At 75.4% G+C, this 44,008-nt stretch carries 45 protein-coding genes; 34 read left to right on the plus strand and 11 right to left on the minus strand.

Annotated features, from left to right (window positions below):
- Nucleotides 1-700, minus strand: a 700-nt coding sequence (locus IEX99_RS14970; protein ID WP_188901673.1) for a dienelactone hydrolase family protein, incomplete at its 3' end; no start/stop codon positions are given.
- 289 nt (nucleotides 701-989) lie between these two features.
- Here IEX99_RS14970 and IEX99_RS14975 point away from each other — a divergent pair.
- Both IEX99_RS14975 and IEX99_RS14980 read left to right on the plus strand, forming a co-directional pair.
- Complete coding sequence (locus IEX99_RS14975; RefSeq protein ID WP_188901675.1) at nucleotides 990-1,748, plus strand: DUF3047 domain-containing protein; 759 nt, start codon at nucleotides 990-992, stop codon at nucleotides 1,746-1,748.
- Between the two features lie 269 nt (nucleotides 1,749-2,017).
- Nucleotides 2,018-2,191, plus strand: coding sequence for a hypothetical protein (locus IEX99_RS14980; protein WP_188901677.1), 174 nt, complete (start codon nucleotides 2,018-2,020; stop codon nucleotides 2,189-2,191).
- A gap of 15 nt (nucleotides 2,192-2,206) precedes the next feature.
- Here IEX99_RS14980 and IEX99_RS14985 read toward each other — a convergent pair whose 3' ends face one another.
- On the minus strand, nucleotides 2,207-3,781 hold the full coding sequence (locus IEX99_RS14985; protein ID WP_188901679.1) for a sulfatase-like hydrolase/transferase: 1,575 nt from the start codon (nucleotides 3,779-3,781) through the stop codon (nucleotides 2,207-2,209).
- Between the two features lie 398 nt (nucleotides 3,782-4,179).
- A complete protein-coding gene (locus IEX99_RS14990) occupies nucleotides 4,180-4,419 on the minus strand; it encodes a hypothetical protein (protein WP_188901681.1) in 240 nt (79 codons plus the stop codon).
- Between the two features lie 240 nt (nucleotides 4,420-4,659).
- Here IEX99_RS14990 and IEX99_RS14995 point away from each other — a divergent pair, with 240 nt between their 5' ends.
- The 6 genes from IEX99_RS14995 (at nucleotide 4,660) to IEX99_RS15020 (ending at nucleotide 9,433) form a co-directional block, all read left to right on the plus strand.
- Nucleotides 4,660-4,869 (plus strand): hypothetical protein, encoded by a 210-nt coding sequence (locus IEX99_RS14995; RefSeq protein ID WP_188901683.1) that lies wholly within the window; start codon nucleotides 4,660-4,662, stop codon nucleotides 4,867-4,869.
- Between the two features lie 492 nt (nucleotides 4,870-5,361).
- Entirely contained in the window at nucleotides 5,362-6,522 is a 1,161-nt protein-coding gene (locus IEX99_RS15000) for an efflux RND transporter periplasmic adaptor subunit (RefSeq protein WP_188901685.1), read from the plus strand.
- Nucleotides 6,519-7,655: an ABC transporter permease gene (locus IEX99_RS15005; RefSeq protein WP_188901687.1), complete on the plus strand. Its 1,137-nt coding sequence runs from the start codon at nucleotides 6,519-6,521 to the stop codon at nucleotides 7,653-7,655. The genes IEX99_RS15000 and IEX99_RS15005 overlap by 4 nt, the downstream gene beginning before the upstream one ends.
- Nucleotides 7,656-7,657: 2 nt before the next feature.
- Nucleotides 7,658-8,380 carry an ABC transporter ATP-binding protein gene (locus IEX99_RS15010; RefSeq protein WP_188901689.1) on the plus strand — a complete coding sequence of 241 codons (723 nt, stop codon included), beginning with the start codon at nucleotides 7,658-7,660 and terminating at the stop codon, nucleotides 8,378-8,380.
- A 75-nt stretch (nucleotides 8,381-8,455) separates the two neighbouring features.
- Entirely contained in the window at nucleotides 8,456-8,986 is a 531-nt protein-coding gene (locus IEX99_RS15015; RefSeq protein WP_188901691.1) for a host attachment protein, read from the plus strand.
- Nucleotides 8,987-9,079: 93 nt separating this feature from the next.
- A complete protein-coding gene (locus IEX99_RS15020; RefSeq protein ID WP_188901693.1) occupies nucleotides 9,080-9,433 on the plus strand; it encodes a hypothetical protein in 354 nt (117 codons plus the stop codon).
- A gap of 156 nt (nucleotides 9,434-9,589) precedes the next feature.
- Here the strand turns inward: IEX99_RS15020 and IEX99_RS15025 are convergent, their stop codons facing one another.
- Together IEX99_RS15025 and IEX99_RS15030 are read right to left on the minus strand one after the other, a co-directional pair.
- Nucleotides 9,590-10,675, minus strand: a complete 1,086-nt coding sequence (locus IEX99_RS15025) for an LLM class flavin-dependent oxidoreductase (RefSeq protein WP_188901695.1) — start codon at nucleotides 10,673-10,675, stop codon at nucleotides 9,590-9,592.
- Between the two features lie 80 nt (nucleotides 10,676-10,755).
- On the minus strand, nucleotides 10,756-12,051 hold the full coding sequence (locus IEX99_RS15030) for a DUF445 domain-containing protein (protein WP_188901697.1): 1,296 nt from the start codon (nucleotides 12,049-12,051) through the stop codon (nucleotides 10,756-10,758).
- Nucleotides 12,052-12,118: 67 nt separating this feature from the next.
- On the opposite strand from IEX99_RS15030, the gene IEX99_RS22710 reads away from it, so the two are divergent.
- The 9 genes from IEX99_RS22710 to IEX99_RS15070 all read left to right on the plus strand — a co-directional run bounded on the left by IEX99_RS22710 (nucleotide 12,119) and on the right by IEX99_RS15070 (nucleotide 20,786).
- A complete protein-coding gene (locus IEX99_RS22710; protein WP_268237496.1) occupies nucleotides 12,119-12,244 on the plus strand; it encodes a hypothetical protein in 126 nt (41 codons plus the stop codon).
- A gap of 11 nt (nucleotides 12,245-12,255) precedes the next feature.
- Entirely contained in the window at nucleotides 12,256-13,011 is a 756-nt protein-coding gene (locus tag IEX99_RS15035) for a metal ABC transporter ATP-binding protein (protein ID WP_188901776.1), read from the plus strand.
- Nucleotides 13,012-13,044: 33 nt separating this feature from the next.
- The gene (locus IEX99_RS15040; RefSeq protein WP_229678061.1) at nucleotides 13,045-13,914 is read left to right on the plus strand and encodes a metal ABC transporter permease; all 870 of its coding nucleotides are present in this window, start codon (nucleotides 13,045-13,047) and stop codon (nucleotides 13,912-13,914) included.
- A gap of 125 nt (nucleotides 13,915-14,039) precedes the next feature.
- Entirely contained in the window at nucleotides 14,040-14,390 is a 351-nt protein-coding gene (locus IEX99_RS15045) for a RidA family protein (protein ID WP_188901699.1), read from the plus strand.
- Nucleotides 14,391-14,422: 32 nt separating this feature from the next.
- Nucleotides 14,423-15,472 (plus strand): potassium channel family protein, encoded by a 1,050-nt coding sequence (locus IEX99_RS15050; protein ID WP_188901701.1) that lies wholly within the window; start codon nucleotides 14,423-14,425, stop codon nucleotides 15,470-15,472.
- 71 nt (nucleotides 15,473-15,543) lie between these two features.
- Nucleotides 15,544-16,548, plus strand: coding sequence for an NAD-dependent epimerase/dehydratase family protein (locus IEX99_RS15055; RefSeq protein WP_188901703.1), 1,005 nt, complete (start codon nucleotides 15,544-15,546; stop codon nucleotides 16,546-16,548).
- Between the two features lie 10 nt (nucleotides 16,549-16,558).
- A complete protein-coding gene (locus tag IEX99_RS15060) occupies nucleotides 16,559-17,692 on the plus strand; it encodes a DegT/DnrJ/EryC1/StrS family aminotransferase (protein WP_188901706.1) in 1,134 nt (377 codons plus the stop codon).
- A gap of 410 nt (nucleotides 17,693-18,102) precedes the next feature.
- The gene (locus IEX99_RS15065) at nucleotides 18,103-19,521 is read left to right on the plus strand and encodes a DUF1800 domain-containing protein (RefSeq protein ID WP_188901708.1); all 1,419 of its coding nucleotides are present in this window, start codon (nucleotides 18,103-18,105) and stop codon (nucleotides 19,519-19,521) included.
- Nucleotides 19,518-20,786, plus strand: coding sequence for a DUF1501 domain-containing protein (locus tag IEX99_RS15070; protein WP_188901710.1), 1,269 nt, complete (start codon nucleotides 19,518-19,520; stop codon nucleotides 20,784-20,786). The genes IEX99_RS15065 and IEX99_RS15070 overlap by 4 nt, the downstream gene beginning before the upstream one ends.
- A gap of 1,206 nt (nucleotides 20,787-21,992) precedes the next feature.
- On the opposite strand, the gene mog is transcribed toward IEX99_RS15070, so the two are convergent.
- From mog to ubiT, 4 genes are read right to left on the minus strand one after another with little or no spacing between them, the layout of a single operon-like run.
- Nucleotides 21,993-22,529 (minus strand): molybdopterin adenylyltransferase, encoded by a 537-nt coding sequence (gene mog, locus IEX99_RS15075; protein ID WP_188901712.1) that lies wholly within the window; start codon nucleotides 22,527-22,529, stop codon nucleotides 21,993-21,995.
- 46 nt (nucleotides 22,530-22,575) lie between these two features.
- Nucleotides 22,576-23,493 (minus strand): ubiquinone anaerobic biosynthesis protein UbiV, encoded by a 918-nt coding sequence (gene ubiV / locus IEX99_RS15080; protein ID WP_188901714.1) that lies wholly within the window; start codon nucleotides 23,491-23,493, stop codon nucleotides 22,576-22,578.
- Nucleotides 23,490-24,470 carry a ubiquinone anaerobic biosynthesis protein UbiU gene (ubiU, locus tag IEX99_RS15085; protein WP_188901716.1) on the minus strand — a complete coding sequence of 327 codons (981 nt, stop codon included), beginning with the start codon at nucleotides 24,468-24,470 and terminating at the stop codon, nucleotides 23,490-23,492. Before ubiU ends, ubiV begins: the two co-directional genes overlap by 4 nt.
- Nucleotides 24,461-25,018 carry a ubiquinone anaerobic biosynthesis accessory factor UbiT gene (gene ubiT / locus IEX99_RS15090; RefSeq protein WP_188901718.1) on the minus strand — a complete coding sequence of 186 codons (558 nt, stop codon included), beginning with the start codon at nucleotides 25,016-25,018 and terminating at the stop codon, nucleotides 24,461-24,463. Before ubiT ends, ubiU begins: the two co-directional genes overlap by 10 nt.
- Before the next feature lie 97 nt (nucleotides 25,019-25,115).
- Here ubiT and IEX99_RS15095 point away from each other — a divergent pair, with 97 nt between their 5' ends.
- Both IEX99_RS15095 and IEX99_RS15100 read left to right on the plus strand, forming a co-directional pair.
- Nucleotides 25,116-26,657, plus strand: coding sequence for a UbiD family decarboxylase (locus IEX99_RS15095; protein ID WP_188901720.1), 1,542 nt, complete (start codon nucleotides 25,116-25,118; stop codon nucleotides 26,655-26,657).
- Nucleotides 26,654-27,238 (plus strand): UbiX family flavin prenyltransferase, encoded by a 585-nt coding sequence (locus IEX99_RS15100; protein ID WP_188901722.1) that lies wholly within the window; start codon nucleotides 26,654-26,656, stop codon nucleotides 27,236-27,238. The genes IEX99_RS15095 and IEX99_RS15100 overlap by 4 nt, the downstream gene beginning before the upstream one ends.
- Before the next feature lie 40 nt (nucleotides 27,239-27,278).
- Here the strand turns inward: IEX99_RS15100 and IEX99_RS15105 are convergent, their stop codons facing one another.
- Nucleotides 27,279-28,778 carry a TrkH family potassium uptake protein gene (locus IEX99_RS15105; RefSeq protein ID WP_188901723.1) on the minus strand — a complete coding sequence of 500 codons (1,500 nt, stop codon included), beginning with the start codon at nucleotides 28,776-28,778 and terminating at the stop codon, nucleotides 27,279-27,281.
- Nucleotides 28,778-30,193, minus strand: a complete 1,416-nt coding sequence (trkA, locus tag IEX99_RS15110; protein ID WP_188901725.1) for a Trk system potassium transporter TrkA — start codon at nucleotides 30,191-30,193, stop codon at nucleotides 28,778-28,780. Before trkA ends, IEX99_RS15105 begins: the two co-directional genes overlap by 1 nt.
- 410 nt (nucleotides 30,194-30,603) lie before the next feature.
- On the opposite strand from trkA, the gene IEX99_RS15115 reads away from it, so the two are divergent.
- The 15 genes from IEX99_RS15115 to IEX99_RS15185 all read left to right on the plus strand — a co-directional run bounded on the left by IEX99_RS15115 (nucleotide 30,604) and on the right by IEX99_RS15185 (nucleotide 43,907).
- A complete protein-coding gene (locus IEX99_RS15115) occupies nucleotides 30,604-31,761 on the plus strand; it encodes an acyl-CoA dehydrogenase family protein (protein WP_188901727.1) in 1,158 nt (385 codons plus the stop codon).
- Nucleotides 31,762-31,851: 90 nt separating this feature from the next.
- Nucleotides 31,852-32,640, plus strand: a complete 789-nt coding sequence (locus IEX99_RS15120) for an IclR family transcriptional regulator (protein ID WP_229678053.1) — start codon at nucleotides 31,852-31,854, stop codon at nucleotides 32,638-32,640.
- Nucleotides 32,641-32,647: 7 nt separating this feature from the next.
- Nucleotides 32,648-33,784 carry an acyl-CoA dehydrogenase family protein gene (locus tag IEX99_RS15125; protein WP_188901732.1) on the plus strand — a complete coding sequence of 379 codons (1,137 nt, stop codon included), beginning with the start codon at nucleotides 32,648-32,650 and terminating at the stop codon, nucleotides 33,782-33,784.
- Nucleotides 33,781-34,599, plus strand: coding sequence for an enoyl-CoA hydratase/isomerase family protein (locus tag IEX99_RS15130; RefSeq protein ID WP_188901734.1), 819 nt, complete (start codon nucleotides 33,781-33,783; stop codon nucleotides 34,597-34,599). The genes IEX99_RS15125 and IEX99_RS15130 overlap by 4 nt, the downstream gene beginning before the upstream one ends.
- The gene (locus tag IEX99_RS15135; protein WP_188901736.1) at nucleotides 34,596-35,750 is read left to right on the plus strand and encodes a thiolase family protein; all 1,155 of its coding nucleotides are present in this window, start codon (nucleotides 34,596-34,598) and stop codon (nucleotides 35,748-35,750) included. The genes IEX99_RS15130 and IEX99_RS15135 overlap by 4 nt, the downstream gene beginning before the upstream one ends.
- Before the next feature lie 3 nt (nucleotides 35,751-35,753).
- A complete protein-coding gene (locus IEX99_RS15140) occupies nucleotides 35,754-36,191 on the plus strand; it encodes a Zn-ribbon domain-containing OB-fold protein (protein ID WP_188901738.1) in 438 nt (145 codons plus the stop codon).
- Entirely contained in the window at nucleotides 36,188-36,568 is a 381-nt protein-coding gene (locus IEX99_RS15145) for a hotdog family protein (RefSeq protein ID WP_188901740.1), read from the plus strand. Before IEX99_RS15140 ends, IEX99_RS15145 begins: the two co-directional genes overlap by 4 nt.
- Nucleotides 36,565-36,951, plus strand: coding sequence for a MaoC family dehydratase (locus IEX99_RS15150; protein ID WP_229678054.1), 387 nt, complete (start codon nucleotides 36,565-36,567; stop codon nucleotides 36,949-36,951). The genes IEX99_RS15145 and IEX99_RS15150 overlap by 4 nt, the downstream gene beginning before the upstream one ends.
- The gene (locus IEX99_RS15155; RefSeq protein WP_188901742.1) at nucleotides 36,948-37,331 is read left to right on the plus strand and encodes a hypothetical protein; all 384 of its coding nucleotides are present in this window, start codon (nucleotides 36,948-36,950) and stop codon (nucleotides 37,329-37,331) included. The genes IEX99_RS15150 and IEX99_RS15155 overlap by 4 nt, the downstream gene beginning before the upstream one ends.
- Nucleotides 37,328-38,290: a thiamine pyrophosphate-dependent dehydrogenase E1 component subunit alpha gene (locus tag IEX99_RS15160; RefSeq protein WP_188901744.1), complete on the plus strand. Its 963-nt coding sequence runs from the start codon at nucleotides 37,328-37,330 to the stop codon at nucleotides 38,288-38,290. Before IEX99_RS15155 ends, IEX99_RS15160 begins: the two co-directional genes overlap by 4 nt.
- Before the next feature lie 3 nt (nucleotides 38,291-38,293).
- Nucleotides 38,294-39,268, plus strand: coding sequence for an alpha-ketoacid dehydrogenase subunit beta (locus tag IEX99_RS15165; protein WP_188901746.1), 975 nt, complete (start codon nucleotides 38,294-38,296; stop codon nucleotides 39,266-39,268).
- An 11-nt stretch (nucleotides 39,269-39,279) separates the two neighbouring features.
- Nucleotides 39,280-40,068 carry an enoyl-CoA hydratase/isomerase family protein gene (locus tag IEX99_RS15170; RefSeq protein ID WP_188901748.1) on the plus strand — a complete coding sequence of 263 codons (789 nt, stop codon included), beginning with the start codon at nucleotides 39,280-39,282 and terminating at the stop codon, nucleotides 40,066-40,068.
- A 3-nt stretch (nucleotides 40,069-40,071) separates the two neighbouring features.
- Nucleotides 40,072-41,220 (plus strand): dihydrolipoamide acetyltransferase family protein, encoded by a 1,149-nt coding sequence (locus IEX99_RS15175; protein ID WP_188901750.1) that lies wholly within the window; start codon nucleotides 40,072-40,074, stop codon nucleotides 41,218-41,220.
- A 3-nt stretch (nucleotides 41,221-41,223) separates the two neighbouring features.
- Nucleotides 41,224-42,396 carry an acyl-CoA dehydrogenase family protein gene (locus IEX99_RS15180; protein WP_188901752.1) on the plus strand — a complete coding sequence of 391 codons (1,173 nt, stop codon included), beginning with the start codon at nucleotides 41,224-41,226 and terminating at the stop codon, nucleotides 42,394-42,396.
- Between the two features lie 8 nt (nucleotides 42,397-42,404).
- Entirely contained in the window at nucleotides 42,405-43,907 is a 1,503-nt protein-coding gene (locus tag IEX99_RS15185; protein WP_188901754.1) for an AMP-binding protein, read from the plus strand.
- Nucleotides 43,908-44,008 lie beyond the last annotated feature (101 nt).

The following is a 44,008-nucleotide window of genomic DNA, read 5'->3' on the forward strand; positions in this document are numbered from 1 at the left end:
AACCCAGGACCCGCGCGAGCAGTTCGGCCGTGCGGCCATTGGCGATGGTCGCGGCCCGCGCGTCGTAGGCGTGCCCGCCGACGCGCGCGAAGGCGTGGTCCACGCCCGGATAGACATGCACCGTCACCTGCGGGTGCCCCTTGAGCCCCTCGATGATCGCCTTCTGCGCCTCGGGTGGGACGAACTTGTCCCTCTCGGCGATGTGCATCAGCAGTGGCGTGCGGATCGCGCCGGCCTTGTCGAGCATCCCCTCGATGCCGACGCCGTAGTAGGAGATGTTGCAGTCGGCGTCAGACTCCGCGGCCATGCGGTAGGCGAGCCGGCCGCCGAGGCAGAACCCCATCGTCGCCGCCTTGCCGTTCGCGCCGGGCAGCTTGCGGGCGGCGGCGAGGGTCGCCCTGAGGTCGTCCACCGCCTTGTCCTGGTCCATGCCCTGCATCAGCGCGAAGGCGCGGTCCCACTGCGCCTGCCCGGCGTCGGGGTCGAGCTGCACGCCCGCCTCCTGCCGCCAGAACAGGTCGGGCGCGACGGCGAAGAAGCCCATGTCGGCGACCCAGTCGGAGAGGGCGCGCATGGTGCGGTTCACGCCGAAGATCTCCTGGATCATGACGACGGCGCCCGCGGGCTTGGTCTTCGGCTCGGCCAGATAGGCCATGAATTCGCCGCTGCCGTCGGCGGCCTTGATGCGGATCTCGGGCATCGTCCTTCCCTCCCCTCTTGGCGTTGTCGGCTCCGGGCACGGACATACCGCGCGGCGGGCGGACCTGCCAGCTTGGCTGGGCCCGCGTCGCGGCCGGTTTGCGCCTCGACCCGGCGCCGGCCGAAGCTGGGATGGGATCGACGGGGCGCGGCGGTGCCTCCGCCCGCCGAGGCCTGACCGGGGCAGCGCGGTGCCGGGGCGACCGCGATGACGACATCGTGAACGGCGTGCGAGGCTGCGTGCCCGACCTTCCATCCCGCACGGACCGTTCGCAGGTCAGAGGGCGCCGATGATCCGTTCCCGCCGCCGCGCCGTCCTGTCGGCCCTGCCGCTCGCCGTGCTCGCCGCGCTGCTCGGCGGCGCGGCCGAACCGCTGCCGACGCCACCGATGCTCGCGGAGGCGGGCTGGCGGATGGGCGCCTGGCACGGCATGGCCCCGGCGCGCTTCGACCCGATGCCGCCGCGCATCCGCTCGGCCGCAGGCGAGGCGTGGGCGCTGCTGCCCGGCGTCCTCCTGCGCGCCGAGCCGGGAGAGGGAGGCTTCGTCTGGCGCCGCCTGGCGGGTCCGCCCGGCTGTCTCGCCTGGCGCTGGCGGGTGGACGCAGGACCGCCGCCGACCGACCTGACCCGCCGCGGCGGCGAGGACCGCGCGATCTCGATCAGCGTCGGCTTCGACGGCTGGCCGCCCGAGGCGGGCGCCTGGGCGCGGGCCAGGCATGCGGCGGCGCAGGCGGCGCTGGGCGACGGGCAGCCCCTGCCGCGCAGCATGCTGATCTATGTGTGGGGCGGCACGGGGCGGGAGCCGGCGCCGTTCTTCGCAAGCCCCTGGCTCGGAGGCATCGGCCAGGTGCGCGTGCTGCGCCCGGCCGACGCCCCGCGCGGCGTCTGGCTCGAGGAACGGGTCGACCTCGCGGCCGAGTGGCGGGCGGCGTTCGGCGCGGAGGGGCCGCCGCCGCTGATCAAGATCTCGATCGGCACCGACACCGACGACACGCGCAGCCGGGTGCACGCGGCGGTGGCCGACCTGCGCCTCGAGCCGTGTCGCTGACCGCGGGGCCGGCTCGGCGCCGGGCTCCGCCGCCCGGCGGGCGGCCCCGTTCGGTGGACGGTGCCGGCGCGCCGCGCGTCCTGCGAGGCGGCCCGAACGCCGCGACGCCGCGCGCCGCAACCCGGAGGTCGAGGAACGGTTGGCGCCGTCCTCCGACGGCGGTGCGCGACCCTGCGCGGTCCGCATGCGGGACATGCAGGGCGTGCCGCATCGTCGCGGCTGCCTCCGCGTTATGTTGCACCGCGACAGGAGATCGAGGACCGGATCGCATGACGGAAGTGACCGTCGAACTGCCTGAAGACGTCGCCGCGCAGATCGCGCGCCGGGCCGCGGCGCTCGGCACCACGCCGGAGGCCTGGCTGCAGGCGGTGGTCGAGGACGTCGTCGCCGACCTGCCGGAGGACGAGCGGGAGCCCGGACCGGACGACTTCATCTGCCGCTGAGCGGGCGCGCCCGCCCTACCACTCCCCGAGGAACACGCCCGCCTTCTTGTGGGCGTCCGTGCGCAGCTCCGCCTCCGCCCAGGTGAGCGTGGTGCGGCGCCTGAGGCCGGTGAACCAGGCGAGCAGCCGCTCGCGCAGCGCCGCGCGCACCGGGGCGAGCGCGGGTTCGGCGCCGAGGTCGAAGAACTCCTCCGGATCGGCGGCGAGGTCGAAGAGCTGCGGCCGGTAGCCGCCCGTCCAGTGCACGTACTTCCAGCGCTCGGTGCGGAGCATCCAGGCGTGGTGCTGGCCGGCCGGATGGCCGAGCCGCCGCCGCGCGCCGCGGAAGGTCCAGTCGAGCTCGCTCACCACGGCGTCGCGCCAGGCCGGGGGCGAGGCGCCGCGCGCGAGCGGCAGCAGGGAGCGGCCCTCGACCAGGTGCGGCGCGGGGTCGAGGGCGAGGGCGTCGAGGATCGTCGGCACCACGTCCACCGCCTCGACCGGGCGCGTCTCCGTCGTGCCGCGCGTGGCGCCGGCCTCCGGCGAGGGGTCGTAGAGCAGGAGCGGCACCTTCTGGATGCAGTCGTGGAACAGCTCCTTCTCGCCGAGCCAGTGGTCGCCGAGGTAGTCGCCGTGGTCGGAGGCGAAGATCACCAGCGTGTCCTGCCACCGGCCGAGCCGCTCCATCGCCTCCCACACCCGGCCGAGATGGTCGTCCACCTGCCGGACGAGGCCCTGGTAGGTGGGGCGGACGGTGCGGATGCATTCCTCGCGCTGGAAGTTGCGCGCCACCTCCTCCTCCTGCCAGGCGCGGAAGACGGGGTGGGCGGCGCCGCTGCGCTCGACGGGGTGGCGCGAGACGGGGAGGCACTGCTCCGGCGCGAACATCGCGTGGTAGGGGGCGGGCGCGACGTAGGGCCAGTGCGGCTTGACGTAGCTGAGGTGCAGCACCCAGGGGTCGTCGCCCTGGCGGGTCATGAAGTCGATCGCGACGTCGGTGGTGTAGGCGGTCTCGCTGTGTTCCTCGCGCACGCGGGCGGGGAGGCGGGCGTTGCGCATCTTCCAGCCGGAGAGCACGCGGCCGTCCGCGTCCTCGACGGCGATGACGTAGTCGGTCCAGGGATCGGGCGAGTCGTAGCCCCGCGCGCGCAGCCAGCGGGCGTAGGCGGAGTCGGGCTCGGCGTGGTGGCCGTCGTGGCGGTCGGCGACGGTGAACCAGCCCTCGCGCAGCAGCGCGGCGAGGTCGTGCTGGCCGTCGAGCTGCAGGCGCCGCATGCCGCGCGCGTCGGGCAGGACGTGCGTCTTGCCGGCGAGCGCCAGGGTGCGGCCGGACTCGCGCAGGTGCCAGCCGAGCGTCACCTCGCCGACCGAGAGCGGCACGCGGTTGTGCGTGGCGCCGTGCGAGGAGACGTAGCGGCCGGTGTAGAAGCTCATGCGCGAGGGGCCGCAGATGCCGCTCTGCACGAAGGCGTTGGCGAAGCGCACGCCGCGCGCGGCGAGGGCGTCGAGGTTCGGCGTGCGCAGGTAGGGGTGGCCGGCGCAGGAGAGGTGATCCCAGCGGAGCTGGTCGCACATCACGAACAGCACGTTGCGGATGGCGGCAGTGGTCATGCGGCGGCCGGTCTCCGAGGCGTCCGTGGCGAGCCTAGCGCCCTGACGGGTGCGACGGCATCAGGGCCGGACAGGAGCGGCCATGGCCACCGCCCATCGGGCGCGCCGGCGCCGGACCGGGGCCGGCGGCGGCAGCGGGCCGGGCCCTGGCGCTCCGGTCCAACATCGTGAGTCGGCGGCCCGGCCTTCGGCGGCCCGCGCGGGCAGGGAGGATGCGATCCGCCGCCGCCCACCCTGGTGATCGGCCGCGGCCGCCGGCAGCAGGCCATGGTGGAGGCGCGCGGAGGGGGCCCGCGCCCGATCGCGCGGCGTCCCGGTGGGCGCGCGCCCCCGGTTCCCGTGCGGGGCGGGGTTCCCCCGTCTCTCCGCCCCGTGGGGTCGGGGTGTCGGGGTGTGCCTCAGAGGCAGGCGAGGCGGACGAAGGCGTGGTCGTGCTCGCGCTCGAACAGCACGGCGGCGCCGTCGCGCAGCATGTGCCACGCGCCCTCGGCGTGCTCGCGGCAGCACTCCAGCACCCAGGCGAGGTCGCGCTCGGCCACCTCGAGCAGGAGGAACTGGCCTCGCTCGTCGAGGTCCCAGCCGGGCTTCCGCTCGGCCATCACGCCGAGGAACTGAGGATCGGTCAGGCGACGGCCCATCGCGGCTCCTGTGCTGTGCCCCGCCCCCCGTCGCGCCTATGTGCGGCGCCCGTGCGCTCCCTTTCGATTCCTATGCGGATCGGAGCGCGGAAATGCAAGTGTCGCGTGCCCCCGGACGGGATTCTTCCACCGGGAGCCGTGGCCGGCGCGGCCGTCGCCCCGGCGCGCCGACGTGACGGGCCGGGGAGCCAGCGCCGTGCCACCGCGTTCGCGCCAGGGAGCGGAGAAGAGGAGGACCCAATGGACGGCAGGGAAGTCGGACGGCGTGTCGTGCAGCTGCAGGCCGAGGCCAGGGCGCGTCGCGGGCTCGCGCTGCTCTGGCGCGGCGGGCGCCCCCTGAGGGTCGGCGCCTCCGCCGCCGAATGCCTGCGGCTTGGCGTCGAGCCGGCGCGGCGACTGGAGCCGCTGCGCCGCCGCCTCGGCCGCGGCGGCGCGGCGCCGGCGGCCTGAGCCGCCGGTGCGCCTGCGCGCGGACCCGGCGCGCCCTGATCGCGTCGGCCGGGACGTGCCGCGAGGTCCGGGGCGGTCGGCTGCCGGAGCGGGACTTGTGCTCCCCTCTCGGGCCACTCGCCCGTCCGCCAGACCTCCGCCCCGGCCGGTGGTGGCTGCGGCCCCCCGGCCGCGCCGCGCTCCCGGTGCGGCATCGCGCAGCACTTGCGCCCGCCGGGAAGGGCCAGCCGGGCGGCGGCGGCGTAGACCTTCTGCCGGCGCGGGATGCCCGCCGCCCAGGCCGGGCCGGCGATGGCGGCGCTGCCGCTGGTCGCGCCCGGGCAGGCCGAGGCTGGTCAGCCCAGCCCAGAGGCGGCACGGATCACCCCAGAAAGCGCCCGGGAGGTGTCGGGCGCCATCGCCGTTGACCTGCATCAACGCCGGGCCAAGCTGAACGGCCCATGAGCGTGACGTGCCGACCGCGGTCCTTTGCGGTCGTCCGAAGGGGATGCCGTGCGCCGATCCGTGCCGATCCTCCTTGCCCTCCTGCTGGTCGCGGCGGCCGTCGGGGGCGGCGCCTGGGCGCTGCGTGCCCGCCCGCTCGAACTCCCCGTCGCCGTCGAGGAGCGCGACGTGCCGATCCGCGTCTTCGGCCTCGGCACGGTGGAGGCGCGCGTGCTCTCCCGCGTCGGCTTCGAGGTCGCCGGGACCCTGGTCGCGGTCGAGGCGGATCACGGCGACCGGGTGGCGGCCGGGGCCGTGCTCGCCCGTCTCAACCCGGCGAGCCAGGAGGCGCGCGTGGCGCGCGCCGAGGCGCAGCTCGAGAACGCCGAGGCGCAGCAGCTCCGCGTCGCCGCCGCCTACGAGCGGGCGCAGGTCCTCGCCCGCCAGCGCGCCGCCACGGCGCAGCGGCGGCGGGAACTCGCCGCCCGCGGCAACGCCCCGCTCGAGACCGCCGAGCAGGCGGAGACGGAGGCCGCCGCGGCCCAGGCCGACCTCGCCGTGGCGCGCGCCGATCTCGCCGTGGCGCGGGCGGCGCTGGCCGATGCGCGGGCGGCGCTGCTCGCCGAGCGGACGGCGCTCGCCAAGCACGTGCTGACCGCCCCCTTCGACGCCGTGGTGATCGCCCGCCACCGCGAGCCGGGCGCGGCGCTCGCCCCCGGCGAGGCGGTGTTCACCCTGGTCGAGCCGGGCAGCCTGTGGGCGCTCGTCTATGTGGACGAGGGGCGGGCCGGGGCGATCCGCGAGGGGCAGCCGGCCGAGGTGCGGCTGCGCTCGCTGCCGGGCGAGACGTTCGCCGCGCGCGTCGCCCGCATCGGCCTCGAGAGCGACCGCGTCACCGAGGAGAGGCGCGTCAACCTGCGCTGCGAGCGCTGCCCGCCGCAGCCGATCCTCGGTGAGCAGATCACCGCCGAGATCGAGACCGGCCGCCTGCCCGCCGCGCGGCTCGTGCCGGAAGCGGCGATCGAGGGCTTCGACGGCGCCGCGGGCCGCGTCTGGACGATCGAGGGCGGCGCGCTCGCCCGGCGCGAGGTGCGCTTCCTCGCGCGCACGCTGGATGCGCGCGCGGCGCTCGACCCCGCCTCGCTCCCGGCCGGGGCGGAGGTGGTGACGCGGCCGGTCCCCGGCATGCGCGAGGGGCGTGCGGCGCGCGCGGCGGGGGCGCGCCCGTGAACCTCGCGCTGCGCGACATCCGCCACAATCTCGGCCGCTTCCTGCTGACCTGCCTCGGCCTCGGCCTGCTGCTCGGCGTGGCGCTGGCGATGGTCGGCATCTATCGCGGGGTGGTGGAGGATGCGCTGTCCCTGCCGCGGGCGCTCGGCGCGGATCTCTGGGTGGTGGAGGAGGGCACGCGCGGCCCCTTCGCCGAGAGCTCGCGCATCCCGGGCGACGTGCGCGAGGCGGTGGCGCGGCTGCCCGGCGTGCGCGAGGCCGGGGCGGTGACCTTCCAGACCGCGGAGGTGGCGCGCCCCGGCGGCGGGGTGCTGCGCCTGCAGCTCGTCGCCTACGAGCCGGACCGGCCCGGCGGGCCGCCGGTGCTGACCGCCGGCCGCGGCATCGCCCGCGGGCGGTTCGAGATGGTGGCCGACCGCCGCGCCGGCCTGCCCGTCGGCGCGACGCTGGAGATGGGCGGGCAGCGCTTCCGCGTGGTCGGGCTGACGGAGGGCGCCGTCTCCTCCGGCGGCGACCCGCTCGCCTGGATCACGCTGCGCGACGGGCAGGAGCTGCAGTTCCGCCTCGCGCCGCCCGCGGCGCGGCGCCAGCTCGCCGCCGGCGGCGGCACCGCCGGGACGGACACGGTGAACGCCGTGATCGCCCGCGTCTCGCCCAACCAGCGCGTCGAGGCCGTGGCCGAGGAGGTCCGCCGCTGGAAGCACCTCTCCGCCCTCACCGCGGCCGAGCAGGAGGCGGTGCTGACGCAGAGCGTCGTCGCGCGGGCGCGGGTGCAGCTCGGCATGTTCACCGTGGTGCTGCTGATCGCCTCCGCCGTGGTGGTGGCGCTGATCGTCTATACCCTGACCCTCGACAAGCTGCGCGAGATCGCGACGCTGAAGCTGATCGGCGCGCGCGACCGCACCATCGTCGGGCTGGTCGTGCAGCAGGCGATGGCGCTCGGGATCGTGGGCCTGGCGGGCGGCGCGTCGCTGCTGTTCTCGGTGAAGGACTTCTTCCCGCGCCGGGTCGCGCTGGGGCCGGAGGAGGTGACCGGCTTCGCCCTGCTGGTGGCGGCGATCTGCCTGGTCGCGAGCCTGCTCGGCGTGCGGCTCGCCCTGCGCGTCGAGCCGGCGCAGGCGCTCGGCGGCTGAGCATGGGCGGGACCGCGTCCGCTCCGCTGGTCGTGCTGGAGGGGATCGCCAAGGGATTCGGCGAGGGCGAGGCGCGGGTGCAGGCGCTCTCCGACATCACGCTCTCGGTCGAGGCGGGGACGGTGGTCGGGCTGCGCGGGCCCTCGGGCAGCGGCAAGTCCACGCTGCTCAACCTGATCGCCTGCATCCTGGAGCCCGACGCCGGAAGGCTCGCGCTCGCCGGCGAGACGGTGTGGGAGGGCGGGCGCTACCGCCGACGCGACCTGCGGGCGCTGCGGCGCGAGAAGATCGGCTTCATCTTCCAGTTCCACAACCTGCTGCCCTTCCTGGATGCGACCGACAACGTCGCGCTGGCGATGACGCTCGCCGGCACGGGTCTCGCGGAGGCGCGGCGTCGGGCTCGCGACCTGCTCGACTACCTCGAGGTCGGCCGTCGCGCGGCGGCGATGCCGGCGAAGCTGTCGGGCGGGGAGGCGCAGCGCGTCGCGATCGCGCGCGCCCTGGCGAACCGCCCGCGCATCATCCTCGCCGACGAGCCGACCGCGGCGCTCGATTCCGAGCGCGCGCGCGTGGTGATGGACCTGCTCCGCCAGGTCGCGCGGGAACAGCGGGCGGCGATCCTCGTCGTCACGCATGACGAAAAGATCTTCGACCGGTTCGATCGCCTGGTGAGCCTGCGCGACGGACGGATCGAATCCGAACTGGTGCCGGCGAAAGCGGCCTGATGGTGCGCCCCGGCCCCGCGCGGTATGAAATGGGCAAGAGGCGCGAATTCGCGCCCAGAACGGAGATCCCCCGGCATGAACGAGACGCGCAAGAAACCGGCCGCCATCCTGCCCGGCGAGCACTGGTTCGTCGTCGCCAACGGCAGCCGGGCCAAGGCGTACGTCAAGCGCGCGAGCGAGTCCGGCTACGACCTGGTCGCCGAATGGGACGAGCCCGAGGCGCGCATGCGCGACTCGGAGCTGGGCGAGGACCGTCCGGGCCGGGCCTTCGCCGGCGGCCCCGGCCGGCGCGACGCGGCCGCCGGCGGCCGTCCCGGCATGGTCCAGCGCAGCGGCATGGAGTGGGACCGCATCGACGACAGCCCGAAGGAGCACGCGAAGCGCAACCTGATGCAGCGCATCGCCGAGGACATCGCCGCCTCGCTGCGCAGCGGCGCCATCAAGGGGGTGGCGCTGGTGGCGCCGGGCCGGCTGCTCGGCCAGCTCCGGGAGCACATCCCGAACGACCTGCGCCATGCCGTGCTCGCCGAGCACGAAGGAGACCTGACCCAGCTTCCGACGGCCGAACTGTTCGAGCATCTGGACCGCCTGCGCCGCGGCGTCTGACCGCGGCGCGCGGGTCCGCCCCCGCCGCGCGGGCCCGCCCGCGTGGCGGCCGGCGCCCTTGAACCGGCGGGACCGGCGGGCCAGTTTCGCCGCATGGACCACCCGCATCCGCCGCGGCATCGCCGCCCGCCGCCCCTGCTCGACCTCACCCCCGATGGCGAGTTCCGCGACGCCACCCCTGGCGCGGACGCGCGCGGCGCCTCGGCGATGGACCGCGCGCTGGCGCGGATTGGCGGCGTCGCGCTGCTGCTGGCGCTGGCCGCGGGCGGGCTGCTGCTGGTCTCGCTCGCGCTGCTGTTCATCGGCTTGCTGCTGCCGGTGGTGGTCGTGGCCGGCGCGGTCGGCGCGGCGAGCCTGTGGTGGCGGCTGCGCCGCCTGCGGCGCGCGGCTGCCGGCGGCACCGCTGCCGCAAGCGGCCTGCGGGTCGTGGTGATCCGCCCCCGCTGAGGCGGGGCGCCAGCGCAGGGCGGGCGCCGGTTCCGGCTGCCCGCAACCGGTCCTCTGGAGCGGATCGCGGACGGCGGAGGCGGGCGGGGGCGTGAATCCGCCCGGCCGGCGACGGGCCGGAGCCGGCGCGGCGGGCACGGGCGGGCGGAACCGGCTCTAGCCGGCGGCCTCCGCCGCGGCGATCGCCGCGGGGCGGCCGGCGTCCTCGGCGCGCAGGCCGCAGACGTCCGCGAGCAGCGCGAAGCTGCGCCGGCGCGCCGCCGGATCGTGGCACGCCGTCACCACGGCGAACTCGGCGATGCCGCCATGCGCGGCCGAGAGCGCCTCCAGCTTCGCCCGCACCTGCTCCGGCGCGCCGACCAGGGCGCGCTCGCGCATCCGCGCGACCCGCGCGCGCTCGGCCTCGGAATAGTCGTAGGCCTCCGCCTCCGCGACGCTGGGCAGGGGGACGAACAGGCCGCGGTCGCGCATCAGCCGCCACAGCTCGCGCGAGCGGAACAGGCGCAGCGCCTCGGCCTCGGTGTCGGCGACGAGGCAGAACACGCCGAGGCCCGGATGCGGCGCGGCGAGGCGGCCCGGCCGGCCGGGATGCGGGCGGAACTGCTCGCGGTAGAGCGCGATCGCCTGCTCGCTGCCGCCGCCGTCGGCGAAGAAGTGGGCGAAGCTGTAGGGGAGGCCGAAATAGGCGGCGACCTGGGCGCCGAAGTCGCTGCTGCCGAGGACCCAGACCTCCGGCCGCGTCTCCACCACGGGCTGGGCGACGACGGTGCGGAAGGGGTGGTTCTCCGGCAGCCCGTCGCCGAGCCAGCCGAGCAGCTCCATCACCTGCGCCGGGAAGCGGTCGGCGGCCTGGGCGGCGTCGGGGTTGAGGGCGAAGGCGGTGCGCCCGTCGCTGCCCGGCGCGCGGCCGACGCCGAGGTCTATGCGTCCCGGCGCGATCGCCTCCAGCACCCGGAACTGCTCGGCGACCTTGAGGGCGGAGTAGTGCGGCAGCATCACGCCGGCGCTGCCGACGCGGATGCGCCGCGTCGTCGCGGCGATGGCGGCGGCGAGGATCTCCGGCGCGGTGCCGGCGAGCGCGCCGCTGTTGTGGTGCTCCGACATCCAGAAGCGCCGGTAGCCGAGCGCCTCGACATGGCGCGCGAGCGCGAGCGTCTCGCGGATCGCCTCGCCGGGCGTGCGGCCGGAGGCGACCATGGACTGGTCGAGGACGGAGAGGGTGAAGGGCGGGGGAGAGGGCATCGGCGGACTCCTCGCCGGCAAAGGTGGCGCGGCGGGGCGCCCGGGTCGAGGGCGCGCGGAAAGGGCCCCGTTCGCGGCGCTCAATAGGCGACGCGGCCGAACACCGCGCTCAGCAGCGCGAACAGCGCCGCGCCGGCGAGGAAGCCGACCAGCGTGCCGTTCATCCGCACGTACTGCAGGTCGCGCCCGACGCGCAGCTCGATCTTCTCCACCACCGTCGCGCTGTCCCAGCCCTGCACCACCTCGGCGATGAATTCCGCCAGGCGCAGGCGCGCGGTCGGCAGCAGCGCGAGCAGCACATGCTCGACGCCGCGGTTCAGCCGCTCGCGCGCCGCCTCGTCCTCGGTCAGGATGCGCCCGGCATTGGCGAGGGCGGCCTCCAGCGCCGCGACCGTGCGGCCGGAGGGGTTGGTCGCGTCGGCCTCCAGCGCCGCGCGCAGCCGGGCCCAGACGTCGCCGAGCCAGCTCGCCACCGCCGGGTTGGCGAAGGCGCCGCGCAGCGCGCGGCCGATGGCGGCGGCGCGCTCGGGGTCGGTCTCCAGGCGCTCGATCTCGGCCTGCACCCAGGCGTCGAAGGCGGCGCGCAGCTCGCTGTCGCTGGGCTCGACGCGGGCGAGCTGCTCGTTCACCGCGGCGAGGATGCGCCGGGCGATCGCCGCGCCGGCGATCCAGCCGACCAGCGCGCCGCCCTCCGCGCGCACGCGCGCCTCGATCGCCTCGCGCAGCTGCTCCTCCTTCTCGGCCAGCAGGGCCTTGCTGCGCGCGAGCACCAGGTCGAGCACCTGCTGATGCCGCCCGCTGGCGACGAGGGCGCGCAGCGAGCGGGCCAGGAGTTGCGCCGCGGCCGGGCCGCCGAGCCAGCGCGGCAGCAACCGCTGGGCGAGGCGGCGCGCGCGGCCGTCCTCGAGGCTCGCCAGCACCCGGGGCAGGCCGGCGGCGAGGGCCGTCGCCGCCGGCCGGGTCGCCTCCGCATCGTTCAGGAAGCCGCGCAGGATGGACGCCAGGTCGAGCCGGCCGAGGACGCGGTTCAGCTCCTGCTCGGTGAAGACGTGGTTGGCGACGAAGCTGCCGAGCGCCCGGCCGAGCCGGTCCTTCTGCCGCGGAATGATCGCCGTGTGCGGGATCGGCAGGCCGAGCGGGCGGCGGAACAGCGCCGTCACCGCGAACCAGTCGGCGAGGCCGCCGACCAGCCCGGCCTTCGCGCCGGCCTGGAGCAGGTCGGTCCAGTAGCCGGGCGGCAGGTAGTAGGCGAGGATCACCAGGCCGCCCATCGCCGTCAGCAGCCCGGTCGCGACGGCGCGGTGGCGGGCGAGGGTGCGGCGGAGCTCGGTCTCTGGGTCGGGAAAGGACCGGGGCGCGGAGTGCCTGCCCTGCATGGGGGGCGGGTTCTACCTGTGGGGCCGGAGCTTGCCCAGCCGGCCGAGTCTGTTACATGATAACGTTATGCTTGGGCACGCCACCTGGACCGATCCGCTCGCCCTCTCGTCCGGCACCGGGGCGCGTCTCGTCCTCGCCGCCGGCGTGGCCGCCCTGCTGTGGCTCGGCGTCCTCTGGGCGATGACGGGCTGAGGGCGATGACGATGGCGACGGCCGTGCCCGAGATCCGGCTGCGCGACCTCACCGTCTGCCATGCGCGGCGCCCGGCGGTGCACCACCTGACGGGCCGCTTCGCGCCCGGCAGCCTGACGGCGGTGGTCGGGCCGAACGGCGCGGGCAAGACGACGCTGCTGCGCGCCATCGCCGGACTACACCGGCCGGAGGAGGGGCGCGTCGAGCTGCCGCGGGAGGCCCGCATCGGGCTGCTGCCGCAGCAGGCGGCGCTCGACCGACGGTTCCCGATCGCCTGCCTCGATGTGGTGATGTTCGGCCTGTGGCCGGCAGTGGGACCGTTCCGGCGCGTGCCGCGGGCGCTGCGCGAGCGGGCGTCGGAGGCGCTCGCCGCGGTCGGCCTCGCCGGCTTCGAGGCGCGGCCGGTGGGCAGCCTCTCCGCCGGGCAGTTCCAGCGGGCGCTGTTCGCCCGGCTCCTGCTGGAGGATGCTCCGATAATCCTGCTCGACGAGCCGTTCAACGCGGTGGATGCCCGCACCGCCGCCGACCTGCTGCGGGTGGTGCGGCGCTGGCACGGCGAGGGGCGCACCGTGATCGCGGTGCTGCACGACCTCGACCTGGTGAGACGGGAGTTCCCCGAGACGCTGCTGCTCGCCCGCGAGCCGATCGCCTGGGGGCCGACCGGCGAGGCGCTCTCCGCCGCCAACCGCCTGCGCGCGCGCATGATGGCCGAGGCCTGGGCGGAGGAGGCCGGGGCCTGCACGCGCGGGGACGCGGTCGCCGCGTAGCGGGACCGGCCCCCGATCCGAAGGTCCCCAGCCCTGCTGCACGACCTCCTCCTCGCCCCCTTCGCGGAGTTCGGCTTCCTCCGCCGCGCCCTGGTCGGCTGCCTGGCGCTGTCGGTGGCCGGACCGCCGCTCGGCGTCTTCCTGATGCTGCGGCGCATGAGCCTGACCGCGGACGTGATGGCGCACGGCGTGCTGCCCGGCATCGCGGCCGCCTTCCTGGTCGCGGGCCTCTCGGTGCCGGCACTATGGCTCGGCGGGCTGCTCGCGGGGCTGGCGGTGGCGGTCGGGGCGGGCGCCCTGTCGCGGGCGACCGGCGGGCGCGAGGACGCGGCGCTGACCGGCCTCTACCTGGTCGCGCTGGCGCTCGGCGTGGCGCTGATCTCGGTGCGCGGCGGGGCGATGGACCTCACCCATCTGCTGTTCGGCAGCGTGCTGGGGGTGGACGACCCGGCGCTGCTGCTGATGGCGGGAACGGCAACGCTGACGCTTCTCGCGCTCGCCTTCGCCTGGCGGCCGCTGGTTCTGGAGTGCTTCGACCCGGACTTCGCGCGCGCGGTCGGGGCGCGCGGCGCGCTGTGGCATCTCGCCTTCCTGGCGCTGGTCGCGCTGAACGTGCTGGCGGCGTTCCAGGCGCTCGGGACGCTGATGGCGGTGGGGCTGATGATGCTGCCCGCCGTCGCCGCGCGGCACTGGGCGCGCGGGGTGGGGGGGATGGTCTACGCGGCGGCGGGCGTCGCCGCGACGTGCTCGGCGCTCGGGCTGCTGCTCTCCTATCATCTCGACCTGCCGAGCGGGCCGGCGATCGTGCTGGTGGCGGGGCTGGCCTGGGCCGTCTCGGTGCTGTTCGGGCCGGTGGACGGGCTGCTGCCGCGGCTGGTCCGGCGGCCGCATCTCGCCGGCTGACGGTCGCCTCGCCGCGTCGCGGCGGGCGCGGCGGCCGGGCCCCGGGCCCCGGCGCGCGGCCATCGACTCCCCGCGCCGCGTCCTCTATCCGGCAGCCAGCACGGGCGAGGCGACGGGAGGCGCGCATGGCGATCCGGCGACTGGCGGAAGAGGAGCGGCTGAGCGGGGCGGTGGTCGCGAACGGCCTGGTCTGGCTGGCCGGCCAGGTGGCCGACGACGCGAGCCTCGACGTCGAGGGACAGACTGCGGACATCCTGCGCCAGATCGACGCGCTCCTGGCGGAGGCGGGGACCGACAAGTCCCGCCTGCTCACCGTGACCGTGGTGCTCGCCGACATCCGCGATGCGCCGGCGATGAACCGCGCCTGGGACCGCTGGCTCAACCCCGCCGCGAAGCCCGCCCGCATGACGATCCAGGGCGCGCTGGTGGACCCGCGCTGGCGGGTCGAGATCACCGGGGTCGCCGCGCTGCCGTGACCCCGGTGCCGGCCGGCCCTCCGCCGCGCCGCGTGTCGCCGTCGCTCCGCGGCTGGCTGCGTTCGGTCGGCTTCACCCTCGCGCTGAGCCTGCTGGTCGCCGCGGGGGTGGCGGGGGGCGGGCAGGTCTCGCCCGGAGTGGTGCTGGGCGCCGCGGGGCTGGGGCTGGGCGTGCTCTACAGCCTGTTCCCGCACGGCATGCATTTCGCCTTCGGCACGGCGAACGGCTTCGCGGTGTACGCCTGCCTCTACGTGTTCATGGGACGCGCCGGCTTTCCCGATGCCGCGCCCTGGGCCAAGGCGGTCGGCTTCCTGCTGCCGGTCGCCGCCTTCCTCGCCGCGGTCTGGGCCCGCCGCTCCGCGCTGCGCGCGCTGGCCGAGGCGCGGCGGCCGTTCGACACGGCCCATCTGCCGCGGATGATGCGCTTCCTCCTCGCGCTCGCCGCCATCGGCGTCGTCTCGATGGTGGTGCCGGAGGGGCGGATGCCGGGACCGGCCCAGACGGTCTCCCTGCTTGCCGCCATGACGGCCGTCGCCGTGGTGGTGGCCGCGTCGGTGCGCGACGTGGTGCGGCTGCTGGTGGACGTGGCGCTGATCTTCGAGACGATGGGCCGCCGGCTCGGACGCCTCGCCGTGCCGATCACTGCCTTCGTGACGGTCTACGCGCTGCTCGTGATCACCTTCGCGTCCTTCTACCGCATCGCCGACGGCCTGAGCGCCGCCCCCGTCTTCGCCAGCCCGGCCGGGCCGTTCCGGCTGGACTTCGCCGACGCGCTGCACTTCTCGGTCGCGACGCTGAGCACGGTCGGCTATGGCGACATCCGCCCCGTCGGCGACGGGGTGCGGGTGCTGGCGAGCCTGCAGGTGCTGCTCGGGCAGTTGCTGCTGCTGTTCGGCTTCGCCGAGATCATGCGGAGCACGCGGATGCGGGCGTGGGAGCACGGAGGGGAGGCAGAGAGGCCGAGCGGCGGGGCGCCGCCGCGGCCCTCGCGCGGAAATCAGCTGGGCAAGCCGGCGGAGGGCGGGGAAAGTGGTGCCGTCCCCGCGGGCCGGCGCCGCGCTTCCGCCGGCGAAGGGGCGTGATCGCGCCGCAATCGCCGGCGAGGCTGGCGGGAGCCGGCGGCGATGCCGAGGACGGAGGCGGGACGAAGAGGATGGCGACGGGCACGGCGGCGCAGGAGTTCTGGCGCGGCAGGCGGGTGCTGGTGACGGGGGGGGCGGGCTTCCTCGGCTCCGGCCTGTGCCACGCCCTGGCCGCGCGCGGCGCGCGGGTGACGGCGCTCGACGCGATGCTGCCGGACGGCGGCGCCAATCCGGCGAACCTGGAGGGCGCCGGCGTGCTGCTGGTGCGCGGCGACATCCGCGACGCGGAGCTGCACTCGCTCTGCCAGGGCATTGACGTGCTGTTCAACCTGGCGGCGCAGACCAGCCACATGGGCGGCCAGCGCGACCCGGTGGCGGACATCGAGATCAACGCGGTCGCGCAGGTGCGGCTGATCCAGGCGATGCGCGAGGCGGCGCCGAAGGCCGCCGTCGTGCACGCCTCGACCCGCCAGTTCTACGGCCGGCCGCAGTACCTGCCGGTGGACGAGAAGCACACGGTCAACCCGCCGGACGCGAACGGCGTCTCGAAATGGGCCGGCGAGCAGTACTGGCTGCTGGAGCAGCGGGTCCACGGCCGCCCCGTGGTCTCGCTGCGGCTGACCAACTGCTACGGGCCGCGGCTGCGCATCAGGGACGCGCGGCAGACCTTCCTCGGCATCTGGATCCGCCGCGTGCTGGAGGGCGAGCCCTTCGAGGTCTGGGGCGGGGAGCAGCTCCGCGACCTCGCCTATCTCGACGACGTGACCGACGCCTTCCTGCGCGCCGCCGAGCAGGCGCGGCGGCCGGAGGTCGCGGGGCGCGTGTTCAACATCGGCGGCTCGCCGCCGATGCGCCTGATCGAGCTGGCGGAGCGGCTGATCGCCGCCAACGGCGGCGAGGGGAGCTACGTGGTCAAGGAATTCCCCGCCGACCGCGCGCCCATTGACATCGGCAGCTACGCCGCCGACGACCGCGCCTTCCGCGCCGCCACCGGCTGGTGGCCGCGCGTGGATGTGGACGAGGGGCTGCGGCGCACGCTGGAATGGTACAGGCCGCGCCTGGCCGACTACACGTGAGGCTCCCCCGATGACCGAGACGATCCCGCAGGCCGATCCCGGCGCCGGCTACCGCGCGCAGAAGGCCGAGATCGACGCCGCCGTGGCCCGCGCGCTGGCGAGCGGCTGGTACATCCTCGGCAGGGAGGGCGAGGCCTTCGAGCGCGAATTCGCCGCCTGGCTCGGCCAGGGCCGCGCGGTGGGCTGCGCCAGCGGCACCGACGCGCTGGCGCTGATCCTGCGCGGCCTCGGCATCGGCGAGGGCAGCACCGTCGCCACCGTCTCGCACACCGCGGTCGCGACCGTCGCCGCGATCGAGATGGTGGGGGCGACGCCGCTGCTGCTCGACATCGAGCCGGACCACTACACGATGGACCCGGACGAGCTCGCGGCCGTGCTCGAGGACCCGCCGCCCGGGCTGCCGCCGATCCGCGCCGCGATCGTGGTGCACCTCTACGGCCAGGCCTGCGACCTCGGGCCGATGCGCGCGGCCTGCGAGCGCAACGGCGTGGCGCTGATCGAGGACTGCGCGCAGGCGCACGGCGCGACCTGGCGCGGGCGCCGGCTCGGCACCCTCGGCCGCGCCGCGGGGTTCAGCTTCTATCCGACCAAGAACCTCGGCGCCCTCGGCGACGGCGGGGCGCTGGTGACGGAGGACTGGGAGCTCGCCGAGCGCATCGCCGCGATCCGCCAGTACGGCTGGAAGGAGCGCTACGTCAGCGCGATGGTCGGGGTGAACAGCCGGCTCGACGAACTGCAGGCGGCGATCCTGCGGGCGCGGCTGCCGCATCTCGAGGCCGGGAACGCGCGGCGGCGGGCGATCGCCGCGGCCTACGACGCGGCGCTGGCGGACGGGCCGATCGCGCCGCCGGCGCGGCGCGAGGGCTGCGAGCACGTCTTCCACCAGTACGTCCTCCGCACGCCGGAGCGCGCCAGGGTGCAGGCGAGGCTGCGCGAGCGGGGGATCGGCACCGGCATCCACTACCCGGTGCCGGTGCACCTCCAGCCCGCCTACAAGGACCGGGTGCCGCTCGGCCCCGCCGGCTGCGCCGAGACCGCGCGCGCGGCGCAGGAGGTGCTGAGCCTGCCGATGTTCCCCGAGCTCACCGACGCGCAGGTGGAGCGGGTGTGCGCCGCGTTGCGCGCGCTGGCCGCGCGGGGGTGACCGGGGACGGCCGGAACCGGCGGGACGCGGATCCCGTGCCCGTGGCCGCCAGGTTTGGCGGCGATCCGCGCCGCCTGTCCGCCCCGCCGGCGAGGGAGGAGGCCGCCGCCCTCGTTCCCGCGCCTCTCTGCCCGGCCGCGGGGCAGGGGAGCCTCCGCTCGCACACGGCGTGGGGGTTCAAGCGCCGCGATCCCGCCGACCCGCGCTCCTCCGGCCCGGGATCTGCGACGGCCGCCGTGCGCAGCGCCTCGGCGCGCCGACGATGACCGCGCCGCAACGGCCGCACTCGTCCGGACTGGCGATCGGGGGCTTGCCGCCGCGCTCGGCGCCGGCCCTGTGCGCTTCCTCGCGGCCGCCTTTGGCCGCAAGCGGCATAATGCGCGCGCCGGTCCTCGCGATATGATGTTCGCATGAAGATCGAGCACGCCGTCGCCTCGGTCCGTTTCGGCCTTGGCCGCCGTCCCGGCGATCCCGTCCCGGCCGACCCGGTCGCCTGGCTGGAGCGCCACCTCGACGCGCCTGCGCCCCTGCCTGGCGAGCGCTATGCCGGCGTTCCGGACGCCTTCGCCGCCATCCGGGCCGATCGCGAGACGTCGCGCGCCGTGCGCGAGGCCCAGGCCGCGGCCGAAGCGCGCGCGGGCACGCCCGTGGGGCGGGCGCGGCCGTCCATGGAGGAGGGCGCCGCGGAAGCCGAGCGGGCCGCGACCGGCCGCGAACGGCCGAGCCGCCCGGCGCTCGAACGCCCGCGGCTGACCCGCGCCGCGGCCATCGGCTGGCTCGCCCATAGCCTGGAGGCGGCGGAGGAGTACCACGTCCGCCTGACCAATTTCTGGCTCAACCACTTCGCGGTCAGCCGCCGCAACCCCAACGCCGGCGTCTTTCTCGGCGACTTCCTGCGCAGCGCCATCCGCCCGCACGTCACTGGCCGGTTCGCCGACATGCTGCTGGCGGTGGTGCGGCACCCGGCGATGCTGATCTACCTCGACAACGCCGGCTCGGTCGGGCCGAACAGCCCGGCCGGGCGGCGCCGCAGCCGCGGCCTGAACGAGAACCTGGCGCGCGAGATCCTCGAACTGCACACGCTCAGCCCGGCCGCCGGCTACACCCAGACCGACGTCACCGAGTTCGCGAGGATCCTGACCGGCTGGTCCGTCGAGGGCCAGCGCGAGCCCTTCGGCTTCGTCTTCCGCGCCGCCACCCACGAGCCGGGCGAGAAGATCCTCATGGGCCGCCGCTACCCGGAGGGCGAGGAGGGGGGCATCGCCGCGCTGCGGTGGCTGGCGCAGCAGCCGGCCACGCACCGCCACCTCGCGACCAAGCTGGCCCGCCACTTCGTCGCCGACGAGCCGCCGGCGGCGGCCGTGGACCGCATCTTCGCGGTGCTGCGCGACACGCGCGGCGACCTCGGCGCCGCGGCGCGCGCGCTGCTCCGCCTGCCCGAGGCCTGGTCGCCGCCGCTGACCAAGCTGCGCACGCCGCTCGACTACGCGCTCGCCGTGCTGCGCGCACTCGACGCGCCGGCCGAGGCGGGGGCGGAGATCGCGTGGCGCGACTTGCCGCAGCTCGGCCAGCCGCTCTGGCTCGCACCGGCGCCGAACGGGTGGCCGGACCGCGCCGCCGATTGGGCCGCGCCGGAGGGCGTCCTACGGCGCGTCGAATGGGCGCACACCATGGCCGGGCGCGGCGGGCGGGCGGATGCGCGCGCCCTCGCGGAGGCCGTGCTCGGCCCGCTCGCGCATGCCGACACGTTGCGCGAGGCGGGCCGCGCCGGCTCGGCACGCGACGCCCTCACCCTCGTGCTCGCCAGCCCGGAGTTCCAGCGCCGATGAGGACCGATCCGTTTCCGCCGCCCGCCGCACGGGCCTTGCACGGGTCCGGCGGGCCGCGCGCGGGGCGCCGTGGCCTGCTGCTCGGCCTCGCGGCGACGGTCGCGCTCGGCTCCGCGCGGCTCGCCCTCGCCCAGGCGCCGGGCGAGCGGCGCCTCGTCGTGGTGCTGCTGCGCGGGGCGCTCGACGGACTGGCCGCCGTGCCGGCCTATGGCGATCCGCATTTCGCGGCGCTGCGCGGCCCGCTGGCCCTGCCCGAGCCGGGGCAGGAGGGCGGCGCGCTCGACCTCGGGGGGCATTTCGGCCTGCATCCGCGCCTGCGCACGCTGCACGCGCTCTACCGGGCCAACGAGGCGCTGGTGCTGCACGCGGTGGCGGGGCCGCACCGCAGCCGCAGCCATTTCGAGGCGCAGGACCTGCTGGAGGGCGGCGCGCCCCAGCGGCTCTCCAGCGGCTGGCTGAACCGGGCGCTCGCGGCGATGCCGGCACCGTCCGCGCGCGGGCCGGGCAACGGCGTCGGCCTCGCGGTCGGCACCGGCGTGCCGCTGCTGCTGCGCGGCCCGGCGGCGGTGCGCAGCTATGCGCCGCAGGGCCTGGCGCAGCCCGAGGTGGACCTGCTCGCGCGCATCGCCGCGCTCCACGAGCGCGATCCGCTGCTCGGCCATGCCGTCGCCGAGGGCTTGCGCAACCGCGGGTTCACGGCGGCCGCGCTGGCAGGTCACGGGACGATGGAAGGCGGCGGCGCCGCCGCCGGCCCGGGGCGGAACGCCTTCCCCGCCCTGGCGGGCGCGGCGGGGCGACTGCTCGCGGCCGCGGACGGGCCGCGCGTCGCCGCGCTCGAGATCGGGGGCTGGGATACCCACGCCGGGCAGCCCGGCCGGCTGGTGCAGCCGCTCGGCGCGCTGGACGACGGCATCGCCGCGCTGCGCGATGGTCTCGGCGAGCACTGGCGGCGCACGGCGGTGCTGGTGGTCACCGAGTTCGGGCGCACCGTGCGGGTCAACGGCACGCTTGGCACCGACCACGGCACCGCGGGCGCGGCCTTCGTCCTCGGCGGCGCGGTCGCCGGCGGCGAGGTGCGCGCCACCTGGCCGGGCCTCGCCGAGCACCAGTTGTTCCAGGGCCGCGACTTGGCGCCGACCATGGATCTGCGCGCAGTGGCCAAGGGCCTGCTGCGCGACCATCTGCGCCTGCCGCCGGGGGCGCTTGCCGAGGCCTTCCCCGGGAGCGAGGCGATCGCACCGATGCGCGGGCTGGTGCGCGCCTGAGCGACCGGACCTCGGCCCTGCGGCGGGCGGAGAGGGGTCCGGACGGCTGCGACCTCCTGATCGCTGCACCGCGCGGCGCGACCGGGGGCCCTGTCCTGTTCCGGCCGTTCCCGGGACGGCGCCCGGGAGAGCCTCGGCCCTCCGCGCCGTGATGGCGCGGCTCGGGACGCAAGGGAGGCAACGCCGGCCAGGGGCGCGCCGCCCCTCCCCGCATGCGATGAGGCGACGGCCCGGTTCCGGTCGGCGAGGGGTTTGGCGGCTCGCGCGCGGTGGCCGGTGCCGGCCCCATGCCCCCATGCGATGCGGGGACGGGATGTTGGCGCCGGCGCGTCTCGCGGATCCCTGTCAGGACTGCGTCGCCACTTCGGCGGCCCCGCGCGCATCCGCGCCATGGGGGGGGAGATGGCCGACGCGTTCCTGGCGCCGGCCGTGCGCCCCCCGCTCCCGGTGTCCTACTCGACAAGCCGCACGAGCCGCGGCTTCGGCACGGCCGTGCGCACCATGTCGCAGTCGTTGTGCCGGGCCGGACTCGGTCCGCCGGCGACGACGACCGAGTCGGCGACCATGACGGAGCAGCTCCGGCTGACGCCGACGGAGTTGTTGCTCCCGGCGTCGTAGAGCCCGCTGGTCGGTCCGTAGACGCCGCCGACGAGGCTGGAGTCGCCGCCGGCGGAGAGGCACCGGCGTCGTCGCGGCAGATCACCAGGCCCGGATAGGGGCCGGCGAACGGCGCGTTCGGCCGCACCACCGGCTGCGCCGCGAAGCTGAGGATCCCCGGCGCCGGGCCATTGGCGCCGGCCATCACGATCGTCACCCCGTTATGGCCCGGGATGCAGTCCAAGCGGATCAGATTCGCTGTCTTCACCTCGGAGTTGCCGGTGAAGTAGTAGGTGCCCGGGGCGAAGTCCCAGGTGCCGCCGCCGGTCTGCCCCTCGCGCGACTGGTTGCCGCAGAAGACCATGTACCGCATGCCGAGGTGCTGCCCGCTGGTCGGCATGACCCGGCGCAGGGTCTGCAGCCCTGTCCCGGGTCGGTGACGCGAGGCCAGTCCTTGAGGCTGGTTGTCGCGCAGGCGCTCCCGCTCAGGCTCGGGGGGCATCGGCACGTCGTTCGCCAAATCGGGGGGATCGCCCACCGGCGGGATCGGCGATATGCCCAAGGCCGGGAGCGGACCGTCACGCCATCGCGGCGGACCGGGCTCGGGCTTCAGGCGCCCTTCGGACGGAACGCCACGCAGGCCGCCGGGTCCGTCTCCAGGCGCGGTCCGCCGATCAGGTCGATGCAGTAGGGAATGGCCGGGAACACGGCGCCGAGGCATTCGGCGATCGCGCTCGGCTTGCCGGGCAGGTTGACGATCAGGCTCCGCCCCCGCGTGCCCGCGACCTGGCGGGAGAGGATCGCGGTCGGGACGCTGCGCAGCGAGACGGCGCGCATCAGCTCGCCGAAGCCGGGCAGCATCCGCTCGCAGACCGCCTCCGTCGCTTCCGGCGTGACGTCGCGCGGCGCCGGGCCGGTGCCGCCGGTGGTGACGATCAGCGGGCAGGCCTCGGCGTCCGCCAGCTCGCGCAGGGCGGCCTCGATCAGCGGCCGCTCGTCGGGCACGAGGCGGCGGACCGGGCGCCAGGGCGTGGCCAGGATGCGGCGCAGCTCGGCCTCGATCGCCGGGCCGCCCCTGTCCTCGTAGAGTCCGCGGCTGGCGCGGTCGGAGACCGTCACGACGCCGATGGGGACGGGTTCGGCCATCGCATCCTCCCGTTGCGGGTGCCGGCGGGCGGGGCGGGCCGCCGTCTCACGGGGCCGTCGCCGCGACGTATTCGGCGCCGGGGCGGCCGTGCAGGAAGCCGTTGACGAAGGGCGCCGCGGGGTAGAGGCGCGCCAGCGCCGCGCGCCCTTCCGCCGGCTCCATCCGGCCGTCGAGCACGGCGCGGAAGGTCCGCGCCACGGCGACCATGTCGCAACGCTGCGGCGAGAGGCGCAGCGCGGCGACGCCCATGCGCGCCAGCCGCGGCGCGTCCTCGATCAGGTTCGCGCAGCCGTGGGAGAGGGTCTGCAGCCCGTTGACCGCGAGGAAGCGCTCGCCGTCGAGCGTGTCCACCGTCATGCCGTCCGGGTCCCGGGCGCAGACGAAGCGGCAATTGTCCTTCGCGAGCCCGTGCGCCCGCGCGTGATAGCACCGCGCCGAGATGGCGAGCGGCACGCGGCCGAAGGCGAAGACCTCGACCGCGAGGCCGGGCGGCGCGGCGGCGGCGATCGCGGCGATCGAGGCGGCGGGCAGTTCGGGCGGCAGGCAGAGGCGCCGCGCGCCGCGCGCGGCGAGCCAGGCCGCCGTCGCCTCGTTGTAGACGTTGACGAAGGGGCCGATCGCGTGCGGCCGGCCGGCGAGCGGCGCGAGGGCGGAGACGTCGTTCGCCTCCACCATCGTCGGGCCGGAGCCGGAGGCCAGCTCGGCGGTCCAGCGGCGCTCCCGCTCCTGCGTCACCAGCGCCAGCGAGGAGAGCAGCACCCGCTTGCCGGCGGCCTCCAGTCGCCCCACCACGGCGGGGAGGTGGTCGGCGAGGAAGGGCAGGCGCTTGGAGCAGACCACCTCGCCCACCGCCACCGTGTCCACGGGCGCCTCGTCGGCGATGCGGAAGTGGAAGTCGCGCCAGGCCTCCGCGTCCCAGTGGAAGAGGACCGGGCCGAGGGTGAGGCCGACGGCGGCGCTCATCGCCACGCCTTGCGGTAGGCGCCCTGGGTCGTGCTCTGCCCCTCGGTGAGCGAGAGCAGCCCCGGCGAAACGAAGGGCCGTCCCTCCTCCAGCGCCGAAAGGGCCTCGCGGAAGGCGCGGACGACGCCCTCGACATAGGCCCGGCCGCGCTGGCGCCCCTCGATCTTCAGCGCCGCGACGCCGGCCTCGCGCAGCGCGGGCAGCAGCGCCGCGGCGTCGAGGCTGACCGGGTCCTCGAAGAGGTAGCCTGTGGCGGGCCCCGTCCTGAAGCGCCCCTTGCACAGCGTCGGGTAGCCGGCGGCCTCGCCCCTGCCGAACGTGTTGATGGTGAATCCGCCGAGGCGCGAGACGAGCCCGTCCGCCCGCTCGCGGTACGCGACATGGCTCGCCGGCGAGCAGACGCCGTTCATGTTGGGCGACTGGCCGGTGGCGTAGGAGGAGAGCGAGCAGCGCCCCTCCGCCATGACGCAGAGGCCGCCGAAGACGAACACCTCGGTCTCGCAGGGCGCGACGGCGCGGGCGACGGCGGCGATCTCCGCCACCGTCAGCACGCGCGGCAGCACGACGCGCTTCACGCCGAAGGCCTCGACGTAGAAGCGGACGGAGTCCGGGTTGGCGGCGGCGGCCTGGACCGAGACGTGCAGGCGCTGTCCGGGATGGGTCCGCGCCGCGTAGTCGAGCAGGCCGATGTCGGCGAGGATCAGCGCGTCGGCCCCGGCCTGCACCGCGTCGTCCACCGCGCGCCGCCACGGGCCCACGGCGCCGGCGCGCGGGAAGGTGTTGACCGCGACCAGCACCTTCGCGCCGCGGCGATGGGCGTAGGCGACGCCTTCGCGCATCTCCGCGCGGCTGAAATTGAGGCCGGGGAAGTTGCGGGCGTTGGTCTCGTCGGCGTATCCGCAGTAGACCGCATCGGCGCCGGCGTCCACGGCCACGCGCAGCGCGGCGGGCGTGCCGGCGGGGCAGATCAGCTCCATGCGCGGGCCTCCTCCCCGGCCCCGGACCGCGCCAGGCGTTCCAGCAGGCCGAGGCCGCCGCGCAGCAGCCGCTCGGCCGGCGGGGCGAGCGGCCCCAGCGCCGCGGCGAGGTCGCGGATCAGGTCCACGCCGTCGCCCTCGATCGCGTTGCGGAGCGCGACGGCCGCCGCCATGTCGCCCTCCACCACCAGGTCGCGCGAGAAGAACAGCGCGTCGCCGTCGAGGCTGCCGTCCGCCATCCCGATCAGGGCGCGGATCGGCCCGGCGATGCGCACGTCCAGCCCGCGGCGCGGCAGGCGGCGGACCGCGGCGATGCGCGGCGCGGGCGGCCGGGGTTCCAGCACGAACGCGAAGGGGAGGTCGGTCGGGTCGAGGCCGAAGCGCCGCCCCGCGTGCCCTCCCAGCCGCGCGAGGACGCGCGGGTGGCGGCGCAGCACCGCGCGCAGCGCGAGGGCGAGCGCCGGCTGCAGCGGCGCCAGCGGCAGGGGCCGCAGGGCGGCGGTCAGGAGCGGCGGCAGCGCCGCCACGCGCCGGTGGTTCGGGACCATGGCGTCACCTCCGCCGGCCCCATAGCCGCGATGCCCGGCCGCAACTTTGCGCTAGGACAAAGACGCGCCCGAAGGCGCCCGGGCATGGAGCGCCCCCGTGCCGCGACGCGACCTGCCGCCCTTCCGTGACCTGCGGGACTTCCTCGCGCATCTCGAGGCGCGCGGGCAGGTGCTGCGAATCCGCCGCCCCGTCTCGGCCGTGCACGAGATCACGGAGATCCACCGCCGCGTCCTGCGCGAGCACGGGCCCGCGCTGCTGTTCGAGCAGGTGGTGAAGGCCGACGGCACGGCGGCGGGGATGCCGGTGCTGGTCAACCTGTTCGGCACGGTGGAGCGGGTGGCCTGGGGCCTCGGCGTGCGCCCGGAGGCGCTTCCGGAACTGGGCGAGCTGCTCGCGGAGTTGCGCCAGCCCCGGCCGCCGCAGGGCCTGGCCGACGCGCTGCGGCGCTGGCCGCTGGCCCGCGCCGCGCTCGCCATGCGCCCGCGCGAGGCGGCGGCCGCGCCGGCGCAGCGGATCGTGCGGCACGGCGCGGCGGTGGATCTCGGCGCGCTGCCGGCGCCGATCTGCTGGCCGGGGGAGCCGGCGCCGCTGCTGACCTGGCCGCTGGTGATCACCCGGCCGCCGGGGAGCGACTCGCCGGACGACTGCAATGTCGGCGTCTATCGGATGCAGGTGCTGGGGCGGGACCGGGCGATCATCCGCTGGCTCGCGCAGCGCGGGGGTGCGCGGCATCACCGGATGTGGCAGGCGCGCGGGCAGGAGATGCCGGTGGCGGTGGCGATCGGCGCCGACCCGGCGACGATCCTCTCCGCCGCGCTGCCGCTGCCGGAGACGGTCTCGGAGATCGGCGTCTCCGGCCTGCTGCGCGGGGAGCGGCCCTCGCTCGTCCGCTGCGTCAGCATCCCGCTGCAGGTCCCGGCGGAGGCGGAGATCGTCATCGAGGGCACCGTCGCGCCGAACGAGACCGCGCCGGAGGGCCCCTATGGCGACCACACCGGCTACTACAATTCGGTCGAGCACTTCCCGGTGCTGCGCGTGCGCGCGATCACGATGCGCGAGCGGCCGATCTACCTCTCCACCTTCACCGGGCGGCCGCCGGACGAGCCCTCCCGCATCGGCGAGGCGCTGAACGCGCTGTTCCTGCCCTTCGTCCGCCGCCAGTTCCCGGAGGTGGCGGACCTCTGGCTGCCGCCCGAGGCCTGCTCCTACCGCATCGCCATCGTCGCGCTGCAGAAGAGCTATCCGGGACAGGCGCGGCGGGTGATGCTCGGCCTGTGGTCGCTGCTGCCGCAGCTCACCTACACCAAGCTGCTGATCGCGGTGGACGCCGATGTGGCGGTGCGCGACTGGGCGGAGGTGATGTGGGCGGTCTCCACCCGCTCCGACCCGTCGCGCGACCTGGTGCGGATCGACGACACGCCGATCGACTACCTCGACTTCGCCTCGCCGCGCGCGGGGCTCGGCGGCAAGCTCGGCATCGACGCCACGGTGAAGATCGGGCCCGAGACCGGGCGCGAATTCGGCCGCCCGCTGGCGATGGACCCGGAGGTGATCGCGCGGGTGGACCGGATGTGGGGCGAGCTCGGCCTGCCGCCCTCGCCGCGCCAGCGGCCCGGCGGCGGCCGGAGGGTGGCGTGAGCGGCCGCGTCCCGCGCGTCGTCGTCGGCATCAGCGGCGCGTCCGGCGCCGCGATCGGCGTCCGCGTCGTCGAGCTGCTGGCGGAGGCCGGCGGCTGCGAACTGCACCTGGTGGTCTCGCGCGCCGGGGAGCGGACCCTCGCGCTCGAATGCGGGGCGGGGGCGCTGGAGCGGATCTCGGCGCTGGCGGCGCGGCGGCACCCGGTCGAGGATGTCGGCGCCTGCATCGCCAGCGGCTCCTTCCGCACCGCCGGCATGATCGTCGCGCCCTGCTCAATGCGGACCCTCTCGGCGATCGCGACGGGCGCCGCCGACAACCTGCTGGTGCGCGCCGCCGACGTGCAGCTCAAGGAGCGCCGGCCCCTGGTGCTGCTGGTGCGGGAGAGCCCGCTGCACCTCGGCCACCTGCGCGCCATGGTCGCGGCCACCGAGCAGGGCGCGATCATCGCGCCGCCGGTGCCGGCCTTCTACCTCGGGCCGCGGAGCGTCGCCGAGATCGTGGAGCAGATCGCGCGGCGCGCCATTGACCATCTGGGCATCGAGACGGCGGCCCCGCCGGCGCGGGAGTGGGCCGGCCGGTAGCGGCATCGGCCGCTGCCGGCCCGCCGCGCCGGGGCCGCGCCTAGCCGCGCCAGAACCTCGGCATGAACAGCACCAGCACCGTGAACAGCTCGAGCCGGCCGAGCAGCATGGCGAAGCTGAGCAGCCACTTGGCCTCGGCCGGCAGGCCCGCGAAATTGCCCGCCGGCCCGATCGTCTCGCCCAGCCCGGGCCCGACGTTCGAGAGGGTGGCGACCGCGGCCGAGGCGCTGGTGAGGAAGTCGAGGTCGAACGCCATCAGCGCGATCGTCAGCGTGCCGTAGCAGATGAAGTAGAGCGAGAAGTACACCACCACCGACCCCAGGATCTCGTCGGGCAGCGGCCGGCCGGCGTAGAGGCGCGGGAAGACGCCGCGCGGGAAGACCAGGCGGAGGAACTGCACCCGCAGCAGCGCCGCCATCACCTGGAAGCGGAAGATCTTCATGCCGCCCGAGGTCGAGCCCGTGCAGCCGCCCACGAAGAGCAGGCCGAAGAACAGGCCGACCGCGGCGTTGCCCCACAGCGAATAGTCGGTCGTGGCGTAGCCCGTCGTCGTCACGACCGAGACCACGTTGAAGGCCGCGTGCCGCAGCGCCTCCTCGGGCCCGTACCGGCCGCTCGCCACCAGCCACAGCGCGAGCGCGGCCACCGTGACGGCGAGGAAGGCGAGCAGCGTGCGCACCTGGCTGTCCCGCAGGCTGTCGCGCTCGCCGCGCAGCATCCGCACGTAGAGGACGAAGGGGACCGCCCCCGCCACCATGCCGACCGTGGCAACCCAGTGGATCGCCGGGCTGTCCCAGTTGCCCATCGAGGCGTCGGAGGTCGAATAGCCGCCCGTCGCGATCGTGGTGAGCGCATGGGCGACCGCGTCGAAGGCGGCCATGCCCGCAAGCATGTAGGCCAGCGCCCAGATCACCGTGAGCCCGAGGTAGATCGCCCCGATCGCCAGCGCGATCTGCCGCACGCGCGGCATCACCTTCTCCGAGCGGTCGGAGGATTCGGTGCGGAACAGCTGCATGCCCCCGACGCCGAGGGCCGGCAGGATCGCCACCGCCGTCGCGATGATGCCGATGCCGCCGACCCACTGCAGCAGGGCCCGCCAGAGCAGGATCCCCGGCGGCGCGTGGTCGAGCCCCGTCACGACCGTGGCGCCGGTCGTCGTCAGCCCCGAGACCGCCTCGAAGAACGCGTTCGTGTAGTTCCCGGCGAGGCCGTCGTGGCCCGACAGGAAGAAGGGGACCGCGGCGAAGGCCGACATCGCGGCCCAGCTCAGCGGCGTCAGCACGAAGGCCTGGCGGAGCGTCAGTCCGCCGGTCAGCCGGCAGCGCGTGGCGCGGAACAGGATGCCGCCCGCGGCCAGCGTGGCGACGCTCGACATGGCGAAGACCTGCCAGTCGGGATTGGCGACGGCCGCATCGACCGCGGCGGGCAGCAGCATCAGGGCGGAGAGCGCCAGCAGCATGCCGGCGACGAGGTAGAGGACCGGTCGCAGACCGGGCGGCGACCAGGCGGACGGCGCCCGGACCTCCGCCGCCGGCGGCATCAGGCGTCGGCGCCGGGGAGGGCGACCCCGGACGGAGGCGGCGGCGCCTCGCCGGCGATCATGTCCTCGGCGCGGCGGAGCGCGTTGTAGGAGACCACCGCGATCACCCGATCGCCGGGACGGATCTGGGTGTCGCCGGTCGGGATGATCACCTCGCCCTGGCGGACGACGGCGCCGACCAGCATGCCCTCCGGCATGCCGACCGCGCGCAGCGGGCCGGAGACGAGGCGCGAGCCGGGCAGGGCCTCGGCCTCGACCACCTCGCCGAAGTCCTCGCGCAGCGTGTAGACCGCCGCGACCGGGCCGCGCCGGACGTGCCGCAGGACGGTCGAGATGGTGATCGCGCTCGGGCTCACCACCGCATCGATGCCGAGCGAGGGCAGCATCTCCTCGTAGGAGGTCTTGTTGACCAGCGTGATCGCGCGGCGGCAGCCGGCGCGCTTGGCGAGCACCGAGGCGAAGATGTTCGTCTCGTCGTCGTTGGTGACGGCGACGATGGTCTCGGCCGCCGCGACGTTCGCCTCCTCGAGCACCTGCGGGTCCAGCGCGTCGCCCTGCAGGACCACGGCGGCGTCGCCGAGCTCGCGGGCGATGTAATTGGCCCGCTTGCGCCCGTGCTCGACGACCTTGAGCGAGACCAGCGGCGCCTCCCGCGCCAGCATGCGCGCGAGGTGCAGGCCGACGTTGCCGCCGCCGACCACCACGACGCGCCGGGCCGCCCGCTCGCGGTGGCCGAAGGCCGCCATGACGCGATCCGCGGCGGCTGGCTCGGTCACCACGTAGACGTCGTCGCCGCACTGGATCCGATCGCCGCCGTCGGGGACGAAGGCGTGCCCCCCGCGGAGGACGGCGACCACGACGAAGCCGGGGTCGGGCATGCGTTCGGGCAGGTCGCGCAGCCGGATGCCCGCCATCGGACAGGCTGGGTCGGTGCAGTGGATGCCGAGAAGCTGCACGCGCCCGCCGGCCAGCGGAACCATGTCGAAGGCGCCGGGCGTGCGCAGCCGGCGGGAGATGCCGCGCGCGACCTCGATCTCGGGCGAGATGATGACGTCGATCGGCAGCTGGTCGGCGGCGTAGAGGCCGCGCCAGATCGGCTCGAGATACCCCGAATGGCGGACGCGGGCGACGCGGCGCCTGACGCCGAACAGGGAGTAGGCCACCTGGCAGGCCACCATGTTGACCTCGTCCGACCGGGTCACCGCGATCAGCATGTCGGCATCCCGCGCCCCGGCGCGCTCCAGCACCTCCGGGTGCGAGGCGTGGCCGACCATGCCGCGGACGTCGTAGCTCTCGTCCGCGCGCCTCGCCTGCTCGGGATCGCTGTCGATGACCGTGACGTCGATCCGCTCCGAGGCGAGATGCCGCGCGATGGTGGACCCGACCTGGCCCGCGCCGCAGATGATCACACGCATGGAACGGGCGTTCCGTCTCCCGGTGCCTGTCGCCCCCCAATACACGCGGCCGAGGGAGGCGGCCAGCCGCGCGGCCACCGGACCCGCCGCGTCCGATGGCCGGGGCGACGGGGGGAAGGCCGAGGGAAAAGCGTCGCCGCCGGCGGTGCCGCGAAGCCCCGGCCCGCGCGCGGCGGCCCCGTCCGGCCGGAGCCGGAGCGCGGCGGCCGGGGCCGCGTCCGCGTCGTGCGCGGCCACGGCAAGGCAACGATCGGGTGGCGGCATCGCCCCGCGCCGCCGGGCCCCGCGGAGTTTGACAGCGCCGGGCCGCGGGCCCTAGCCTCGTTCCAGATCCAGAACACAATTCTCCATAGAAACTCCATAAAAAATTGCCGCGCAGGTCGCCGAGGCGGCGCCGAGGGAGGACCAGCATGGACAGCACCGCACGCCGGCGCCCGGCGAACTCGGTCGATGCGGCCGAGTTCCGCGCGCTCTGCGCCGCCTTCGCGCGCAGGGAGGTGGCGCCGCGCTGGGAGCAGGCGGACCGCGACCGCGCCTTCCCGCGCGATTTCTACCGGGCCGCCGCCGGGGCCGGCCTGGTCGGCGTCGCCTTGCCGCACTCCGTCGGTGGCGCCGATCTCGGCGCCACCGAGGAGGCGATCCTCCTCGAGGAGACGTCGAAGGCCAATCCGAACCTCGCCGTCGCGCTCCTCGTGCAGGAGGTCGCCGGCGGCCTGCTCGCGGAGTTCGGCGAGGGCGAGCTGCTCGACCTCGCCCGCGCCAACATCGCCGGCGACTGCCTCCTCGCCCTCGCCGTGACCGAGCCCGAGGCCGGCAACGACGTCCAGAACGTGAAGACCCTCGCTCGGCGGAGCGGCGGCGACTGGCTCCTCTCCGGCATGAAGTCCTTCATCACCCTCGGCGGCGACGCGGACGTGCTCGTCCTGCTCGCGCAGACCGACCCGGCGCAGGGACGGCGCGGCATGCGCTTCTTCGCGGTGGACCGGAACAGCCCGGGCCTCGTCGCCTCGCAGATCGGCACCTACGTGAACCGCCCGGCGCCGACCTACCGCATCACGCTCGAGGACGTGCGCGTGCCGGCGCGCCGCATGATCGGCGCCGGCTTCCGCGAGATCATGGCGGGCTTCAACCGCGAGCGGATCATGGTCGCCGCGCGCTGGCTCGGCCACATGCAGACGGCGCTCGCCTGGGCGGTCGGGTATGCGCGGACGCGCCGCCAGTTCGGCCGCCCGATCGGCGCCAACCAGTCCATCGCCTTCAGCCTGGCGCAGGCGCACGCCGACATCGAGGCGGTCCGCCACCTCACCTACCACGCCGCCGCGCGCTGGGACGCGGGCGTGCCGCTCGACCGGGTGATCCTCGACGTCTCGACGGCGAAGCTGCTCGCCACCCAGGCGGTGGTGCGCGTCACCCAGACCGCGCTGCACGTCGGCGGCGGCTGGGGCCTGACCGAGGAGCTGCCCGCGATGCGTCTCGCGATGGACGCGCTGGTCGCACCGGTCACGGTCGGGAGCTGGGAGATCCAGCTGCGCGCGATTGCGCGCCAGATCGGGCTTCCCTGCGACTAGCCGCGCCGTTCGGCTTTGACACCGGCTCCGGCGGCGGCCTATGCTGTTCGCGTAGAAAAATCACATTCTTCACAGAGAATGGAGGCAGGCGTGCCCAAGGAGGTCGGCGCCGTGGTCGCCGCCACCCGCATCCTTCGGTTCCTGGCGTCGCTCCGGCGGCCCGCCGGCGCCACCGAGGTCGCGCGCACCCTCGACCTCAATCCCTCCACCGCCTTCAACATCCTGCGCACCCTGGCCGGCGAGGGCCTCGTTGCCTTCGACCCCGTGGCCAAGACCTACGCGCCGGGGCTCGGCCTCGCCGAGCTCGCGGTCGCCTCACTGGACGGCATCGGCGCCGTGCGGGTCGTGCGTCCGCACCTGGAAGCCCTCGCCGACCGCTTCGGCGCGACCATGACGCTCTGGCTCCGCACTGGACCGGATCGCGTCGTGCTCGTGGATCGCGCCGAGGGGCAGGCCATGGTCCGCATCCACATGAACATCGGACAGCGCCTGCCGCTGCTGATCGGCGCGCTGGGCCGCTGCATGGCCGCCCATGCGGGGCTGCCGGAGTCGGAGCTCGCCCGGCGCTACGCGGCGCTGCGCGCCGACGCGCTGCCGCCCTTCCGCACCTTCCTCCGCCAGGTGGAGCAGGCGCGGCGCGACGGCTACGCGGTGGACGCCAACAACTTCGTCTCCGGCATCACCACCGTCTCCAGCGCCGTGCTCGACGGCACCGGGCGGCCGGTGATGGCGCTCTCGGCCGTGGATCTCTCCGCGCGGCTCGACCGCGCCGCCGCCCGCCGCCTCGGCGCCGCCCTCGCCGAGGCCGCCGGGCAGGTCGGCCGCGCCCTCGGCGCCCGCCCCCCGGCCGACGCCACGGCGCGGCGGAAGGCCGCCTGAGGCCCGCATGGACTTCGCCTTCACCCCCGAGCAGGAGGCGCTGCGCCGCACCGTGCGCCGCTTCGCGGAGACCGAGCTCGCGCCCCTGGTGCGCGAGGCGGAGGAGACGGAATCCTTCCCGAGGTCGCTGTTCCGCCGCTTCGGCGAGCTCGGCCTGATCGGCGTGCGCTACCCGGCAGAGGACGGCGGGGCGGGCTTCGACAAGGTGTCCGATTGCATCCTCCGCGAGGAGATGTCGCGCATCTGCCAGGCCTTCGCCTCCTCGTGGTCGGCGCACAGCCATCTCGGCATCTGGCCGATCTGGAAGGCGGGCACGGAGGCGCAGAAGGCGCGCTTCTTCCGGCCCGCCCTCGCCGGCGAGCGCATCGCCGGCTTCGCGCTCTCCGAGCCCGACGGCGGCTCCGACATCCGCGCCCTGCGCACGCGCGCGGAGAAGGTGCCCGGCGGCTGGCGCCTGAACGGGTCCAAGCTCTACATCACCAACGCGCCGATCGCCGACTTCCTCACCCTCGCCGCGCGCACCCGGCCGGAGCTGACGCCGGACGCCATCAGCCTCTTCCTCGTCGAGCTGCCGAATCCCGGCATCGCCGTCAGCAAGCTGAAGAAGGAGGGCATCCGCGCCTCCGACACCGGCCTCCTCCACATCGCGGACGCCTTCGTCCCGGACGACTGCCTGCTCGGCGAACGCATCGGCACCTATCCGGTCATCCTCGACAGCCTGTCGGAGAACCGCGTCGGCGTCGCCGCCAACGCGCTCGGCATGGCGCAGGGCGCGCTGGAGGCGGCGCTCGACTACGCGAAGACCCGCAAGGTGCGCGGCAGGCCCATCGGCCAGTACCAGGCGATCGCCCACAAGCTCGCCGACATGGCGGCCGGGATCGAGGCGGCGCGCTGGCTCGTCTACTACGGCGCGTGGCGCGTGGACCAGGGCACGCTGGACGCCGCCACGGCGGCGAAGGTGAAGCTCGTCGCCTCGGAATGCGCGGTGCGCGTCTCGGAGGCCGCGATCCGGATCCACGGCGGCGCCGGCATCATGCGCGAGTACCCCGTCGGGCGCATCCACCGCGACGCCCTCGTCTACGTCATCGGCGAGGGCACCTCGGAGATCCAACGCAACCTCATCGCGCGGGGACTCGGGCTATGAGCGGCGGCTACCAGGGCATCATCTGGCGGGTGCAGGACGGCATCGGCGTCCTGACCATGAACCGCCCGGAGAAGCGCAACGCGCTCGACCTGGCCATGCGCGAGGAGATCGCGGACGCGGTCCGCCGCGCGCGCCAGGACGCGGCGGTGAAGGTGCTGCTGCTCGCCGGCGCGGGCGGCGCCTTCTGCGCCGGCGGCGACCTCGCCGCGCTCGAGGCCGCGCGGCAGGACCTCCAGGCGGCGCGGGAGCGCATCCGCGCCCTGCACGTCTGGCTGCCGGAGCTCATCAACCTGGAGAAGCCCGTCGTCGCCGCGGTGGACGGCCCCGCCTTCGGCGCCGGCTTCATGCTCGCGCTCGCCGCCGACTTCGTGCTCGCCAGCCCGCGCGCGCGCTTCTGCGCCGTCTTCGCCCGCATCGGCCTGGTGCCCGACCTCGGCGCCTTCTGGCTGTTGCCGCGCATCCTCGGCCTGCAGCGGGCGAAGGAGCTGGTGATGACCGCCCGCACCGTCGGCGTCGAGGAGGCGAAGGCGCTCGGCATCGTGCTCGAGATCCACCCGCCGGAGGCGCTGCACGATCGCGCCCTGGCCTTCGCCGCGCGCTTCCGCCACGCGCCCACGGCCGCGCTCGGCATGGCCAAGCACGCGCTGAATCAGTCCTTCAACCTCGACCAGCGCGCGCTCGGCGAGATCGAGGCCTACGCCCAGGCCGTGGCGATCCACAGCGCCTATCACCGCGCCGCGGTGGAGCGCTTCCTCGGCAAGCAGCCCCTCGAGTTCGACTGGGACCGCATGCAGCGCGACGAGGGCAGCGCGTGAGCCGCCGCGCCGTCATCACCGGCGCCGCCGACACGGCGGTGGGCGAGCTGCCGGGCTCCTCCTGCATGAGCCTGCACGCCGAGGCCGCCTCCCTCGCGCTTGCCGACGCCGGCCTGCGCCCCGCGGACCTCGACGGCGTCCTCTGCGCCTACTCCTTCACCGAACCGCACCTGATGCTGGCCTCGGTCTTCTGCGAGTACTTCGGCATCCGGCCGGCCTTCGCCGCCGCCGTCCAGGCGGGCGGCGCCACCGGCTGCCTCATGGTCACGCAGGCCGCGGCCCTCGTGGAGGCCGGCCTGTGTCGGCACGTCCTGGTCGTCGCCGGCGACAACCGCCTCAGCGGCCTCTCGCGCGACAGGGCGGTGGCGGCGCTCGCGGAGGTCGGCCACCCCCAGTTCGAGCGGCCCTTCGGCGTCACCATCCCGGCGCTCTACGCCCTGGTCGCGCAGGCCTACATGCACGAGTTCGGCGCAACGCCGGAGCACCTGGCGGCGATGGCCGTCGCCTGCCGCACCCACGCCGCGCGCAACCCGAAGGCGCAGATGCGCGTGCCGATCACGGTGCAGGACGTCCTCTCCAGCCGCTTCATCGCCGAGCCGCTCCGCCTGCTCGACTGCTGCCTGATCTCCGACGGCGGCGCCGCGCTCGTCGTCAGCGCCGCCGAGGCGGCGCGCGATGCGGCGAAGCGCCCCGTCGCGGTCCTCGGCACCGGGCAGAAGACCACGCACGAGCACCTGGTCGCCGCGCCGAGCCTCACCGAATTCGGGTGCCGCGACAGCGCCGCCCAGGCTTTCGGCCGCGCCGGCGTCTCCCCCGCCGACATCCACGTCGCCGAGATCTACGACAGCTTCACCGTTACGCTGCTGGTCGAACTCGAATCCATCGGCTTCTTCGAGAAGGGGGAGGCAGGGCCCGCGGCGCTCGCCGGCGCGCTCGACCTCGGCGGCCGGCTGCCCTGCAACACGCATGGCGGCCTGATGTCCTACGCCCATTCCGGCGCCGCCGGCGGCCTGTTCCACGTCGTCGAGGCGGTGCGGCAGCTGCGCGGCGAGGCCGGCCCGCGCCAGGTGCCCGGGGCCGAGCTGGGCTTCGTGCACGGCGACGGCGGCATCCTCTCGGCCCATTGCTCGCTCGTCCTGGGGAGGCTCTGACCCGTGCCCGCCGACTCCCCGGCCCCGGCCAGGCCTCTCCCGGTCCCGAACGCCGACACCGCGCCGTTCTGGGAGGGCTGCGCCCGCGGCGAGCTCCGCCTGCAGCGCTGCACCGCCTGCGGCGCCGCGCAGCTCCCGCCGCGCGCCGTCTGCGCCGCCTGCCATACGGGAAGCCTGACCTGGGAGGTGGTCTCCGGCCGCGGCCGCATCGCCAGCCACACCCGCGTCCACCGCCCGCCCTCCACCGCCTTCAAGGCGGAGGCGCCCTACGTCGTCGCCCTCGTCGCGCTCGAGGAAGGCCCGCGCATCATGCTGCACTTGCGCGGCGCCGCCGCCGCCGCGCCGCGGATCGGCGACGCGGTGCGCGTCCGCTTCGACCCGCCGTCCGGTCCGCACGGCATCGCCCTTCCCTACGCGGTCGCGACGGAGGACAGCGCATGATCACCTACGACAGCTTCGTCCCCGGTCAGGTCATGGGCGCGCGCGAGACGGTGCTCGACGCCGCATCCCTGCGCGCCTGGAACGCGCTCTTCCCCGAGGACGATCTCGGCGGCGTCATGCCGCACGGCATGGTCGCCGCGATCGCGATGCGTGCCTACGCCGAGATCCTGCAGCCGCGCCCGCCCGGCAATGTCCACGCGGCGCAGCGCTTCGACCTGCTGCGCCTGCCGCGGGAAGGCGAGCGGCTGACCACCACCATCACCTGTCTCGCGAAGGAGCGGCGCAAGGGCCGGCCCTGGGTCACGCTCGGCATGGAGACCGCCGGCCCCGAAGGTCCCGCCTTCCGCGGCCTCATGACCGTCATCTGGGCCGCATGATGCGCGACGACGCCCTCCCCGAGGTGAGCCTGCTCGTGGACCGCGCGGCGATCCTCGCCTACGCGGCCATCACCGACGACTTCAACCCCCTGCACGTGGACGAGGCCTTCGCGGCCGGAACGCCCTACGGCCGCCCGATCGCGCACGGGATGCTGTCGCTCAACCTGGTGTGGCAGTCGCTGCGCCGCGCCTTCGGCGACGCCGTGCCGATCGCGCTCGAGGTGCGCTTCGTGCGCCCCGTCCTGCAGGACACGCGCGTCACCGCCGGCGGGCGCCGCCGCGCCGGGGACGACGGCTACGAGGTCTGGGTCCGCGACGCGGAGGGGCAGGACGTCATCCGCGGCCTCGCCTGGCCCGGCGTCGGCGGCGGGCGGGACGCATGAGCGACGCTTCCGGCCGCATCCTGGCTGCCGAGTCCGGCGGCATCGCCCGCCTCGCCCTCGACCGCCCTGCCACGATCGGCGCCCTCCCCGCCGACCCGATGGCGGATCTCGCGCGGCGCCTGCGCCGCCTCGGGGCGCGGCAGGATCTCGACCTCCTGGTCCTGGAGGGTGCCGGGCCGAGGGGCAGCTCCGCCGGCATCGTCGCAGCCGAGCACCGCGCGCCTGCGCTGCCTGGCATGGCGGCGCGCCTCGGCGGCAAGGCCGTCCGCCGCAGCCCGACCGGCGGCCGCGCCATGCGCGATGGCCCCACCGGCCGGCGCGGCGACGTGCAAGAATGCGGCTCCCCACCGTCCCCGCAGAGGCTCCCCCTTCCGGCATGACGCGCATGGCCGACCCGCTCGCCCTCCTTCGCACGATGCTCCTCATCCGCGAGGCGGAGATGGCCCTAGCGCGCCTCTTCGCCGACGGCGAGGTGCCGGGCTTCATCCACCTCTCGGTCGGGCAGGAGGCCGTCGCCGCCGGGGTGTGCAGCGCGCTCGGCCCGCAGGACTCGGTCGCTTCCACCCATCGCGGCCACGGTCACGCCATCGCCCGCGGCGTCGCGCTCGACGGCTTCTTCGCCGAGGTGCTGGGCAGGGCCAGCGGCGTCTGCGGCGGGCGGGGCGGGTCCATGCACGTGGCCGACCTGAATCGCGGCATGCTCGGCGCCAACGGCATCGTCGGCGCCGGCGCCCCCATCGCGCTCGGCGCCGCGCTGGCGCACCGTATCCGGGGCACCGGCGGCGTCGCGGTCGCCTTCTTCGGCGACGGTGCCCTCGCCGAGGGCGCGCTGCACGAGTCGCTGAACCTGGCCGCGATCTGGCGCCTGCCATTGCTCCTGGTGTGCGAAAACAACGGCTGGGCCGAGTTCAGCCGCAGCGACACGCAGGTGGCGGCGACGCTCTCCGCCTGGTCCGCCGCCTACGGCGTGCCGCATGCCGAGGTGGACGGGAACGACGCCGCCGCCGTCGCTGCCGCCGCCGCCGAGGCGGTCGAGGCCCTGCGGCGCGGCGAGGGGCCGCGCGTCCTGGAGGCCCGCACGCACCGCTGGCGCGGCCACTTCGAAGGCGACCCGCAGCGCTACCGCGACGCGGAGGATGCCGCCCGCGCGGCCGGGCACGATCCCATCGCCCGCAGCCGCGCCGCGCTGCTCGCCGCCGGCGTCGCCGAGTCCGCGTTGCACGCGGCGGAGGCGGAGGCGCGCGACGCCGTCGCCGCGGCCATTGCCGGCGCGCGCGCCGCGCCGGCGGCCGAGTGGGCCGACGCCCGGCACGGCGCCTACGCTCCCGCGGAGAGCTGACCCGTGCCCGAGCTCCGCATGGTCCAGGCGATCAACCGCGCCCTCGCCGAGGCCCTCGCCGAGGACCCGGCGGTGATCCTGCTCGGCGAGGACATCGGCGCGGCCGGCGGCCCGTTCGGCGCCACGCGCGGGCTGCAGCAGAGGTTCGGCCCCGACCGCGTGCGCGACACGCCGATCTCCGAGGCGGCGATCATGGGCGCCGCGGTCGGCGCGGCGCTCACCGGCCTCAGGCCGGTGGCCGAGATCATGTTCATGGACTTCGTCACCCTCGCGATGGACGCGCTGGTCAACCAGGCCGCAAAGGCGCGCTTCATGTTCGGCGGGCAGCGCGGCGTCCCGCTGGTGCTGCGCACGCCGCACGGCGGCGGCCTCTCCGCCGGCCCCCAGCACTCGCAGTGCCTCGAGGCCTGGCTGTGCCACGTCCCCGGCCTGAAGGTCGTCTGCCCGGCGACGCCCGCCGACGCCTACGCCCTGCTGCGCAGCGCCATCGCCGATCCCGATCCCGTCGTCGTCGTCGAGAACAAGGCCCTCTACGCTATGAAAGGCGAGGTGCCGGACGCACCGGAGCCGATCCCCATCGGTCGCGCGCGCATCGTCCGCCCGGGCCGCGACGCGACCATCGTCGCCTACGGCGCCGCCGTCCACTGGGCGACCGACGCCGCCTCGCTGCTCGCGGCGGAGGGCATCGAGGCCGAGGTGCTCGACCTCCGCAGCCTCCAGCCGTGGGACGAGGCTGCCGTGCTGGAGAGCCTCTCGCGCACCCATCGTCTGGTCGTCGCGCACGAGGCGGTGGAGGCGTTCGGCGTCGGCGCCGAAATCGCCGCCCGGATGGCCGATGCCGGCTTCGACGAGCTCGACGGCCCGATCCTGCGCGTCGGCGCCCCCTTCACCCCCGTTCCCTTCGCGCGGGAACTGGAGGCCGCCTACCGGCCCGACGCCGCGCGCATCGCCGCCGCCGTCCGCCGCACGCTGGACTAGAGGAGCCCCCGATGGCCGATGACGCCCTCATCCTCTCCGAGATCCGCGGTCCCGTCGCCGTCCTCACCGTCAACCGCCCGGCCGCGCTGAACGCGATCGACGCCGCCACGCTGCGCGCCTTCGAGGCCGCTTTCGCGGCCGCGGAGTCCGATCCGGCGGTGCGCGTCATCGTCATCACCGGCGCCGGCGAGAAGGCCTTCGTCGCCGGCGGCGACATCCGCGACCTGGAAAGCCGCCAGGGCCTCGCCCACTACCAGGAGTTCGGCGAGGAGATCCACCGCGTCTTCAGCCGCGTGGAATCCTGCGACAAGCCGACCATCGCCGCGGTCAACGGGTTCGCGCTCGGCGGCGGCACGGAACTGCTGCTCTGCACCGATCTCCGCCTCCTCGCCGACACCGCGCGCCTCGGGCTGCCCGAGATCAACCTCGGCCTGTTCCCCGGCGCCGGCGGCACGCAGCGCCTGATCCGCGAGATCGCCCCCTGCCGCGCGCGGGAGCTGATGTTCACCGGCGACCACATCACGGCGCAGGAGGCGGTCGCGCTCGGCCTCGCCAACCGCGTCGTGCCGAGGGCCGAGCTGATGGCCGAGGCGCTGAGGCTCGCCGAGCGCATCGCGGCCAAGTCGCCGCTGATCCTCAAGCTGCTGAAGCGCACCCTGCGCCAGGGCAGCCAGATGGCGCTGCCGCAGGCGCTTGCGCACGAGCAGGCGATGATCGGCCTCGTCCTCGATTCCGCCGACGCGCACGAGGGCTGCCGCGCCTTCCTCGAGAAGCGCCCGGCGCGGTTCACCGGAAGCTGAAGCATGGCGGCCCCGCTGGCCGAGATCGTGATGCCGAAGCTCGGCCTCACCATGGCCGAGGGACTGCTCGCGGAATGGCGCGTCGCGCCGGGCGCACGCGTCGCCGCCGGGGACGTGCTGTTCGTCGTCGAGACCGAGAAGATCGCGACCGAGGTCGAAGCCGCCGGTCCGGGGGAGATCCGCGAGATCCTGGTTCCCGCGGGGCGCACCGTCCCGGTCGGCACGCCGGTCGCCCGCTGGACCGGCGCCGCGCCGGCGTCCGCCGCGCCGGGCCCGGCGGCCGCGGCGGACCGGCGCATCGTCGCCACGCCGCTCGCCCGACGGCTCGCGCGCGAGCGCGGCGTCGCCCTCTCGACGCTCGCCGGCAGCGGCCCGCGCGGCCGCATCAGGGCGAAGGACGTGCCGGCAACCGCAGCGCCGGCGCCGGCGCCGGACGACGCGACCCGCGGCGCGGCCATCCCGCTCGACCGCGTGCGCGCCGCCGCGGCGCGGCGCCTGACCCAGGCGAAGCGGGAGATCCCGCACTTCTACGTCGGCGCCGCGGCCGAGGTCTCCCGCCTGCTCGCCCTGCGCGAGGAATGGCGCGAGCTTCCCGGCGCGCCGCGCCTCACCGTCACCCACTTCGTCCTCGCCGCCGTCGGCCGCGCGCTCCTCGCCATGCCCGAACTGAACCGCGTCTGGGAGGGCGAGGGGTGGCGGCGCCTCTCCTCCCCCGATGTCGGGATCGCGGTGGACACGCCGCACGGCCTGCTCGCCCCGGTGCTGCGCGATGCCGGCCACCTGCCGCTCGACGCCCTGGCCCGCCGCGCCGACGCCCTGATCGGGCGCGCCCGCGACGGCCGGCTCGCGCCCGACGACCTGCAGGGCGGCTGCATCACCCTCTCCAACGTCGGCATGCATGGCGTCCGCTTCCTGGTGCCGATCGTCAATCCCGGGCAGTCCATGATTCTCGGCCTCGGCGCGGCGGAATCCGTCTTCCGGCCCGACGCGCACGGCGCCCCGGCCCTGCGGCGCGAGGTGACGCTGGTGCTCGCGGCGGACCACCGCGTCCTCGACGGCGCCGCCGCCGCCGCCTTCCTCGCCCGCGTCGTCGCCATCCTGGAGAAGCCGCTCGCGCTGCTGCTGGCGCCGGCGGCAACGGGGAGTCCCTGAGCCATGGAATTCCGCCTCTCCGAGGACCAGCGCCTGCTGGTGGAGACCGCCCGCAAGGTCGGCGAGCGCTTCGGGTCCGCGTACTGGCGCGACCTCGACGCGCGGAAGGCCTATCCGGCCGAGGCCTGGCAGGCGATCTGCGACGCCGGTCTCTGCGCCATCGCCCTGCCGGAGGAACACGGCGGCTCCGGCCTCGGCATGCTCGAGATGGCGCTGGCGGTCGAGGCGCTGTGCGCCGGCGGCGCCGGTTCCACCCTGGCGCAGCTCTTCATGCTCAATCCCATCTTCGGCGGCGTCAGCATCGCGCGCTTCGGCACGCCCGCGCAGAAGCGGGCGCTGCTGCCCGGCCTCGCGCGCGGCGAGGTCACCTTCTGCATGGCGCTGACCGAGCCCGACGCCGGCACCAACAGCCTCGAGGTGCGGAGCTTCGCGCGCGCCGAGGGCGACGGCTGGCGGCTCAACGGCCGCAAGGTCTGGATCACCGCCGTCCCGCAGGCGACCAAGATGCTCGTCGTCGCCCGCACGCGGAGGGTGGAGGAGGTGCAGCGCCGCACCCACGGGATCACCCTGTTCCTGGTCGAGCCCGACCGCCCCGGCGTCACCCACAGCGCGATCGAGAAGCTCGGCACCAACACCCTCCCCTCCTCCTCGGTCTTCCTCGACGAGGTGCGGGTCGAACCCGAGGACGTGGTTGGCCGCGTGGACGAGGGCTGGCCGGCGCTGCTCGAGGTGCTGAACACCGAGCGCATCGTCACCACCGCCGGCCTGGTCGGCACGGTGGAGCTCGCGATCCGCCTCGCCGTTGACTACGCCCGCGGCCGCAGGGTGTTCGGCGCGACGCCGATCGCCGCCTATCAGGGCCTGCAGTTCCCGCTCGCGCAGGCGCACGCGCTCGGCGAGGCGGCCCGCCTGCTGAACCGGAAGGCCGCCGCCCTGTGCGACCTCGGGGAGCCGTACGGCTCCCCCGCCAACCAGGCCAAGCTGCTCGCCGCGCAGGCCGCCGCGCAGGCGACGGAGCGCGCCATGCAGACCATGGGCGGGATGGGCTACGCCAAGGAGTTCGACGTGGAGCGGCTGTGGCGCGACGCCCGCCTGTTCCGCTTCGCGCCGGTCTCGGAGGAGATGGTGCTCAACTACATCGCCGTCCACGACCTGGGGATGCCCCGCGGCTACTGAGGCCCGCCATGCTCAACCTCTCCGCCTTCGTCGCCTTCCACGCCCGCCAGCGCCCCGACCGCCCGGCGATCCTTTACGGCGAGCAGCGCATCGGCTACGCCGCGCTGCAGGCGCGGACCGAGGCGCTGTCCGCCCTGCTCGCCGCGCGCGGCGTCGCGGCCGGCGAGGTGGTCGCGGTCTTCATGAAGAACTCCGCTGCCTTCGTGGAGCTGGCGATCGCCACCAGCCGCATCGGCGCGGTCTTCCTGCCCATCAACTTCCGGCTGGCGCGGGAGGAGGTGGCCTACATTCTCGACAACGCCGGCGCGAAGCTTCTCTTCGCCGACGCCGAGTTCGGCCCGGTCGTCGAGGGCCTGCCCGGCCTGATCCTGCTCGACGCCGCCGCCCAGTCCGACCCGACCCGGCTGGTCCCTGCCGGAACCCCCGTCCCGCCGGTCGCGCCGCGGCAGGAGGGCGACCTGTTCCGGCTGATGTACACCTCCGGCACCACCGACCGCCCGAAGGGCGTCATGCACTCCTACGGCAACTTCTACTGGAAGTGCATGGAGCACGTCGTCGCCCTCGGCCTCTCCGCCGCCGACCGGCTGTTGGTGGTGGGGCCGCTCTACCACGTCGGCGCCTTCGACCTGCCCGGCCTCGCCGTCCTCTGGGTCGGCGGCACGCTCTGCATCCTGCGCGAGTTCGACGCCGCCGCCGCGCTCGAGGCGATCGCGCGCGAGCGCCTGACCGGCGCCTGGATGGCGCCCGTCATGCTCTCCCGCACCCTGGAGCACGGCAACCCTCAGGGCCTCGACCTCTCCACCCTCCGCTGGTGCATCGGCGGCGGCGAGCGCACGCCGGAGCCGCGCATCCGCGCCTTCGCCGGCCTGTTCCCCCGGGCCCGCTACATCGACGCCTACGGCCTCACCGAGACCTGCAGCGGCGACACGCTGATGGAGGCGGGGCGCGAGATCGAGAAGATCGGCTCTACCGGGCGCGCCACCCCCCATGTCGAGATCACCATCCGCGACGACGCCGGCCGCCCCCTGCCGCCGGGGCGGGAGGGCGAGATCTGCCTGCGCGGCCCCAAGGTCTTCAAGGGCTACTGGCGCGACCCCGCCAAGACCGCCGCCAGCTTCCATCCCGACGGCTGGTTCCGCACCGGGGACGTCGGCTATCTGGACCAGGAGGGCTTCCTGTTCCTCACCGACCGCAAGAAGGACATCATCATCTCCGGCGGCGAGAACATTGCGAGTTCGGAGGTGGAGCGCGTCCTCTACGACCTGCCCGGCGTGAGCGAGGCGGCGGTGGTCGGCGTCCCCGACGCGCGCTGGGGCGAACGCCCCGTCGCCGTCGTGGTGCTGCAGGAGGGCGCGACGCTGGACCTCGCGACCCTGCAGGCGCATTGCCGCTCGCGCCTCGCCGGATTCAAGGTGCCGAAGGGCCTCGAAATCCGCCAGGCGTTGCCGCGCAACCCGTCCGGCAAGGTGCTGAAGCGCGTGCTGCGCGACGAACTCGCCGCGAAGGCGTAATACGCGCGGCATCAGAAGTTGACCTGTGCGTAGGCGGGTGAGGCGATGGCGGTGCTGCGCTCGGGCTGATGGGCGAGCCAGTTCCAGGCGTCGCCGCAGGC

This window comes from Caldovatus sediminis, from assembly GCF_014644455.1.
Lineage (GTDB): Bacteria > Pseudomonadota > Alphaproteobacteria > Acetobacterales > Acetobacteraceae > Caldovatus > Caldovatus sediminis.

What these genes read in the sequence shown, in the direction of transcription:
- IEX99_RS14975 (WP_188901675.1), top strand. Translation starts at nt 990, where the DNA reads ATGATCCGTTCCCGCCGCCGCGCCGTCCTGTCGGCCCTGCCGCTCGCC.
- IEX99_RS14980 (WP_188901677.1), top strand. Translation starts at nt 2,018, where the DNA reads ATGACGGAAGTGACCGTCGAACTGCCTGAAGACGTCGCCGCGCAGATC.
- IEX99_RS14985 (WP_188901679.1), bottom strand. Translation starts at nt 3,781, where the DNA reads ATGACCACTGCCGCCATCCGCAACGTGCTGTTCGTGATGTGCGACCAG.
- IEX99_RS14990 (WP_188901681.1), bottom strand. Translation starts at nt 4,419, where the DNA reads ATGGGCCGTCGCCTGACCGATCCTCAGTTCCTCGGCGTGATGGCCGAG.
- IEX99_RS14995 (WP_188901683.1), top strand. Translation starts at nt 4,660, where the DNA reads ATGGACGGCAGGGAAGTCGGACGGCGTGTCGTGCAGCTGCAGGCCGAG.
- IEX99_RS15010 (WP_188901689.1), top strand. Translation starts at nt 7,658, where the DNA reads ATGGGCGGGACCGCGTCCGCTCCGCTGGTCGTGCTGGAGGGGATCGCC.
- IEX99_RS15015 (WP_188901691.1), top strand. Translation starts at nt 8,456, where the DNA reads ATGAACGAGACGCGCAAGAAACCGGCCGCCATCCTGCCCGGCGAGCAC.
- IEX99_RS15020 (WP_188901693.1), top strand. Translation starts at nt 9,080, where the DNA reads ATGGACCACCCGCATCCGCCGCGGCATCGCCGCCCGCCGCCCCTGCTC.
- IEX99_RS15025 (WP_188901695.1), bottom strand. Translation starts at nt 10,675, where the DNA reads ATGCCCTCTCCCCCGCCCTTCACCCTCTCCGTCCTCGACCAGTCCATG.
- IEX99_RS15030 (WP_188901697.1), bottom strand. Translation starts at nt 12,051, where the DNA reads ATGCAGGGCAGGCACTCCGCGCCCCGGTCCTTTCCCGACCCAGAGACC.
- IEX99_RS22710 (WP_268237496.1), top strand. Translation starts at nt 12,119, where the DNA reads ATGCTTGGGCACGCCACCTGGACCGATCCGCTCGCCCTCTCGTCCGGC.
- IEX99_RS15035 (WP_188901776.1), top strand. Translation starts at nt 12,256, where the DNA reads ATGGCGACGGCCGTGCCCGAGATCCGGCTGCGCGACCTCACCGTCTGC.
- IEX99_RS15045 (WP_188901699.1), top strand. Translation starts at nt 14,040, where the DNA reads ATGGCGATCCGGCGACTGGCGGAAGAGGAGCGGCTGAGCGGGGCGGTG.
- IEX99_RS15055 (WP_188901703.1), top strand. Translation starts at nt 15,544, where the DNA reads ATGGCGACGGGCACGGCGGCGCAGGAGTTCTGGCGCGGCAGGCGGGTG.
- IEX99_RS15060 (WP_188901706.1), top strand. Translation starts at nt 16,559, where the DNA reads ATGACCGAGACGATCCCGCAGGCCGATCCCGGCGCCGGCTACCGCGCG.
- IEX99_RS15065 (WP_188901708.1), top strand. Translation starts at nt 18,103, where the DNA reads ATGAAGATCGAGCACGCCGTCGCCTCGGTCCGTTTCGGCCTTGGCCGC.
- IEX99_RS15070 (WP_188901710.1), top strand. Translation starts at nt 19,518, where the DNA reads ATGAGGACCGATCCGTTTCCGCCGCCCGCCGCACGGGCCTTGCACGGG.
- mog (WP_188901712.1), bottom strand. Translation starts at nt 22,529, where the DNA reads ATGGCCGAACCCGTCCCCATCGGCGTCGTGACGGTCTCCGACCGCGCC.
- ubiV (WP_188901714.1), bottom strand. Translation starts at nt 23,493, where the DNA reads ATGAGCGCCGCCGTCGGCCTCACCCTCGGCCCGGTCCTCTTCCACTGG.
- ubiU (WP_188901716.1), bottom strand. Translation starts at nt 24,470, where the DNA reads ATGGAGCTGATCTGCCCCGCCGGCACGCCCGCCGCGCTGCGCGTGGCC.
- ubiT (WP_188901718.1), bottom strand. Translation starts at nt 25,018, where the DNA reads ATGGTCCCGAACCACCGGCGCGTGGCGGCGCTGCCGCCGCTCCTGACC.
- IEX99_RS15105 (WP_188901723.1), bottom strand. Translation starts at nt 28,778, where the DNA reads ATGCCGCCGGCGGCGGAGGTCCGGGCGCCGTCCGCCTGGTCGCCGCCC.
- trkA (WP_188901725.1), bottom strand. Translation starts at nt 30,193, where the DNA reads ATGCGTGTGATCATCTGCGGCGCGGGCCAGGTCGGGTCCACCATCGCG.
- IEX99_RS15115 (WP_188901727.1), top strand. Translation starts at nt 30,604, where the DNA reads ATGGACAGCACCGCACGCCGGCGCCCGGCGAACTCGGTCGATGCGGCC.
- IEX99_RS15125 (WP_188901732.1), top strand. Translation starts at nt 32,648, where the DNA reads ATGGACTTCGCCTTCACCCCCGAGCAGGAGGCGCTGCGCCGCACCGTG.
- IEX99_RS15130 (WP_188901734.1), top strand. Translation starts at nt 33,781, where the DNA reads ATGAGCGGCGGCTACCAGGGCATCATCTGGCGGGTGCAGGACGGCATC.
- IEX99_RS15145 (WP_188901740.1), top strand. Translation starts at nt 36,188, where the DNA reads ATGATCACCTACGACAGCTTCGTCCCCGGTCAGGTCATGGGCGCGCGC.
- IEX99_RS15150 (WP_229678054.1), top strand. Translation starts at nt 36,565, where the DNA reads ATGATGCGCGACGACGCCCTCCCCGAGGTGAGCCTGCTCGTGGACCGC.
- IEX99_RS15155 (WP_188901742.1), top strand. Translation starts at nt 36,948, where the DNA reads ATGAGCGACGCTTCCGGCCGCATCCTGGCTGCCGAGTCCGGCGGCATC.
- IEX99_RS15160 (WP_188901744.1), top strand. Translation starts at nt 37,328, where the DNA reads ATGACGCGCATGGCCGACCCGCTCGCCCTCCTTCGCACGATGCTCCTC.
- IEX99_RS15170 (WP_188901748.1), top strand. Translation starts at nt 39,280, where the DNA reads ATGGCCGATGACGCCCTCATCCTCTCCGAGATCCGCGGTCCCGTCGCC.
- IEX99_RS15175 (WP_188901750.1), top strand. Translation starts at nt 40,072, where the DNA reads ATGGCGGCCCCGCTGGCCGAGATCGTGATGCCGAAGCTCGGCCTCACC.
- IEX99_RS15180 (WP_188901752.1), top strand. Translation starts at nt 41,224, where the DNA reads ATGGAATTCCGCCTCTCCGAGGACCAGCGCCTGCTGGTGGAGACCGCC.
- IEX99_RS15185 (WP_188901754.1), top strand. Translation starts at nt 42,405, where the DNA reads ATGCTCAACCTCTCCGCCTTCGTCGCCTTCCACGCCCGCCAGCGCCCC.